Source organism: Exiguobacterium sp. s59, from assembly GCF_018617475.1.
Lineage (GTDB): Bacteria > Bacillota > Bacilli > Exiguobacteriales > Exiguobacteriaceae > Exiguobacterium > Exiguobacterium aestuarii.
On sequence record NZ_JACSKG010000001.1, the window covers coordinates 230,687 to 288,357 of the forward strand.

Sequence of the window (57,671 nt, forward strand, 5' to 3'; positions counted from 1 at the left end):
GAAGAGATTGTGACGAGGGAGAAAGAATATACAATTTCCTCCAATTGACTCGTGGACTTTGATAAAATATCAGGTGAGGTGTTCAACATGGAAAAAATCATCTGGTTGTTCATGCTTGGTGTATCGCTCCTCGTGAGCTACGTCCAACTAGACGCGACCATCTTCTCGCTCGTCCTGTTCGTCCTATTTTTATTTGTGAGTACGGCGCTATTCCTTCGGTTCGACGAGGACCACTGGCTCGACCGTGTCTCACCAATCGTCGGTGTCGGGGTAGGAATTCTATCACTCATCGCCTATCTTGGTCTTGTTATGGTCTCTTTCAATGAACTCGATCAACTTGGCATGTGGACGGTGCTCGTCCGCTTACTTCTCATGTATGTTGGAATCTACATATTCGTGATGACGACGACAAGCTTTTTAGCCGGAGCGACGCGTGTGAAACCGTCCCGCTTCTTTCGACCGGTGCTGATCTTCTCTGTCTTCTTCTACGGCGCGATGTTACTCCTCCCGCTCCAACCAGGTTTGTAACCGTTCTCTCTTAGGCAGACGCTTACTCGCGTCTGCTTTTTTTGATTTGCCTTTTTCCTCAAAAGAAGGCAAACTAGTAGACGGTGAGACAGGACTGAGATGCGGTTATTGTAAATAACCTGTAATCGAATGAACGTTTTCAAACATGATTTTTCCGTTATAATAAAAAATAGTGTAACGAAGAGAGGAGCAACACCTATGTTTCGTAGTTTTAACCGAGAAATCGGAATCGACCTTGGAACGGCTAACACGCTCGTTTACGTAAAGGGTCAAGGAATTGTTGTTCGTGAACCGTCCGTTGTGGCGTTCCGTACAGATACAGGTAGAATTGAGGCCGTTGGTAACCAGGCCAAAGATATGATTGGACGTACGCCAGGGAACGTCTCTGCTCGTCGTCCGATGAAAGACGGCGTTATCGCTGACTTTGAAACGACAGCAACGATGATCAAATACTTCATGGAGCAAGCTCAAAAATCAAAAGGCGGTTTGTTCTCATCGAAGACGAACGTCATGATTTGTGTGCCAAGTGGTATCACGTCTGTTGAAAAACGTGCTGTCGAAGACGCTGCGAAACAAGCAGGGGCTCGTGAAGCATACACAATCGAAGAACCGTTCGCGGCAGCAATCGGCGCAGGTCTCCCGGTTTGGGAACCGACTGGCTCGATGGTCGTGGATATCGGTGGCGGTACGACCGAAGTCGCAGTGATCTCACTCGGCGGCATCGTGACAAGCCAATCGATTCGTGTCGGTGGTGACGAAATGGATGACGCCATTATTCGTTACATCAAAAACAAGTACAACCTCATGATCGGGGAACGTACGGCCGAGACGCTCAAAATGGAAGTCGGTTCGGCGCGCATCGACGCATCGAACGAGGCGGAGAAGATGGAAATCCGTGGTCGCGACCTCGTGACGGGACTTCCGAAACAAATCGAAGTGTCGTCTACAGAAGTATGCGAAGCACTCTCGGATACAGTCGAAGCCATCTTGGCAGGTGTCAAGCAGACGCTTGAACAAACACCACCAGAACTCGCGGCTGACGTAATGGACCGTGGAATCGTCTTGACAGGCGGCGGCGCGCTCCTCAAAAACTTGGACGACGTCATCTCAGACGAGACGCACATCCCGACACTCGTTGCGGATGAGCCACTCGACTGTGTAGCAGTCGGTACAGGAAAATCTCTTGAAATGATGGACGTCCTCCGTTCGAAATCAGGCATCTCGTCACGTCGATGAGAGGTGAGACACGATGAGCCGATTCGTACGCAATAAAAAGCTCATCATCACGCTAATTGTACTGATCTTGTTTTTCGTCATTTTAGGGGTTTCGATTCGAGGACGATCGGAATCAGCCTGGTACCAAGACGTCACGCGTGATGTGGTCGGCACGTTCCAGCGAGTGTTCGCGGTACCAATCGGATGGATGGACTCGACGGTCTCATCCATCTCGGACGTCCGCGACATCTACGAAGAGAACCGCCAACTAAAAGAACATTTGGCGAAGTACGCCGAGGTATCGGTTGAGGCAGATGACTTGCGCCGTGAGAATGAGGAGCTTCGAAAAATGGTCGAAGCGAAAGACAAGTCGTTACGCGACTTCGACCTCATTCCTGCGGAGGTCATCGGTCGGACACCGAACGATTGGCAACGCTACGTCACCATCAACGTCGGTTCTGAACGCGGCGTTGAGAAAGGCATGGCCGTGACCGCAGCGAGCGGAATGGTCGGTCGTGTCATTCAAACGAGTGCCTATACGTCACAAGTGCAACTGCTCAGCGACAACAACCGGACGAACAACGTCTCGGCTGTCGTCAAAGATGCGGACGGCAAAGCGACATATGGGACGATTGACGGGTTCGATACGGAGACGAACGAGTTGTTCTTTACGAAAGTATCGAATAGCGTCAAGTTGAAAGAAGGAGAAATCGTATCGACCTCTGGACTCGGGGGACGTTACCCGGCCGGACTCGTCATCGGTACGATCGAGTCGATCGAGACGGATGAATATGGCGTCTCGCAAGTCGCCCGAATCAAACCGGAGGCCGACTTCAATGAGTTCTCACAAATGTACGTGATTGATCGGACACTAGACGAACCGTTTCTAACGGGTCCCGAGGAAGGAGGAGCAGCGGGTGAGTAACATGAAAGTGTTCATCGCCCTGTTCCTCCTTTTTCTTATTGAAGGAACATGGGCATCGATTTTCTCGTGGCACTATGCCACGCCCTATCTCTTATTGACGTTGATTGGGCTGATGTTCGTCAGTCTGTATGGCAGATGGGAGACGGCGCTCGGGTTCGGTCTTGTATTCGGGTTGCTGTATGATATCGTCTATACCGACTTGCTTGGAATTTATGTATTTACTTTTTCACTCATTCCTCTCTTAGCCAGCTTCGTGTTAAAATATATAGGTGAGAACTTCTTCTCCGTCACCATCACCTTTACGTTCATGATTGTCGTATTCACAGTTGCGATATACGGGATCATGGCGGCGATCGGTGGGACGTTGATGACGATTCAAACACTATTGATTGAACAGATTCCAGGGACCGTGCTCGTCAATGCCATCGCCATCGTGATTCTTTATTATCCGATGATGCGGTATGTGACGATCCGACCTGTTGTGAAAAGAGGGTAGCCATGATGGAGCGTAAACGACACATTACGATTAAAGGACATCGCAACGGAATTGCCATCCACTTCAATCCGAAGAGTGGCATCGACGAGGTGCTTACGGACTTTGAAGCGACATTACAAGAAATGGAGCCGCCGTCCGGTAAGATTGCCCTGAAGTTGCACGCGGGTACTCGTTATCTTGACGAGGAGCTGACACGTCAAATTCGTGAGGTCGTCGCTCGTCATGGCGTTTTTTATATTGAAGACTTGTCGAGCGATGTCATGTTGACGGAAGAAGCGAAAGCAACGTACGGCAGAAAGACGTTCCACTATCATAGCGGGACGATTCGCAGTGGACAGGTCCTCACGTTTGATGGTTCGGTACTTGTGATCGGGGATATCAACCCTGGCTCAGAGGTCCGGGCGACGGGAAGTATTTATTGTTTAGGCACGATACGAGGAAATGTGCGTGCGGGTGTCGAAGGATGGGAAGAAGCGGTCATCACCGCGAGCCTACTCCATCCGAAGTTTTTGGCAATCGGCGAACACGTTCTCACGTCCGACGATGAAGAAGAACTTCCTGAGATTGAGATGGGTTGTGCGTACCAGACGAATGACGGGATCGAGATGACACGTCTCCGCCACGTCATGACCGGTCTGAAAGACGCATATGCAATGGAATTACAGAGAGGGTGAGTGGAATGGAGCAAGTAGTGGAGCCTGTACATACAGAAAAAGAAGTGAAAAACGGCAGAGCCATCGTCGTGACATCAGGAAAAGGGGGTGTCGGCAAGACGACGACGACCGCCAACATCGGGACGGGGCTCGCCTTGTCTGGACACTCGGTCTGTCTCGTCGATACGGATATCGGGTTGCGGAACCTCGATATCATTCTCGGACTCGACAACCGGAGCATCTATAACCTCGTCGACGTCATTACAGGACAATGTAAATTGAACCAGGCGCTCGTTCGCGACAAACGGTTCGAAGAGATGTACTTGCTTCCGGCCGCACAGTCAAAAGACAAGACGTCGGTCAATCCTGAGCAAGTGAAAGAGATTGTCGACCAATTGAAGACGGAATATGATTTCGTCTTGATTGACTGCCCTGCGGGGATCGAGCAAGGATTCATGAACGCGATCGCTGGGGCGGATGAGGCAATCGTCGTCACGACGCCAGAGAAGGCGGCCGTCCAAGACGCGGACCGCATCATCGGGATGCTCGAACAAGCGAATCACATCGAAGCGCCGAAGCTGATCGTCAACCGGGTGAAAAATCACCTCGTCGAATCAGGGGATATGCTCGACATCGATGATATCATGCGCATCTTGTCGATTGACCTCCTTGGCGTCGTCATCGATGATGAGGAAGTCATTGCCGCTGCGAACCGTGGGGTACCGGTCACGATGAACCCGGACAACAATGCCGGACAAGCGTACCGCAACATCACGCGCCGCATCCTCGGTGAATCGGTCCCGCTCATGTCGATTCAGACGGAGACGGCACCGGTCGGCTTCTGGGCACGACTCATGATGAAATTTGGAATGAAAAAAGCGTAAAGGCAACGAAAGTTGCCTTTTTCTGTCGAAAGGAGAGGTGCACATGAAGTTAATCTACGAACGAACACCTTCCATCGAACGGGCGATGCTCGTAGACGGGGAACGTTTGCTCGAAGTCGAGGAACGCTTCGTCGACCAGTTGTCGGTCGGTACGATCGTCGAGGCTGCGATTGAACGGATTCATCCGTCACTCGGGGCGGCTTTTTTGACGGACGGGGAGACGACGTTCTTTTTACCGATTGCGGAGACGCTTCGCGCGCTCGCCTCGTATCCGGACGTGCCAGCGATCGGACAAGCGGCTGTCGTCGGGGAAAAACGACTCGTGCAAGTGACGAAAGAAGGCATCAACGGCAAGCATCATAAGGTGACAGAAAACATTCGGTTCGGTGGACGCTATCTCGTCTACTTCCCATACGGTCGTCGGAAGTTGTTCAGTCGAAAGCTCGACCTCGTCACGCAGGACCGCCTCTCGAAGTCGCTCGCCCTTTCAGAAGAGGAAGGGGTCCTGTTTCGGACGGAGGCCGGCCAAGTGGCACCAGACGCCTTACAGGAAGAACTCGACTTGCTTCGAGATCGTGCGAAAACCGTGATTGAACAGCGCTACGGTCAAGACGAGCTATTATGTGAACATTTCGTACGCCGTCATGCGGTCGAATCAGTCCTTTTGAACGACAAGGAAGGACAGGCGCGCATTGAGCGACTCGACGTCCCTGTGAAACGTCATATCGGCAAAGGACGAATCCCGGAGGCGAAACGTCTCGATGGGATGATTGAAAAGCTCGAAAGTCGTGCCGTCTGGTTGGATGGAGGGGCGTTCGTCTTGATCGAACAAGTCGAGACGATGACCGTTATCGACGTCAACAGCGGGAAGAACGTCGCCGTCAAAGATAAAGGACGTGCGGCCGATACGATCAATGAAGCGGCACTCTATACAATTATGGAACAGTTGCGCTTACGTAATATCGGCGGGATGATCGTCATCGACTTCCTCCGTGGTTCGAAAGAAGGGCAGACCCGACTGCTCAAGAAAATGAAAGAACTCGGGGCACGCGACCCACGTCGTGTCGAAGTGTACGGATTCACACGGATGGGATTGTTTGAAATGTCGAGGGAGCGGACCGGACGCTCGATTCAAGACCGGATGACCTATGCGGGCAAGCCGTCGAAGCTAGCCGTTTTCTCGCAGTTTGAACGCGCGCTCCTCGATCTCAGCGGGCAATACGAGGCGGTCGTCCTCTCGCTACCGAAAAAGTGGCACGACGCTTCCTGGCTTGAATTTGACATCGACGTCCATCTCGTCGAAGGGGATCCGGAGTTTGCCTTTTACGGGACGTCTGCAGAATGTCAGAATTTCTTATCTCGCCGTTGACAATGAATAATTGAGAGTGGTATTATCTATAACGTTAGTTCGTTTGGAAGCACCCAAATGGCTACAACCGCACAGAACGGGTTTTAAAGGTATTTGCCCTGCCCAGGATGGCGAGTCTGAGTTTAACAAGGAGGTGCACGTATATGTACGCAATCATCAAAACTGGTGGTAAGCAAATCAAAGTTGAAGCAGGTCAAGAGATCTACATCGAAAAACTCGATGCTGATGTCGAAGGTACTGTAGAATTCGGTGAGGTTCTTTTCGTTGGTGGTGACGATGTTAAAGTCGGCGCTCCACTCGTAGAAGGCGCTAAAGTTGTCGGTACTGTGGTAAAACACGGCCGCGCTAAGAAGATCACTGTCTTCAAAATGAAAGCTAAGAAAAACTACCGTCGTAAGCAAGGTCACCGTCAGCCTTACACGAAAGTTCGCATCGAGAAAATCGAAGCGTAAGCTATGATTCGGGTCAAGGTAAGACGAGACGAGGCGAAGTCGATTCGCTCCGTCGAAGTGACTGGTCATGCCAATTTTGCAGAACCTGGTTCTGACTTGGTGTGCGCCGGTGTTTCAGCCATCATATTTGGTGCCTATAACGCCGTCGAAACGCTTGCGGGTCAATCGCTTCTTGTAGAAATGGCAGATCAAACAGAGGGTGGTTACTTTTATGTCGAGACGTATCCTGACTTATCACCGCAGGATATGGAACGCACCCAACTGTTATTAGAAGGGATGCTCGTGCAGTTAGACACGATCGCCCAAAGCTACGGTGAATATATCCAAATTGAACAATAGGAGGTGGACCTCATGTTACAATTGAACCTTCAGTTCTTCGCTTCGAAAAAGGGAGTTGGTTCGACTAAAAACGGTCGTGACTCAATTTCGAAACGTCTCGGTGCAAAACGCGCTGACGGACAAACAGTTTCAGCTGGATCAATCCTTTACCGCCAACGCGGTACAAAGATTCACCCAGGTGAAAACGTTGGCCGTGGTGGCGACGACACTTTGTTTGCGAAAGTTGACGGCGTAGTACGCTATGAGCGTCTTGGTCGCGACAAGAAACAAGTGAGCGTTTACCCAGTCGCGTAAGTTGAACGACGCAGAAGACTCTAGCCACTTTTTTGGTTAGAGTCTTTTTTTCTAGGAGAGGATCAAATGGATTCAGAACAGACACTCGAGCTCTTATCGACCGTCCGTCACGAATGGATGAATCGGCTTCAATTGATCTCGCTCTATGCGGCACTCGATCCGACTAAGCTAGAGGAACTTTACGAACGCTATCGGAAACAGGCCGACGAGGAGAGTGCGCTCGTTCGCCTGAACGTGCCACAGACGAGCCTTGTCGTGATTCAAGCGAATTGGGAAGGACGGATGACGTATACGATTTCGACCGACCAACTCGCCATCGATGATGCGCGAGTGGCAGAGATGCTTGTCCGATTGTTAGAAAACACGGACGGGCCGATTCATGTGACGTTCACGGACGGACTGATGGTTCGCGTCACGGGAGATGTCCCGGAAGACGTGCTCACGTCAGCCGATGTGTACGAACAGAACGTAGCGATGACTACGTTTCACATAAAGGAGGGGAAATAAATGTTTGTCGATCAGGTTAATATTTTTGTAAAAGCTGGAGACGGTGGTAAAGGAATGGTTGCCTTCCGCCGCGAAAAGTATGTCCCAGATGGTGGACCTGCAGGTGGTGACGGTGGTCACGGTGGAGACGTCGTCTTCGAAGTAGAAGAAGGATTGCGCACACTCGTTGATTTCCGTTATTCGAAGAAGTTTATCGCCCATGATGGCGAAAAAGGAATGTCAAAAGGGATGCACGGACGTAAAGCGAAGCCGCTCATCGTCAAAGTCCCACCTGGCACAATCGTATTCGACGCAGAGACGGATACGGTCATCGCCGACTTGACGGAGCACGGACAACAAGCGACGATCGCCAAAGGCGGACGTGGCGGACGCGGGAACTGTCGTTTCGCGACACCTGCCAACCCGGCTCCAGAAATCGCTGAGAACGGTGAACCAGGTCAAGAGCGTGAGTTGCGTCTTGAGTTGAAACTTCTCGCAGACGTCGGACTCGTCGGATTCCCGTCTGTCGGGAAATCAACGCTTCTGTCGGTCGTCTCTTCGGCACGTCCAAAAATCGGGGCGTACCACTTCACGACGATCACACCGAACCTCGGTGTCGTCAAGACAGCGGACGACCGCAGTTTCGTCATGGCCGACCTTCCAGGACTCATCGAAGGGGCTAGCCAAGGCGTTGGGCTCGGTCACCAATTCCTTCGTCATATCGAACGGACGAAAGTGATCGTTCACATGATCGATATGAGTGGGATGGAAGGACGCGATCCGTTCGAAGATTACACGACGATCAACCGTGAGCTCGAGTCGTATAACCTACGCCTCCTCGAGCGTCCGCAAGTCGTCGTTGCGAACAAAATGGATATGCCGGACGCAGAGGAACATCTCGAAGAGTTCAAGAAGAAGGTAGGAGACGATGTCAAAGTCTTCCCAATCTCTGCTCTCGCACAAGATGGTCTTCGCAACTTGTTGATCGAAGTGGCGAACTTTGTCGATACGACACCTGAATTCCCACTCGATGAGCTTGAAGAGAAGACAGCGACGCCTCGTGTCGTGTATCGTTATGAGAAGGAAGAGAAAGGCTATCAGATCCACATCGATGAGTACGATCGCTTCGTCATCACGGGGCCACGTATCGAGAAGCTCTTCAAGATGACGAACTTTGACCATGATGAGTCAATCAAACGATTCGCTCGTCAAATGCGTCAGATGGGCGTCGATGATGATCTTCGTAAGCTTGGTGCCGAAGACGGCAGCGTCGTTGCGATTCTCGACTTCGAATTCGAGTTCGTGGAGTAAGAAAAAAATTATTTGTTAAGAAGAAACGGAGTGTGAAGCTAACGTGGACCCTGTGCCCTCGTCAAGTTTAATTCTATATGTAGTTCTCATCATGTTGTCAGCGTTTTTCTCATCAGCAGAAACGGCGCTTTCAAGTGTAAACCGTGTTCGGATGATTCGGATGGCAGAAGACGGCGACAAAGCCGCTAAACGCGTCCTCAGTCTCGTCGACCGCTTTGACGATACGCTCTCGACGATCCTCGTCGGGAACAACATCGTCAATATCGGTTCGGCGACGGTATCGACCGCCATCGCCACATCGATTTTCAGTGGCGGTACGGGTCTTCTCGTGTCGACGTTCGCGACGACGGTCATCATCTTAATCTTCGGTGAGATCTTACCGAAATCGCTCGCCAAAGAATTTGCGGAGAAGTATTCGCTTCTCATCAGCGGGATTCTCGTGTTCCTCGTCAAAGTCCTCAAACCGGTGACGATGATCTTCACTGGCTTGAAGAAGTTGACGCTTCGGATGATTGGGATGAAAGCCAAGGAGCCGTCAGTCACGGAAGAAGAGTTGAAAGTGCTCGTCGATATGGGAGAAGAAGAAGGTGTGCTTGGTGAGACGGAAGCTGAGCTCGTCCATAGCGCCTTCGCCTTCAACGATATTACCGTCGATGACGTCTTGACGCCGCGAATCGATATTTTGGCAGTCGACATCGACGATTCGCTCGATGAAATCAAAGACACGATTTTCAGTGGTGGACATTCACGTTTGCCGGTCTACAAAGACTCGATTGACAACGTCATCGGTGTCTTGTCAGAACGTGACTTCTTGCGTTCGATGATGAAGGATGAAGTGACGGATGTCCGTTCGCTCATTCGACCGCTCACGTATGTGTCACCGCAGACGAAATTGATTGAACTACTTCCGATTCTCCAACAGAAACAATCTCACATGGCTGTCGTCCTCGATGAATTTGGGGGCACGGCGGGTCTGATCACGTTAGAAGACATGCTCGAGGAGCTCGTCGGCGACATCTGGGATGAGCACGACGAATCTGTCGTCTATCTCAGACGTCTCCGTGAAGGCGTATATGAGTGTATGGCTGACATGAACGTCGATGAATTCGCCGAAGAGATGGGGATTGCGGAACCAGACGTCGATTCCAACACGATGGGCGGTTGGTTCGTAGAATTACTCGGCGACATCCCGGAGAAAGGTGCGCAAGTGACGTATCAAGACTTGACGTTCACCGTTCTCCACGTGGAAAAACGCCGTGTCCGGAAACTGTTAGTGGAGACTGGACAATCACAGCAAGAAGACATGCAAGAAGAAGCATAAAGAAAAGGGATGATTCGCCACGAGCGAATCATCCCTTTTTTGCGTTAGACCGATTGGCGCTCGATGCGCTCAATCAATTCGTATGGACGTACTTTATAGATGGCGTATGGCATATAGACGGGATCAATCGCATCGAGGAAGCGCATCTGGAAGTGCTCCCGTTTGATATAGTCGCCGACATTATGAGCATCGACTTTGTGGAATCCGACTTCTTGCGTTTCACCGGCTTGTGGTCGAAGTTCTCCAGACACATATTTCGCACGGAACGTGACGCAGAGGACACGGGACGATACGTTTTGATAAATCCCGGTGATGCCTTCCACTTCGATTTTCACACCTGTCTCTTCGTCCACTTCGCGGTGGATCGCGTCGACGAGCGATTCATGTTCTTCGACCTGTCCGCCCGGCATCTCGAACGAGTCGTTCCGATGCATGTTTTTGACAAGGAGGACCTCACCCGCTTCGTTCGTAATATAAGCCGTTACACAAACGATGGCACGCGGCGGCGTATAGTGACCGGTCGGCATCATGAACTCTTCGCTTGACTTGATATACAAGTCTTTTCCGAGGCGGGCCCGTTTTTTCATGGCATCCCGTCTTAACGCGCTGCCGCGATAATCTCGCTCGACTTGCTCATAGTGTTCACGGTCCCGATATTCCCATAATGCCATGACCTCGGATTTGTCTTCGGTCACCCAGCGTCCGACGAGGCGAGCGCCATGGGACGCTTGAATCGGATAGATGTATGTATGGAAGAAGTCGGTGAATTCTTGCAGGCGTTCAGGTCGAATCGTATACGTTTTACGGCGATGGAACATGGTGATTCCTCCTTTTTCGTTGTGCGGTGTCCTGTATGTGTGACCGCGATTCGCTTACATAGTTCTTATTCGACAGATGTGAGCGTTTCCCTTTGCAACAAAAAAAGAATCAGCGCTGGTTACGCTGATCCTTTCACATGTTTTGGTTGCTGGCGAAGATGGCGGACGACGAGAACGATTCCGATGGCCAGTGCCAGGAAGGGCAGGATGTCGTCCATGAAATGACCGATCATGCGCCAGTTGTTGCCGAGCATCATCCCGACATGAATGAAGACGAATGACCAGACGGCGAAAATGAGTGTCGTCACCGACAAGAATTTTCGGAACGACAGGCGCATCACGCCCGCACTCACGGCGAACAGTTGGCGCCAGAAGAGACTGAGGCAGACAATCCATGCCCCGTATTTCTCAAACCAGCGCTCGGCACGAAGCTGCTTGTCTTGGCGAATCCGGAAATATCCATACAGCTTCAAGGCGACGGGACGTCCGCCGTATCGACCAATCCAGTAAAGACCAATCTGACTGAGCGTGAAAGAGAACCACGCCAGTAGGAACGTTAGGAAGAAGGACGCGTCATGTGAATCGACGAGAAAGCCACCATATGCGAGAACGAGTTCGTTCGGGATGAATTGAATGAAGATACCAATGGGAATGCTGAAAACACCGCATACGGCGAGCATGTGCTCGAGGACGTTCATGACGAGTCCTCCTTTCGAGTTGATTTCAGGAAAGTTGTTCCATCCATCAGTATAACGGACATGAGTGAAAAGAAAAAGAAGAGATGTCACATATTCGTGACGTCTCTTCAATCTAATTCAGATACGAGGATACCGAGCCGGTCGAGCTCTTTCACGGCGGCATCGATTGCTTCTTGATGATCGGCTTCAAGTGTATGGACGTGTAATCCTCCGGTCAGTTGAGAAAGCGGAGAGGCACCGTGCGCCTTAACCCGCTCGAGGAAGGCACGGACGTCACGTCGGCTCTTCACCATGAGTTGTCCGGTGATGGATCCGTAAACAGGGTGATCGATGATGACGTCTTTGATGGTGACCCCTTCATCGACGATAGCATTCATTTCTGCCTCCATCTCCTCTGCCGTATGGCGACAAGCCACCTTTTTCGAATAAGTAGACGGGGTGAGGTCACCCTGCAAATAGACGTAACCTCGAGCGGTCGCGACGATTTGGTGACCTTTTGCTTTTAAGAGCGACAAGTCTTGGACGATGACTTGGCGACTGACAGATACGTGCCTCGCCAGTTCAGATCCTGTGATCGGTTCATTGCTCGATTCGATCAATTGAAGTAAAGTGCGACGGCGTTCTTCACCGGCTAAACGTTTGTTCATGATGTTCGACTCTCCTTGCTAAAGTGACGATGGCATCGGCGAGGGCCGATGTGTCTTCGACGGTCGTTTGCGCGCCGAAGGAAATGCGGACGAGTCCGTGGCATGCGCTCGTCTCATATCCGAGTGCTTCAAGCATGCGGTTCGGTCCATTCTGACCGGCGCGGCATGCGGACCCGGCTGATACTTGGAACCCGAGATCGTCGAGCTCGGTCATCCACCATTGTCCATCGCGTTGATGAGATACGAAGGAGAAGATAGCGGGACTTTGTTCGTCAAACTCGAGCCAATGGACATACGCTGACGTCTTCTCTTTCAAGATAGCACGAAATGCCATGAAATTTCTCTGAAAACGTGTCAATTGCTCCTGACGTTCCCCGAGCGCTTTGACGAAGGCGCTGATTCCGGGAACATCGATCGTACCTGGGCGAATCCCATATTGATGATGACCTGGGTAGTAAGGTGGTGGAATCAAGCGTTCCATATAGAGGGCACCGATTCCTTTTGGCCCCCCAACCTTATGGGCACTGAACGAATAAGCATCGATTCCTTCCACAGAGATGGGAATTTTCCCAAGTGCCTGTACGCCGTCCACGTGAAAGAGAATCTTCTTATATTTGAGAAGACATTGGATATGGTGGAGCGGTAACACCCAACCTGTGTCGGAATTGACGTGCTGAAGCGTGACGAGTCCGATATCACGGTCAAGTAAGTGCGTGAACGTATCCATATCAAACTTTCCGTCCTTCAGTTTCAACCGATGGACGATGACCCCTTCTCGTTCCCATTCTTCAAGTAAGAGGGCAACCGAATCATGTTCGTGCCAGGACGTGATCACTTCTTTCCCTTTCATTCGTTTCCGTAAGCTCGTCAGTGCGATGTAATTACTCTCCGAGCCACTTCCGGTGAATAATAATTTCCCTCGTAACATATCAAGCCCGAGCGCCTGTTTGATCAAACGTCGTGCCTCTGTCAAATAGTCTTCAGCCATATATCCGTGTGCGTGGAGTGATGATGGGTTTCCATAAACGTTTTTGGCCATAGCCACGTAATGGTCTAATGCTGCATGTGTCATAGGATGTGTAGCGGCGTAGTCGAAGTAGCGGTTCATCATGGACTCCCCTTTTCTCATGTTGTCTTCTACACAAAATTATGCGAAACTAGTTTACAAGTCAACATTACATATGAAAAACAGGTGATATACAAGTGTCTTTACAGATAAAGAAAACCGACATTTTGATTATCGGAACAGGACTTGCTGCCGTCGCGACGGCGCTTCATGTGCCATCCTCGTTGTCTGTTCTCCTCGTCTCAAAGGGTGAGGTGACGTCGACGAACTCTGATTTGGCACAAGGAGGCATTGCGAGCTCGTATCTAGAGGAGACGAGTGAGGCACATAAAGAAGACACGATGCTTGCTTCGAACAGGACATCGTGCTCAGAACGTGTCGACATTCTCGTAAAAGAAGGTCGTCGAGCGATTGAAGAGATGGAACGGTTCGGTGTCCGCTTCGATCGTGACGAAGACGGATATGCCCTAGGACGAGAAGGGGCACACCAGTTGCATCGCATCTTTCATGCCGGGGGTGACGAGACGGGTCGACATGTGATGCGACAGTTACGTCGGTCGTTACCGGACAATGTCAGCATTCTAGAGCATGTTCTCGTCCATGACCTTGTGATGAAGGAAGGGCGTGTTGTCGGTGCGCTAGCCTTTCACCATGAGGAAATGCTCCAGTTGGAGGCCGGTGCAGTCATTCTCGCTACAGGTGGAATTGGTGGTCTGATCGATTGGACCTCGAACGCCAAGACGGTGACCGGTGACGGGCTTGTCTTGGCGAACCGATGCGGGGCGAAGCTGACGCACTTACAACGGATTCAATTTCATCCGACATTACTTGCTGCCGAGGAACCACATCTCGTCACCGAAGCGCTCCGTGGTGCCGGTGCCAAGCTTGTCGATGCATCCGGTAACCACGTGATGGCGCATGACCCACTCGGAAGTCTCGCTCCTCGCGATGTGGTGGCGCGCGTCCTGACAGACCATGTCGGACTCGTCTTTCTCGATACGACAAAGGTGAAGCGACTGCGTGACCGCTTCCCAAAACTCGTTGCGACGTGTGACAAGCTAGGAATCGACCTTCGACAAATCCCCGTTCGCCCAGGGCTTCATTTTCATATGGGTGGAATCGAAGTGGATGAATCGGGTCGAACGGACGTCGATGGCCTATACGCCGTCGGGGAAGTGGCGGATACGGGTGTACACGGAACGAATCGACTGGCATCGAACTCACTCTTGGAATGTTGGGTGTTCGGAAAACGTGTCGCCGAGGCGATTCAGGTGAACGATGCATCCTTAGCGACGAGCGATGTGATGGTGTATGACATCTCACCTAAAACGTTTCAGGCGTTTCGTCATCAAATCGGCAAATGGTTGACGATTTCACCGAACTTGGATGAAATGAAATGTTTCTTACAAAATACCCAAACGTTGACCTTGACGAAACACGTGACAAGACAATTAAGTGAACAAACTTTACAACTCGATGCGGCGCGCCTTCTCGCGCAAAGCATCCTCGAAATGGAGAGGTACGATGAACACGATTTATCTACGCGAACAGCTGCGACAGTTTCTGATTGAGGATATCGGATATGGTGATTTGTCGAGTGAACTGATCGATGAACGGGACGAGTCAGTCGCGACTGTCATCGCGAAAGAGCATGGCGTTTTCTGCGGAAAACCGATCGTCCGTGAACTCGCGATCATGCAGCAACTCGACTTAGTGGCTTGTCAAGAAGACGGAAGTCGAATTGCACCAGGCGATGTACTCATCGTCTTGAAAGGAAAGACCCGTGTCCTTTTAGAGACAGAACGCGTCCTATTGAATGTGATTCAGCGGATGAGCGGGATTGCGACGATGACCCGGCAGTGCGTCGATGCGCTCGGTGACGACTCGATTCATGTCACGGATACACGCAAGACGACACCGGGACTTCGGATGCTTGAGAAATATGCGGTTCGTGTCGGCGGGGGTTATAACCATCGGCTTCGGCTCGACGATGCCGTCATGATCAAAGACAATCATATCGTCGCCCTCGGCGGTGTGGCAGAAGCCGTTCACGCGGCGCGCTCGAAAGTAGGGCATACGACGCCGATCGAGGTCGAGGTCGAATCGTTCGACCAACTCGTACAAGCGATTCAAGTGAATCCGAATATTGTAATGCTCGATAATCGGACACCAGATGAATTACGAGAATGGGTGCGTCATATCCCGAACCATATCACGATCGAAGTATCCGGCGGCATCACGCTCGACACGATTGCCGACTATCGAGGGATTCGGATTGATGTCATCTCGCTCGGTCAATTGACCCATTCAGTGCGAGCGCTCGACTGTAGTATGAACTTACAAGGAGGAATGAAATATGCAACTACTCGGAACACTCCCACCGACGTACGCTAATCTGTCGGTGGAGGAAATGGAGACACGGATTCAGGCGGTCAAAGATCGACTCGGGACACGTCTCTTCTTACCGGCGCATCATTATCAAAAAGACGAGGTCGTCCAGTTCGCGGACGCGACAGGAGATTCGCTCCAGCTCGCACGGCTCGCGGAACAGATGAGCGAAGCGGAATTCATCGTCTTCTGTGGTGTGCATTTCATGGCAGAGACGGCAGACATGTTGACACGGGATGACCAAATTGTTGTTTTGCCCGACATGCGCGCCGGCTGTTCAATGGCAGACATGGCCGATATCGATCAGACAGAGATTGCGTGGGAAGAACTGACGGAACGATTCGGGGATGGGATCATCCCAATCACATATGTCAATTCAACGGCGGCCATCAAAGCGTTCGTCGGGCGTCACGGCGGGGCGACCGTCACATCGTCCAATGCACATGAAATCGTCCGTTGGGCGCTTGAGGCAGGCGAACGCATCTTGTTCCTTCCAGATCAACACCTCGGACGGAATACGGCATACGATCTCGGGATCCCGCTCGAGGCGATGGCCGTATGGGATCCGCTCCGTGAAGAATTGGTCGCCGAGGGGGATGACGAGCAAGTGAAGGTCATCTTGTGGAAAGGACACTGCTCCGTTCACGAGAAGTTCACGGTGTCGCAAATTCAAGCATTCCGTGAGCGCGAACCGGATCGTCGTATCATCGTCCATCCGGAATGTACGTTTGACGTCGTTCAGGCATCGGATGAGGCCGGCTCGACGTCGTATATCATCGACAAGATTGATGCGAGTGCACCGGGAACGAAATGGGCGGTCGGGACCGAGATGAACCTCGTGAACCGGTTAGCGGCAACATACCCGCACCTCGATATCGTCTCGTTGAACCCGTTCATGTGTCCGTGTCTGACGATGAACCGAATCGACTTGCAACATCTGCTTTGGGCGCTCGAGTCGCTCGAGACGGATCCTGTCAACGTGATTCGTGTCGATGCTGATACGACAGAATGGTCAAAACGCGCACTTGAACGCATGCTCGGACGTTAATCGCTTCAGGACAGGCAAACGCCTGTCCTTTTTTCATATGGCTCGTTATGGTACAATAAATGCAGTTTTTCCGACCGAAAAGGAGAGTACACCGTGATTGAATTCGTAAAAGGACCCGTCGCCTATGTGTGTGCGGAATATATAACGTTAGATGTCTCGGGCGTCGGCTACAAAGTACATGTGCCTAACCCGTTTTTTTATCGTGAACAAGACGAACATGTAATCGTGTTTACGCATCATTACGTCCGTGAAGATCAACAGACGCTATACGGTTTCCGGTCACGCCGGGAACGGGAGCTTTTCAATAAACTCCTTAGTGTCAGCGGCATCGGACCAAAAGGGGCACTCGCCATCGTCGCCTCGGGTGATATCGACGCGTTGATCGATGCGATTGAAACCGAGAACGAGAAGTATTTGACTAAGTTCCCGGGAGTCGGGAAGAAGACGGCCAAACAGATGGCACTCGACTTGAAAGGAAAGCTATCCGAGCTTGCACCGGATTATGTGCCGAACGAAGGGTTGTTCGCGCAAGGTGCGTCTGAACTCGACGAGGCGTGTGAGGCGCTCGTCGCCCTCGGATATTCTGAACGAGAGATCGCGAAAGTCCGCAAAGCATTGAGCGGAGAGATCTTGACGACCGACGCGTACATAAAACGCGCGCTACAGCTGTTATTGAAATAAGGAGGAAGCTATGGACGAACGATTGTTGTCACAATCTCATCAGCAATATGAAGACTCTGAAGAGTGGAGCTTACGTCCGCAGCGCTTCGAGCAATATATCGGGCAAGAAAAGGCGAAAGGCAATTTGTCGGTCTTCATCCAGGCCGCCAAACTTCGCAGTGAGACGCTCGACCACGTCCTGTTATACGGACCGCCGGGACTCGGGAAGACGACGCTCGCGCAAATCATCGCCAACGAGATGGGTGTCGGGATCAAGACGACAGCCGGACCGGCGATTGAGCGACCGGGTGATTTGGCGGCAATTCTCTCGACTCTTGAGCCAGGTGACGTCTTGTTTATCGATGAGATTCACCGCTTGAGCCGGACGATTGAGGAGATTCTTTATCCGGCGATGGAAGACTATTGTCTCGATATCGTCTACGGACAAGGAGAGATGGCACGAAGCGTCCGCATCGACTTGCCACCGTTCACGCTCGTCGGGGCGACGACGCGTGCCGGGATGTTATCGGCGCCGCTTCGGGACCGTTTCGGGGTCACGTTGAAGCTCGAATATTATGAGGCGCATGAACTCGCGGCAATTGTCAGTCGGACGGCCCAGCTGTTCCGCCTTTCGATTTCACCTGAAGCGAGCGGCGCGATTGCGAAGCGTTCACGAGGGACGCCACGAATTGCAAACCGTCTCTTGCGTCGAGTCCGTGACTTCGCGCAGGTAGCCGGGACGAAAGAAATCGACCCTGTGCTCGCATCTGATGCGCTCGACCGTCTACACGTCGATGCGCTCGGGCTCGATGAAGTCGACCACCGATTGCTTCGAGCCATGGTGGAGCGATTCGGGGGTGGACCGGTCGGACTCGAGACGCTCGCCGCAACGATCGGTGAGGATGCTCAGACAATCGAGGACGTCTATGAGCCATATTTACTTCAACAAGGGTTCTTGCAGCGTACGCCGCGAGGACGGATGATCACACAGTTTGCCAAGTCGCATTTTGGTTATGAAGAGGAAGAGGAGTAAGGTATGCAAGACATTCAATTGAACGTAAACGATTATGATTTTGAATTGCCAGAAGAGTTGATCGCGCAAGTTCCGTTGCTCGATCGGACGAGCTCACGTCTGCTCGTATTGGACCGTGAGACAGGAGACATCGAGCATCGTCATTTCCGTGACGTGCTCGATTACTTGAACGAGGGAGATGCGCTCGTCGTCAACGATTCGCGCGTCTTACCCGCTCGTCTTTTCGGAGCGAAACAAGAAACAGGCGGGAAAGTCGAGTTACTCTTGTTGAAGCAGACGGAGGACGATGTGTGGGAAGCACTCGTCAAACCAGCGAAAAAAGTTCGCGTCGGTTCCATCGTCGAGTTCGGGGACGGACTTCTCCGCGCGGAATGTGTCGAAGAACTTCCGGAAGGGGGCCGTCGTTTCAAGTTTGACTACGACGGAATCTTCTACGAGATTTTAGACGAGCTCGGAACGATGCCGCTCCCACCATACATCCGCGAGCAACTTGACGACCAAGATCGTTATCAGACGGTCTATGCGCGTGAACGAGGTAGTGCAGCCGCTCCAACAGCGGGTCTTCATTTCACCGAAGAACTGCTCGAGGCAGCGAAGGCGAAAGGGGTTCGCTTGATCCCGCTCACGCTTCACGTCGGTCTCGGTACGTTCCGTCCGGTGACGGCTGATTCAATCGAAGAACATACGATGCATAGTGAATATTTCGAGTTGTCCGAGGCATCGGCAGCCGCGCTCCGAGATGTGCGGACGAAGGGCGGTCGCATCTTTGCGGTCGGTACGACGTCAACACGTACACTTGAAACGATTATGCGAGACCATGGAGACTTCGTCGAGTCATCGGGCTGGACGGACATCTTTATTTATCCTGGAGTCGAGTTGAAGGCGATCGATGGATTGATTACAAACTTCCATCTCCCTAAATCGACGCTCGTCATGCTCGTCTCGGCATTCGCGACGCGCGACATCATCTTACACGCTTATCGGACTGCGGTCGCAGAACGATACCGCTTCTTCAGTTTTGGAGACGCGATGCTCATCACGAGGAAGGAAGTAACAAAATGACAAAACATGCAGTCACATACGAACACATTCACACATGTAAACAGACGGGAGCGCGGCACGGAATCGTCCATACGCCGCACGGGTCGTTCGAGACACCGGTCTTTATGCCAGTAGGGACACAAGCGAGCGTCAAGACGATGGCACCAGAGCAAGTCAAGGACATGGGTGCGAACATCATCTTGTCGAACACGTACCATTTGTGGGTTCGCCCAGGACATGAGGTCATCAAACAAGCTGGTGGTCTTCATAAGTTCATGAACTGGGATGGTGCGATTCTCACGGACTCGGGCGGATTCCAAGTGTTCTCGCTTGCCGACCTTCGGAACATTCAAGAAGAAGGCGTCCATTTCCGTAACCACTTGAACGGCGACAAGTTGTTCTTGTCACCGGAGAAGGCGATGGAGATTCAAAATGCGCTCGGGTCGGATATCATGATGGCATTCGACGAGTGCCCGCCTTACCCGGCGACACATGAATACATGAAAAAATCGGTCGAGCGTACGAGCCGCTGGGCAGAACGTTGCCTTGAGGCACATGAACGTCCAGAAGACCAAGCCCTCTTCGGCATCATCCAAGGTGGCGAATATGAGGACCTTCGTCGTCAAAGCGCACAAGACCTCGTCTCACTTGATTTCCCAGGATATGCGGTCGGTGGACTCTCGGTCGGTGAACCGAAAGACGTCATGTATCGTGCTCTCGAGTTCACGACGCCGCTCATGCCGGAAAACAAACCGCGCTATTTGATGGGTGTCGGTTCACCGGATGCATTGATTGAAGGATCGATTCGTGGGATCGATATGTTCGACTGTGTCCTCCCGACACGGATTGCACGGAACGGGACGCTCATGACATCAAAAGGTCGTGTCACGATCAAGCAGGCGAAGTATAAGACAGACTTCGGTCCGATCGATGAGAAGTGTGACTGCAACACGTGTAAGAATTACTCGCGTGCGTATGTCCATCACTTGATTCGTGCGGACGAGATGTTTGGCCTTCACTTATGTACGACACATAACCTTCACTTCCTCGTGAAGTTGATGGAGCAGGTTCGTCAAGCGATTCGCGAAGACCGTTTGCTCGATTTCAAAGAAGAGTTCTTCGAAGAATACGGCTACAACAAGCCGAACGCGAAGAATTTCTAAGCAAACGTGTCGGACATTGTGTGACAATGCTTCAGTTTCACGGTATAATGAACCTGATATTGAAGGAAAGGGTGAATGTTACTCATGGAAACAATCGTTGCGTTATTACCAATGATCTTGATTTTCGTCGTATTTTACTTCTTGTTGATTCGTCCACAGACGAAACGCCAAAAAGAAGTACAAGCGATGCAAAACGCCCTCGAGCGTGGCGACAGCGTTGTCACAATCGGCGGTTTACACGGCGTCGTTCATCAAATCGAAGACACACATGTCGTTTTGAAATGCGATCAATCGCTTCTCCGTTTCAACCGAAGCGCAGTTGCGGAAGTCGTGAAAAAAGCGAATGCCTCATTTGAGGAATAAGCAAGTAAGCGTCTGACCATTATGGTCGGACGCTTTTTTTAGTTGAAAACGTCTGTTTTTTGACAAAGTATGTCAATCTGATAATTCATCCACCTCATTTCGAAAAATCGGTTTGAATCGTGAAAACGTTTGCATTAATGTCAAATTGAGAAGAAATTCGAGATGAAGGAGCACAAATGACATGGACGTGAAACGATTTGTACGACCGATGAAGAAGTGGAAAGGGTGGACGTGGAAGCGAAATAGCAACAAACAGAAGGGGCGTTCGTCTCTCAGAAGACGGATGTCGATTGCGCTGATTCCGACGATCATCGCGCTCGTTCTCGTCGGAGCACTCGGGTCATACCAGTTGAGACAATCAACTGCTGCTTACGACCGAGTCCTGAACGAAGGGACGCAAGAGATGCTGTTGGCGGAAAATCTGTCGCTCGCGGTGACCGATGCAGAACGTTATTTAAACTACTATATGCTCGTCGCCAACCCGAAAACACTCATCAGTCTACAAAGTGTCCAGGAACAGCGTGACGAATTAATGTCAGCACTCAAGGCATCGTCTTCAGATGAAAAGGTCTTGTCTTGGTTAGGGGATTTAGAGAAGTTTAATGAACTGTTGGACCGTGAGATGACTCGTGCCATCGAACTTCGCCAACAACAAGATGAGATCGGCTACAAGACGGTATTGAATACGAGCGTGACCCCGACGACGGACCGTGTTCGGATGACGGTGACGGACCTTGTCGAATACAAAGGAGAACTCCTCGCGTCCGAGACGAAAGCCGTACAGGCCGAGGCGGAAAGTTCAATCCTTTGGATGCTTGTCATTAGCGTTGTAGGCGTGGTGATTGGCATTCTGTCCTTGCTTGCCTTGCAACGTCTCTTCTTGAAACCGATCAATCGACTTGGCCGTCAAGCGCGAATCATGGCAGGCGGCGATTTGACAGGAGAGGATATTGAGGTCGCCTCGAACGATGAGCTCGGCGATCTTGTCACGGCATTCAACGAGATGAAACACAACCTCGTCGGATTGATTCGTCGAGTGGGTGAAGCCTCAGATAAAGTAACAGCCTATTCTGAAGAACTTTACGCGAGCACGGACCATGTCGCGACGACGACCCAAGGTGTCTCACGTCTGTTCGAAGAGATGAACGTTGCGGCCCAAGGATCGTCTAAACGAGCAGAGGAAGGGACGATTGGAGTGAATCAAGCGGTCGATGGATTGAATCAGATTGCGGCAGCCTCACAAGGGGTGAACGAACAGACGATTCATACACTTGAAGCGGCAAACGGTGGACTTGAGACCGTTCAATTAGCGGAGAAACGGATGCAGGAGATTCGTCGTGCCAATGAGCTGACACAACAGATGGTGACCCGTCTTTCAAACCAATCGCTTGAAATTGAAAAGATCACCCGTTCGATCACCGCCATCACGGAACAGACGAATTTGCTTGCCCTCAATGCGGCCATTGAGGCGGCACGCGCCGGTGAACATGGAAAAGGATTTGCAGTCGTCGCGGCTGAGGTACGTAAGCTCGCCGAAGAATCGAAGCAATCTGCCATTCAAATTCAGACTGTCGTCCGGGACATCCAGCGTGACACGGAACAAGTGGAGTCGGCGTTCGAAGAATCGAGCGTGCATGTCGAGAGTGGGGTATCCCAAATGGGGGAAGTCGCCTCAGCGTTCCGTGAGATCGTATCGGTCATCGAGGAGACGTCGCGTCAGATGAGTGAGATTGCAGCGGCGACGGAAGAAGTGAGTGCGAATACAACAGAAGTCGCTGTTTCGGTCGAGGATATGTCTACGAATGCGGTCTCGACGCAACGAAGTGTCGAAGAAGCGGGGGCCAATGTCGAGGAGCAACTCGCGACCATTCAGGAAATCAATAGTATCGCTGAGACGATGAGTCATATGTCGTCCGAATTAAAAGATGTCGTCCATGTGTTTAAAACGAGATAATAAATGCCCTGACGCGAGGCGTCAGGGCATTGCTCGTTACATTAATAGGATGAGACTCGTCGCCATGACGATCATCCCGGCGACCATTCCGTACATCGAATGATGGGCATGCCCATACTCACGGGCCGCAGGGAGCAACTCATCGAGCGAGATGAATACCATGATCCCGCCGACTGCTGCAAACAACAGCCCGAAGACCGTGTCGTTCAAGAACGGCATGAGAATTAAAAATCCAATTGCGGCTCCAGCTGGCTCGGCGAGACCGGATAACATGGAAAGCTTGAACGCCTTCTTCCGTGACCCTGTCGCATAATAAATCGGAACGGAGACGGCAATCCCTTCTGGAATGTTATGCAACGCGATGGCGATGGCGATGGCTACACCTACGGCTGGGTCATCGAGCGCCGAGATGAACGTCGCGAGTCCTTCCGGGAAGTTGTGAATCCCGATGGCGAGTGCCATGAAGATTCCCATTTTCTTTAAGCGATTTTGTGTCTCGGGATGATTGATCGCGGCCGATTCGTTTGTCGCTGTCGTCGCCAATTCTTGCGTTGACGGGTCATTCTGCATCGATTCGACGAATTTGACCTCGTGTGGATTCTCCATTTTCGGAATGAACTTATCAATCATTCCAATCAGGAACATCCCTCCGAAGAAAGCGAGAACGGTGTAAATCGTTCCGGTGTATTCCCCGTGTGCGCCAACGAGCTCCACGAGCGCTTTCGGAAAAATCTCGATGAATGATACGTAAATCATGACGCCTCCAGAAAATCCGAGAGAGATGGACAAGAAGGCTGTGTTCGTCCGTTTCGCAAAGAATGCGATCATACTCCCGATCCCTGTCGCAAGACCTGCGAACAAGGTGAGGAGGAACGCAAAAATAATTGTGCTGTCCATGTGGTAAGACTCCTTTGATGTTGTGATGATAGCTACATCATACATGAAGTTTTGCCCTTGTGCAACATTTAGTCTTATACGCAAATTAAGGCGGTATTTCAGTGAAGAGACGTTACAATTTTAGGAAAATGATTGATAAATGTTTAGAAAATTTGTAATGTTAACGAGAGAAGTTATATCAAGAACAGTGGTTTAGAAAGGAAATAGTCGTATGTACAAAAAAGGCAATATTGCGATTTTTGCAATCATCATGATTGCGACAATCCTGCTCGCTGTGTTCTCGACACCTTGGGTCGTCAAGAACACGAACCTCGGACTCGACTTAAAAGGTGGATTCGAAGTTTTGTATGAAGTACAACCGCTCGAAGACGGCGACGTCATCGACGAGTCGGCGATGAATGCAACCGTTCGCGCCATCAACAACCGAATCAACGTCCTCGGGGTATCCGAACCGGACGTTCGAATCGAAGAAAACAACCGAATCCGTGTCCAGCTCGCTGGCGTGTCGAACCAAAACGAAGCGCGCGAAGTCATCTCGTCTACGGCGCAATTGACGTTCCGTGACGTGAACGACAACGTCTTGCTCGACGGGAAAGATTTGGCGCCACGTGGTGCGGCTCTTAGCTACAACCAGCAAGGACAACCTGTCGTTGAGTTGACGCTACAGTCAGCCGATCAGTTTGGTGAAGTGACGTCAGAAATCTCGCAACGTCCTGCTCCTGAGAACCGTCTTGTCATCTGGCTCGATTACGAAGAAGGCGACACATACGAGGAAGAGATTCAAAAAGAGAACTCGAAAATCGTATCCGACGCTTCTGTTAATGGACCGATCTTGTCAGACAAAGCCATCATCTCTGGTGGCGGGATCGATGCGGAGAGCGGACAACGCCTCGCCGACATCTTGAACGCAGGGGCGCTCCCGGTTAAACTCGATGAAATCTACTCGACGTCGGTATCGGCTCAGTTCGGTCAAGACGCATTAGAAGAGACGGTGTTTGCCGCTTCTATCGGGATCATTGCCGTATTCATCTTCATGTTGTTCTTCTATCGTCTACCAGGACTCGTGTCGATCATCACACTTGTCTTGTATATCAACTTGATCATGCTGTTCTTCAATGGGATTAACGCGGTCTTGACGCTCCCGGGGATTGCAGCACTCGTCCTTGGGGTCGGGATGGCCGTCGATGCGAACATCATTACGGCGGAACGAATCAAAGACGAACTGCGCTCCGGGAAGTCAGTCTTATCGGCGTTCCGTGCCGGTAACCGCCGGTCGCTCAGTACAATCATCGATGCCAACTTGACGACGCTCATCTCAGCTGCGGTCTTGTTCTATTTCGGACAAAGCTCGGTCAAAGGATTCGCCGTCATGCTCATGATCTCGATCGGGATGACGTTCATCTCGAACGTATTCATCTCACGTTATTTGATGCACCTCCTTGTCTCAAGTCGTCTGTTCGACAAACGTAAAGGATGGTTTGGTGTGAAGGAGAGTGAAATCCGTGAACTTTAAGCTTACTGAATGGAATTACGTCAAACATATGCGCACGATGTTCTTAGTCTCGACGGCAATCGTCGTTCTCGGAATCGGTCTCTTGTTCTTCCGAGGATTGAACCTTGGGATCGACTTCGCTTCAGGAACACGTGTCGAGGTATTAACAGAAGAGCGTGTCTCACAAGAAGAGTTTACGCAAGCGTTCAATGATGCAGGGATTGACCAAGAAATCTCGAGCGTCCAATATGCCGACGAAGGTCGTTTGGCATATGTGACGTTCGTCGGACAACTAGGTCAAGAGGAAGTCGCGAGCGTCAAGACGGCGTTCACGGAGCAGTTCGGTAACGACCCGAACATCAGCACCGTGTCGGCTCAAGTCGGTCGTGACTTGGCGAAGAACGCCTTGTACGCGGTAGCCGTTGCTTCAATCGGGATCATCTTGTACATCACGGTCCGTTTCCAATTCTCTTATGCGGTCGCGACCGTGGTGGCGATGCTACACGATGCGTTCTTCATGATCGTCGCGTTTTCGCTCTTTGGGATTGAGGTCAACCTATACTTCATCGCAGCAATCCTGACGATCATCGGTTATTCCGTCAACGATACGATTGTTACGTTCGACCGCGTCCGGGAGAATATCACGTCGTATGAAAAAGAACGGAAGATCCGTTCGATGGATGTGTATGAGTCAATCATCAATAAATCGATTCAAGATACGATTGTCCGTTCGGTCAACACCGTCATCACGGTACTCGTGACGGCCATTGCCTTGTACGCGTTCGGTGCCGAATCGATTCGAAGCTTCTCGCTCGCATTGATCATCGGGCTCTTCATGGGGATGTACTCATCTATCTTCATCGCGTCATACTTGTGGTTGTTAATCAAACGTACGACCATCAACAAGAAAAAAGATACGCCGGTCACAGAGGCGTAACGAGTGGGTCTCCCTTCAAACGGGAGACCTTTTTAAATGTCAAGACGGCACATCTTTCACGCGGTCTGCTATAATCTACAATTGATTGGAGTGAAGGACATGTACCATTCGAAGAAACAGTGGCTCTACCCGGAAACGAACCCGGACGACGTCACACGTTTACAAAACGAATTAAATATATCAGCACAACTGGCGACGTTACTCGTTCAGCGAGGTCATCAGGACGTAGAAGCGGCCAAGGCATTCTTGTATGCCGAGGATGAACTCGTCTTTCATGACCCGTATTTATTCGAGCAGATGGAGAAAGTCGTAGCCCGCATCAAGCAAGCGGCGGACGAGGGTGAGATGGTACTCATCTATGGAGACTACGATGTCGATGGTGTCAGCGCATCTTCGGTCATGTGGCACGCTCTGACCGAGATTGGTGTCATGGCCGAATGCTACATCCCGAACCGCTTCACAGAAGGGTATGGACCGAACAAGGAAGCGTTCCAATGGGCAGCGAACGAAGGCTTCACCTTGGTGATCACAGTGGACTGTGGAATTTCAGGGATTGAAGAAGCGACGCTCTTAAAAGACCTCGGTGTCGATTTGATCATTACCGACCACCATGAGCCGAAAGAGACACTCCCGGACGCGTATGCGATCATCCATCCGCACATCGATCCGAGATATCCATACGATAAGCTCGCCGGTGCGGGGGTCGCGCTGAAGGTGGCACATGCCGTCTTAGGAAGAATGCCAGAGGAATTGCTGGATTTGGCTGTCCTCGGAACAATCGCTGACCTCGTCCCACTCGACGGCGAAAACCGATTGCTCGCAAAAAAAGGAATCGCGGCACTCGAAGCTTCGAAACGACCAGGCATTTTGGCGTTACGTGAAGTATGTGGGCTCGGCGATAGCGTGTTGAACGAAGAATCCGTCGGTTTTGCGTTCGGTCCGCGGATCAATGCGGCAGGACGTCTCGATTCGGCGATGCCAGCGCTACAAATGCTCCTTGCCGAACATGTCGAGGAAGCGCTCGAACTTGCGAAGCAACTCGATAAGCAAAATAAAGAGCGTCAAGATATCGTCAAAACAATCACCGCTGAAGCGAAGGAACTCGTCGAAGCGTCCATGACCGAGGACCGTGTACTCGTCGTCGCGAGCGAGAAGTGGAACCCGGGTGTGGTCGGAATCGTCGCCTCTCGTCTTGTCGAGGCGTACTATCGTCCGGTCATCCTCCTTTGCCACGACCCGGAAACAGGGAAGGCAAAAGGTTCAGGCCGGTCGATTGACGGGTTTGACTTGTTTAAAGAACTCTCGAAGAACGAAGACATCTTGCCGCACTTCGGGGGACACCCGGCAGCTGCAGGGATGACGCTTCAGTCCGAGAACGTCGCTGAATTGCGTGAACGGTTGAATCGTCAAGCAGAAGGGATTCCAGACGATGTATTCGTGCCACGGGTCAATGTCGATTTGAAACTGACGGTCAATGACGTCTCGCTCGATCTCATCTCCGAGATCGCGAAACTGGCACCGTTCGGCATGGGGAACCCGTCTCCACGGGTCGTCGTTGCGGATGCCAAACTGCGCGATATTCGTCAAATCGGACGTGACGCGACACATTTGAAAGTACAGCTCGCTGGAGACAAGCGTGAACTCGATGGCATCGGCTTCGGGTTCGGACACGTTGTCTCTGAAATCTCGCAGATGGCTCACATCTCGGTGATGGGCAGTCTTCAAGTGAACGAGTGGAACGGGATGCGAAAACCTCAGCTCATGATTCAAGATTTACGTGTCGATGACTTCCAGGTGTTCGATTACCGCGGGAAGAAAAAGTCGGTACAAGAGTTGAAAGACTTGCCGAAAGAACATACGTCGTTCTTGTCGTTCCAAGGAACAGCCGAAGATTATCCACTTCATGAAGGAGATGAACCACTCAATCGTTTCGTCGTCTTACTCGACCTACCTGACGATGAAGAGGTTCTTGCAGAAAAACTTCACGAGGGTGTCGAGCGAATCTATTGCGCCTTCGGTCAAGGTGACTCGTTCTTCGAGCGTCTCCCGTCACGTGAGGATTTCCGAACGTATTACGTGCACATGGCGACATGTGAACGGAAAAATCTACGTGAAAACCTGATTCGTCTGTCAAAAGAACGAAAATGGTCAAAAAATACGATTCAATTTATGCATCAAGTATTCTCTGAACTCGAATTTCTTGTTACAATGGAAGACGGACTGCCTGGAGTCAATCCAGAAGCACCGAAACGCGATTTGACCGAAGCGCCGTGCTATCAACGCCGGATTGGGCGCCAACAACTCGAAGAACGTTTCGTTTATGCGTCATTGGCAGAGCTCAAAGAGCGGTTACAATCGTTGCGATCGAACAAGATGCAGGAGGCATACACATAAAATGGATTTCAAACAGCATATTAAAGAAGTAGCAGATTATCCGAAAGAAGGAATCAGCTTCAAAGATATCACGTCACTTATGCAAGATGGCGAAGTCTACAAGAAATCAGTAGACGAGCTCGTCGCTTATGCACGTGAGCGTGGGGCAGAGTTGATTGCTGGACCAGAGGCGCGCGGATTTGTCGTCGGTTGCCCGGCAGCGTACGCACTCGAGCTCGGATTTGTACCAGTTCGTAAAGAAGGAAAGTTACCACGTGAGACAGTACGTGTATCATACGGTCTCGAGTACGGAACGGACATCTTAACGATGCACAAAGATTCAATCAAGCCGGGACAACAAGTCGTCATCTTGGATGACTTGCTCGCGACAGGTGGAACGATTGAAGCGACCATCAAAATGATTGAGCAGCTCGGTGGAGTTGTAGCAGGAATCGGGTTCTTGATTGAACTCGACGGACTCGGCGGACGTGAGCGTCTTGAAGGATATGACATCTTCTCACTCATCCGATACGAAGACTAATTTTTAAACGGGAAGCATATGCTTCCCGTTTTTGAATAGTTTTTGAGGAAAATAACCTACAACCTTTGACAGGTCGTCAGATTTTTTCGATAATGGTTATAAAAATTATAGAATCTTGAATATAAACTACTACCATGCTGCGACGAATCTGAGTCGATTGGAGCGGTAAGAAAAAGGGTGTCGAATGTTATGACCAAAAAACAAATCGTAAGTATTGAGGATCTTCTCGACGCGCTCGGGGAGTATATGGGTGACGACGATATTGCCGAAGTGAAACGCGCTTACGAATACGCAAAACTTCATCATACCGGTCAGTTCCGACGTTCGGGCGAGCCCTATATCCTCCATCCGGTCCAAGTGGCCGGCATTCTCGTTGATATCGGCTTAGATGCCACGACGATTATCGGAGCGCTCTTGCATGATGTCGTCGAAGATACGGATATTTCGTTACAGCAATTGACGGACGATTTTGGTCCGGACGTGGCCATGCTCGTCGACGGCGTCACGAAACTTGGGAAAATCAAATATAAGTCGAAAAAAGAAGAACTCGCAGAGAACCATCGGAAGATGATTATCGCGATGGCGGAAGACGTGCGCGTCATCTTGATCAAGCTCGCGGACCGTCTCCACAACATGCGGACGCTTCAGCATATGCCGAAAGAAAAGCAAGTCCAAAAGGCAGAAGAGACGCTTGAAATCTTTGCGCCGCTCGCCCACCGCATGGGGATCTCGACGATCAAGTGGGAGCTCGAGGATATTTCGTTACGTTATATCAACCCGCAGCAATACTACAAGATCGTCTCGATGATGAAACAAAAACGAACGGAACGAGAAGCACTCGTCACCTCTGTCATCACGGAAGTGAACGGAGTCCTTGAAGAAGTGCATATCGATGCCGACGTCAACGGTCGACCGAAACATATCTATTCCATCTACAACAAGATGGTGAAGCATAAAAAAGAATTCAATGAAATTTATGATTTGATGGCGGTCCGCATTATCGTCGACTCGATTCGTGATTGTTATGCGGTACTTGGGATCATCCATACGCAATACAAGCCGATGCCAGGACGCTTCAAAGATTATATCGCCATGCCGAAACCGAACATGTATCAGTCGCTCCATACGACAGTGATCGGTCCGAAGGGTGAGCCGCTCGAAGTCCAGATTCGGACGAAAGATATGCATTTCATCGCCGAATTCGGGATTGCGGCACACTGGGCATATAAAGAAGGCAAAAACGTCTCGACGAACGGGTTCGACGAGAAGATTGCCCATCTTCGTGAGATTCTTGAGCTTCAAAAAGATACGACAGATGCCGAAGAGTTTATGGAGTCGCTTAAAGTCGACTTCTTTAGCGACATGCTCTACGTCTTTACACCAAAAGGGGACGTATTCGAGTTGCCGAAAGGCTCTGTCCCGATCGACTATGCCTACCGGATCCATACGGAAATCGGCCATCGGATGACAGGTGCGAAAGTGAACGGTCGGATGGTGCCGCTCGACTACAAACTCGAGACAGGTGACATCATTGAAATCATCACGTCGAAGCATAGTTACGGACCGAGCAAGGACTGGTTGAAACTCGCTGTTTCGAGTCAGGCGAAGAACAAGATTCGCCAATGGTTCAAACGTCAACAGCGTGAAGAGAACGTCGAGAAAGGGAAAGATCTCGTCGAGGCGGAAATCAAGAAACTTGGTTTTGAACCGAAAGAAGTAATCGATGAGCCTGCACTCAGTATCGTCGTCGAGAAATTCAACTTCGGGAACGAGGAAGAGATGTATGCCGCGGTCGGTTATCAAGGCATCACTGCCGCTCAAGTCGCACATAAGTTGACGGAGAAGCAGCGGAAAGAACCGAAACTCGAACTCTCTGAAGCGATCAGTGAATTGAAAGTCAGTCAGGCACCGAAGAAGAAAACGACGGAAGCGGGCGTGACGGTCAAAGGGATCGACAACATGCTCGTTCGCATGAGTCGTTGCTGTAACCCGGTACCGGGAGATGAGATCGTCGGATACATCACTCGTGGACGCGGCGTCTCGATTCACCGGAAAGACTGCTTGAACATCGTCAACGAACAACATCCCGAGCGTCTCCTCGACGTCGAATGGGAAGTCGGACAGGCGAAAGAGAAGAACTATAACGTCGATATCGAAATCACAGGATATGATCGTTCAGGTCTCTTAAACGACGTCCTTCAAGCGGTTTCCGCGACGAATACGAATATCGTGGCCGTCAGCGGTCGTGGCGACCAAAACAAACAAGCCCGCATCTCGATGACGATTTCGATTCCGAACGTGAATCATTTGCAGAAAGTCGTCGAGCGCATCAAACAAATCTCAGACGTGTATTCGGTCAGCCGAGTCATGATGACGTGACGAAAGGAAGAGGAACGTGCGTGTATTATTGCAACGAGTGAAAGAAGCATCGGTCACAGTCGAGGAAGAAGTCGTCGGGGCAATCAACGCCGGATACTTGCTTCTCGTCGGCGTGACACATGAAGACACAGAAGAAGAAGTCAACTGGCTCGCCGACAAGGTGACCGGGCTTCGTGTCTTCGAAGACGATCAAGAAAAGATGAACTTATCGATTCAAGATGTGTCCGGTCAGATTTTATCTGTCTCTCAATTCACATTGTATGGAGATACGATGAAAGGACGTCGACCTGCTTTCACAAAGGCGGCGAAACCGGACATGGCTGAGACACTCTATGAAAAGTTTAACGAACGACTTCGGTCAAACGGACTCGTCGTCGAGACGGGACGCTTCGGGGCGATGATGGACGTCGCTCTCGTCAATGACGGCCCGGTCACACTCATGCTCGAAAAAAACGCTTGACAGATGCCGGCTTCATTCGGCATCATGAAGCATATAGTCAAACACCTACGATAAAGAAGAGTACGGTCAACCCACCAGCAAAGAGAGCGATGCCTTGGCTGAAAGCATCGACTGGATGATGACCCGAACGACACTTTGGAGGTGCTCCCTTGAAAACGAGTAGGGGGAGCCGTCTCATCGGGCGTTAACCGATTTCGAGTGGCAGAGTTTCAAGTAATGGCTCTGCAACGAGGGTGGTACCACGGGAAACTTACACAGGCTCTCGTCCCTTTGCGGACGAGGGCCTTTTTTGTATTTTTAAGGAGGGAAATAAGGATGATGAAAGCACCACGCGGTACACAAGACCTGCTTCCGGGCACGGTCGAGACGTGGCAATATGTCGAGGAAAAACTTCGCGACATGAGCGCCCGTTACAACTATAAAGAGATCCGCACACCAATCTTTGAAACAACGAACTTGTTCACACGCAGTGTCGGGGAAACGACGGACATCGTACAAAAAGAGATGTTCACGCTCGTGAAGAAAGGGAAAGACGAGTACACGCTTCGCCCAGAAGGAACAGCATCTGTCGTTCGTGCGTTCGTGACGAACAAACTGTTCGGGAATCCGGACCAACCGACGAAGCTCTATTACATGGGACCGATGTTCCGCTATGAGCGTCCGCAAAAAGGTCGTTTCCGTCAGCTTCACCAATACGGTGTCGAAGCGATCGGCAGTAGCGACCCGGCCGTTGACGCAGAGGTCATCAGTCTCGCCTACTCGATTTACAAGTCGTTTGGCCTTCAAAAAATCAAAGTCGTCGTCAACTCGCTTGGGGACGCGGAAAGCCGCAACGCCCACCGCGATGCGCTCATCCGTCACTTCGAGCCGGTGGCAGGCGAACTTTGCCAAGACTGCCAGTCACGCCTGTATAAGAATCCGCTTCGCATCTTGGATTGTAAAGTCGACCGCGATCACCCGTCGATGAAGACGGCACCGTCGATCCTTGAATATTTGAATGAAGAGTCGAAAGCCTATTTCGATCAAGTGCTCGCTCAACTCGACGCACTCGGTGTCGCCTATGAAGTCGACCCGACGCTCGTCCGTGGGCTCGATTACTACACGCACACGGCGTTTGAAATCATGTCCGAGGCAGAAGGATTCGGCGCCATCACGACACTTTGTGGCGGCGGACGCTACAACGGTCTCGTACAGGATATCGGCGGACCAGACATGCCAGGAATCGGGTTTGGAATCGGATTGGAGCGCCTCGTCCTCGCATTAGAGAATGAAGGAGTCTTACCTGAACTTGAGACAGGACTTGATGTCTTCATCGTTGCGCAAGGTGAGAAAGAAGTCGAATTAACGGCGACACGTCTCTTACAACTCCTTCGCATGGAAGGGTTCAAGGCAGACCGTGATTACCAAGGACGCAAGTTCAAAGGACAATTCAAACAGGCGGATCGCCTGAAAGCCAAGTTCACAGTCATCTTAGGGGATGACGAAGTCGAACGCGGTGCAGCCGCCTTGAAAGATATGACGACTGGTGAACAAGTCGACGTGCCGCTCTCGGCCGTCGCAGACAAAATTCGTGAACTATCGGAAGGAGCAGGACAATGATCGGACGCACACATATGAACGGCCGCGTGACAGAGTCACTCATCGGCCAAGAAGTACAATTAAAAGGATGGGTACAAAAACGACGTGACCTCGGAGGCCTCATCTTCATCGACCTTCGTGACCGCACAGGGATCGTCCAAGTTGTCGTTCGCCCAGAAAACGAAGCAGTCCACAAGCTTGCGGAGACGATTCGTAGCGAGTTCGTTCTCGACGTGAAAGGGACGGTTCTCGAGCGCGAGAACAAGAACCCCAACATGCCGACAGGAAACATCGAAGTCATCGCTTCAGAAATCAACATCTTGAACGCAGCGAAGATGACACCAATCCCAATCGGTGACGAAGCAGAAAACGTCTCAGAAGACCTTCGCCTCAAGTACCGTTACCTCGACCTTCGTCGTCCGGCGCTTCAAGAGACGTTCCGTCTCCGCTCGAAGACATCGAACACGATCCGTAACTTCTTGACGGAGCAAGAGTTCCTCGAAGTCGAGACACCAATTTTGACGAAGTCGACACCAGAAGGCGCACGTGATTATCTCGTCCCGAGCCGTGTCCACGGTGGTGAGTTCTACGCACTTCCGCAATCGCCACAGCTCTTCAAACAGTTGCTCATGGTCGCAGGATTTGACCGTTACTTCCAAATCGCGCGCTGCTTCCGTGACGAAGACCTTCGTGCAGACCGTCAGCCTGAATTCACACAAGTCGACATCGAGACGAGCTTCATGGACATCGAAGACTTGATGGCGATGATGGAATCGATGATGGGCCAAGTGATGGAATCGACACTCGGTCGTACGGACACACCAGCGAAGTTTGAGCGCATGACTCATGAAGAAGCGATGCGTCGTTTCGGTTCAGATAAACCGGACACACGTTTCGGTCTCGAACTCATCGACGTGGCAGACGCTGTGAAAGGTGCCGGCTTCAAAGTATTCGACGCCGCACTCGAATCAAATGGACAAGTCAAAGCAATCAACGTCAAAGGTGAGGCGGACAACTTCTCGCGTAAAGACATCGACAAGCTTCAAGAGTTCACGGCAGTTTACGGTGCGAAAGGTCTCGCATGGCTCAAAGTGACGGCGGAAGGCTTGAACGGCCCGATCGCGAAGTTCTTTGACGAAACGTATGCACAGAAGTTAATCGAAGCAACGAATGCAGAAGCGGGTGACCTTCTCCTCTTCGTCGCATCGAAACCAACTGTCGTCGCAGACAGCCTTGGCGCACTCCGCGTCAAACTTGGTCACGACCTCGGTCTCATCGACGAGTCGAAGTTCAACTTCCTTTGGGTGACGGACTTCCCACTCGTGACGTTTGAAGAAGAAGACGGTCGTTTCTACGCGAACCACCATCCGTTCACGATGCCAAACCGCGAAGACCTTCACCTTCTCGAGACGGATCCGGCAAGTGTACGCGCGATTGCGTATGACCTCGTCTTGAACGGTTACGAGCTCGGTGGCGGTTCACAGCGTATTTATGAGCGTGACATCCAGGAGCGCATGTTCAAATTGCTCGGCTTCACGCAAGAAGAAGCAGTTGAACAGTTCGGCTTCTTACTTGAAGCGTTCGAATACGGAACACCACCACACGCGGGGATCGCACTCGGTCTTGACCGTCTCGTCATGATTCTTGCAGGTCGTTCGAACCTTCGTGACACAATCGCCTTCCCGAAAACAGCTTCGGCAAGCGACTTGCTCACGCAAGCGCCGAGCCCGGTCGCGGACGCACAACTTGAAGAGTTGTCGATTCGTACGGCAGTAAAAGAGAAAAAGTAATAAGGTTCAGACAGGATTCGTCGTTCTCGGCGAATCCTTTTTTATATGTTTCTGACAATTTTGTATGAGGGTATGATACGATTATGGAATAAAATGTATTTTTGAAAGTAGGGGAAATGTTGAAGCGAATCAATATGTTGACATTAGGGGTATGTCTAGGAGTTGCAACGATGTTATCTGGGTGTACGGATGACACAGAAGCTGTACCAGAAGTTGAAGAGGTTGTTCAAGAGACGGAGACGAATACAGAAACGACACCGGATGCACCAGCAACATCCGAACCGAAGGAAACATCGGAACCAGCCATTCGTTTACAAAGTGCGGGAGAGAGCGAATCGATTGGGGAAGTCGAATCGTATGACTTATCTCTATTCTTTGCAGATCAAGCACCGATGATCGCACCAGAGCACATCACGGACAATCAGATTGTCTATACGGAGTTGATTGAAGAAAGTAGCAGTCAAATTAATGTGTACGATACGGAACATCATACAAATGACAATATCTATACGTCCTCGAAAACGATAGGGAATCTAGTCGGGATTCAAGATGAAGTATTTTGGATTGAGTATGCACCAGCGGAAGGGTATGCATATGAATGGTCGCTTTTTAAGATGTCATTGAGCGAACTAAAGCCTGAGCAATTAGCTGAAGGTGTTAGTCGATTTGAGACACCAGTTCCATATGTAACAGCTTCTGAAGATGCTGTCACGTGGGTCAATTATGAAGCGTCAGCATCGGATACGAAGACGACTGTCATGCAGTTCTCACCGATGTCAGATTCGATTCAAACGATTGAGGCATTCACGCTCCAAGAAGAGGGAAAGCGTGACGGGGAATATATTTTTGACTATCGCTCGGGTGAGGAAGCAATCATCCTACATAAAAGTATCTTTAACGAAGGGAACCTGACGAGCAGATTAATTACAACTGACGGGTCATTTGATGAAGAAGTCAGTGCACTGATTGATTTTGAACGAGGGAGCAAGTTTGTCTCACTTGGTATAGAAGGAAGAGTCGAATTTTTATCCACGACTCCGTCGCCTGTAAAATATACGTATAACGGTTCGCAGAAAAACATTACATTCGATGCGTTTCGTTATTTGCGTGACGATTACATTTTGTTCCGTGAAGGGATGAATCGATTGCTCATCGCAGATTTAAAAGAAGAGACCGTTTCGTATTTACCGAATGACGGTGGAACGTTATCCAAGCCAATTTTTAAAGATGGCAAAGTGGCATATGCTGAATTTGAAGGTGAGGGATTAGTTCGTTTCTATGTCATTGATGTAAAGTAATATAAAAAAAGAAATCGTTAGAACGATTTTTATGAAAGGAGGAGGTTCGCAGATGCGAACCTCCTTTCTTTTATATATAAAAAAGGAAGATTCGTCTATGAAAGACGATATCTCCCTTAATTCTTTTTTTCATCCCGTTGCATATACTTCGCTGTACGCTGCAACGCAAACCCGAACGCAAAGAGCGAAGCGATAACTGCGGACATCGTGTAAACCGAATCGGTGAACGCCAGATAGATTCCGAACAGTCCGAGTCCGAAGCTTAGGAGGAACCATAGCCACAGGATCGGATGTTCTCGTAACGCCTGTTTCATCGGCTCGGAACGTTCAGCTGGCAACCCGTGCCGTCTGTGACGAGTAGATTCGAATTGAACACTTGTCCGTCACTCTTCAAGACGAGCGTGCGACGGTCTTCGAGGAAGTCGATTTTCATCTGTTCATCTAAAAATACTTTCGTCCAGTTTTTGATTAAGATCGGACCGAGGTTCGAGTCAATCTCGACGTCTTCTGGAGTCTTCTCCGTGACATATCGAATCTCAAAGATTCCGCTGTTTCCACAGCCACAACCTTCCGTCTCATAGAAGAGGTGCATCTGTCCTTCACGTTCGCCTTTCAATGACTCGATTCGTTCGAGCGCACGTTCTGTAATGTGTACATTCATGTGTATCACTCCTTATTTTCATTATACGCCGATTGAAAAAAGAATGAAAAAGGGATGCATCCTGTTTTCCACCTTTCGGAAAAAAGCGTACACTTAGAGTGTTGAGAAGGGGGAGACAGGATGATTTCACGTTTTTTTAGTTATTATCGACCACATAAAAAGTTATTCATGCTCGATTTTTCATTCGCGATTCTCGTCGGACTGCTTGAACTCGGGTTTCCGCTCGCCGTTCAATGGTTCATCGATGACTTATTGCCAGGTGGGGAATGGAACTGGAATTATCATCGTCAGCATCGGTCTATTGATCCTATACATATTGGCCATGATGATGCAGTACGTTGTCAACTACTGGGGGCACAAGCTCGGGATTAACATCGAGACAGATATGCGGGAAGAGTTGTTCACGCATATTCATAAACAGTCGTTCCGATTCTTTGATAATCATAAGACCGGACATTTGATGAGTCGGGTCACGAACGACTTGTTCGATATCGGGGAAGTAGCGCACCACGGACCGGAAGACTTCTTTATCGCCATCATGACGTTACTCGGTGCGTTCGGGATCATGTTCTCGATCGACCCGGAACTCGCGCTCGTCACCGTTGTCGCTGTGCCGTTCCTGATTATCATGATCACATATGCGAATAAGAATATGAATAAGGCGTGGCAAAAAATGTACACGAACATCGGGGAAGTGAATGCGCGCGTCGAAGACAGCGTTTCTGGGGCACGTGTCGTCCAGTCATTTACGAATGAGGCGTTTGAAATCGGGCGTTTCCAAAAAGACAACAACTTCTATCGTGGCTCAAAAATTGAGGCGTATCGTGTCATGAGTACATCGCTCGCCGGAATTTACATCACGACGCGTCTGATGACACTACTCGTCCTCGTCTACGGGGCGTACTTAACGTATGAAGGGCAGTTGACATACGGACAGCTCGTCGGATTCATTTTGTATATGAACTTGCTCATCAAGCCTATTGAGAAGATTACGGCACTTCTAGAGATGTATCCGAAAGGGATGGCCGGGTTTAAACGATTCACGCAGTTGCTCGATGAAGAGCCAGACATCGAGAACCGTGCCGATGCCATCGAGGTCGAGACATTGAAAGGCGATATTACTTTTGACGACGTCTCCTTCGGTTATTCAGATTATCGCCAAGTGTTGACGGATATTGACTTGTCGATTGAGGCAGGAACGACCGTTGCCTTGGTCGGAACGAGTGGGGCAGGGAAGACGACCATCTGTTCACTCATCCCTCGCTTTTATGACGTGACAGAAGGTGCGATTTCGATTGACGGCATGGATATCCGTGACATGACGAAAGAGAGCCTACGTCGCCAAATCGGAATCGTTCAACAGGACGTCTTCTTATTTGCCGGTACGCTACGGGAGAATATCGCTTACGGGAAGCTTGACGCGACCGATGCAGATATCATGCATGCAGTGGAGAAGGCGCATCTCGGCACACTTGTCGAGGAACTTGAACACGGTCTCGACACACAAATCGGTGAACGTGGACTGAAACTCTCTGGTGGACAGAAACAACGGATTGCCATCGCCCGCATGTTCTTGAAAAATCCGCCGATCTTGATTTTAGATGAGGCGACTTCGGCGCTCGACACGGAAACCGAGGCGATCATTCAAGATTCACTCAATGAACTGGCGGCGAATCGGACGACGCTCATCATCGCCCACCGCCTAGCGACGGTAAAAAATGCGGATCGCATTCTCGTCGTGACGGCAGAAGGAATTGTGGAAGATGGGACGCACGAAGAACTTAGCCAAAAAGGCGGCGTCTTCACGAACCTGTTACAACGCCAACAGCTCTAAACGGAAGGTCACCTCTAAAAGGTGGCCTTTCTGGCGTGATATGGGTGGTTCGTGGGTAAATACATATGGATGAACGAAAGAGAAGGAGGAAGATACACCATGAAAGCTGTACAAGTCGTAGGATATGGGGATGTCGATCAACTCCAAGTGGTTGATATCCCAAAACCGACACCGAAAACGAGAGAAGTACTGATTAAGGTGCGCGCCTGTGCCATCAACAATACAGAGATTTGGATGCGAGAAGGGGCGTACGGAACTGGAGAGAAGTCGGGTTGGCGTCCGGAGGGTGTCCAGTTCCCGCGTATTCCTGGTTCAGATATCACGGGAGAAGTTGTGGAGCTAGGGGACGGGGTCGACCAAGGGATGATGGGACGACACGTCGTCCTGTTCCCTTTCACCTCGAGCGGACCTGAACGGAAAGAACATTTATCGGACGATATGTCCTTTATCGGTTCAGAATATGACGGGGGTTATGCAGAATACGTGGCGTGGCCGGCCGAACTCTGTTTTGATATGCCACTCGATGATTTCGTCGAGAGTGCGGTCTTTTCCGTGAGCGGACTCACAGCGTGGCATATGAATGAGCAGTTACACATCCGTTCTGGTGAGACGATCGTCGTCACAGGTGCGAGTGGAGGTGTCGGCTCGCTCAACGTTCAGATTGCAGCGAACGTCTTCGGCGCGAAAGTATTCGCGATCGTCGGTGATTTGAAAAACAAGCAAGAATTGAAAGCGTTCGGGGCGACCGAAGTCTTTTCGTATCGGTCTGAGACGCTCGCCGATGACATCATCGCAGCAAACGGTGGACCGGTCGATGCCGTACTCGATGTCGTGGGGGATGCGCTATTTGATGTGTCTCTAAACATCTTGAAAAAAGGAGGGAAGTTCTGTATCTCTGGTTCGGCAGGAGGACAGACGACCCATCTCGATTTTCGGACACTGTATTTGAAACATATTGCGATGTACGGGTCTGTTCTCGGGACACGGCATGAGTTCGCGGAAATGTTGCGCTCGATTGCCGAAGGGAAGCTGAAACCGGTCATTGACCGGACGTTCCCGCTTGAAGAGGCACGTGAGGCACAGACGTATTTTAAACAATCGGGTAAGTTCGGAAAGATCGTCTTAATTCCGAACACATAAAAAGAGAGGGCAGCCCCTCTCTTTTTCATGCGAATTTTACTTTGAGACGATCGACGTAGGCGATGAACAGGCGGAACCGTTCTAGCCAAAACTGGAAGAACGGACCGATGAGGAAAATCGATAAGACGGTCCCGAAGAAGAGTGGTCCGCCGAGCATCCATCCGATGAGACAAGCGGTCAGTTCCATCCAGGTTCGCATGGCACGGACAGATGTGGCAAAACGGTCTGCTAAAGCAAGCGTCAATCCATCGCGTGGACCGGCACCGTACCCGACGGCGACATAGAGACCAGCGCCCATGCCCATCACAAATATGCCGAATGTGAGCCAAACGATATTTACAATCATCCCTTCGAAAACAGGGAGCCATTGCTCATTCAAGATCAAGTTCATGAACACCCCGACGAACACCGCGTTGACTAGAGTTCCGAACTGAGGACGGATGCGGTCGAGTATGTATTTAAATAGGACGAGTAAAAGACCGACACATAAAATCACCGTTCCGATTGAAATCGGAAGATGATGAGCGATTCCGATATGGAGGACGTCCCACGTGGAGACACCGAGGTTTGCGGTGATCATAATCGATGACCCGAGTGCGAGTAAGAACAACCCGGTCATGAAGAGACCCCATTTGAAGAGAATGCGTAAAAAGTGGATGGATCGGACGTGCACGAACATCGCCTCGTTTCAATGAAATGATTGGTATATCTTAGCACAATCGATTTAAAAACATAAAAAAAACGTCTCAGCATATTGGCTGAGACGCATGACTTATTTCTTCGGCGATTTCTTTGCTTTGTTCTTTTTATAGTAATCGTAGACGAACGGTGCGACCGCCGTCGCGATTTTAATCAATGTTCCCATTTTGCCTTTCTTAGCCATAATGCTGCACCCCTTTCTCTTCTAGATGAATATATTCCACACAATTTGATTTTAAAAACATGTCTTTAGCACATTCCGTTTTCGTGAACCGAGCGTCAACCCATCATACTAAGGAGTGGAGGAGGTCTAGTTATGAAAACAATCATTTGGTACCAAAACGATTTACGCGTGGATGATCATTTGCCGCTCGAGGAAGCGTTGCGATATGACGACCCGATTGAAGGTCATTTTTTCATCAGCCCAAAACAGCTCGTTGAAAATCGCTTTGGCGTCATTCCGCTCGGGAACGAACGACTCCATTTCCTGAAGGAGTCGCTAGAAGACGTGGCAGGTTCGTTAGACGCACTCGGGATCCCATTCTTTGTTCATGTCGGTCATCCGCTCGAGACGCTCGACCCGAGCGACCGTCTCTTGTTTCAACGAGCCGTCGGGTACAATGAGCGTCGGCGTGAAGAAGAAGTGATGAAAAAATGGAAGGGGGAGTACGAGACGTTCGGTGGATTCACGTTATTTGAAGAGGACGATATCCCGTTTGAGAAAATGCCCTTTTTATTCACAGAGTTCCGGAAAGCCGTCGAATATGATGTTCGTCCTCGCGAGCTCGTCTCTCGAAAGGCGACTGCCGCCACGCGCGACGTGACGTTCCCTTTCCCGTTTCAAGAAATCGAGAAAGACCCGAGGACTGCGTTTCCGTTCAAAGGTGGCGAATTGGCTGCGAAGCGCCGATTGAATGACTATCTGTCCGTGCCGATTCGAACGTATAAAGAGACGCGGAACGGTTTTGGTGTCGATGACTCGACGAAGCTATCTGCCTATTTGGCGAACGGATCGCTATCACCACGACGGGTGTTCTTTGAACTCGAGGCACATGAACGAACACATGGGGTGAACGAATCGACGTATTGGCTCTATTTTGAACTTCTGTGGCGGGAATTCTTTCAATGGGTCGCGCTTGAACAAGGGAAACGCTTGTTTCGGACGCAAGGAATCCGGACGAAGCGAAAAGACTGGCGAGTCGATGCGGATGTCATTGAAAAATGGAGACGGGGAGAGACGGGTGTCGATTTCGTAGATGCATTCATGCGCGAACTGAATGCGACGGGATGGATGTCCAATCGGGGACGACAAATCGTTGCCAATTATTTCGCCAAAGAGTTAGAGCAAGACTGGCGTTACGGGGCTGCCTACTTTGAATCGAAACTGATCGATTACGATGTCGCAAGCAATTACGGCAACTGGGCGTACCAAGCGGGTGTCGGAAACGACTCACGAAATCGACGTTTCAACATCGAGCGTCAACAGTTCACGTACGATCCAGATGGTGCGTTTCGTAACAGGTGGTTGTGACCAAACTGTCACGAGAAGTCGGTGTTTCTCATTGACTTCTTTTTACAGAAGCGCTATAGTTAAATCAACAGATGGGATACCTGAGGTGTACGAGAGCCGCCTTCGTTATTTTGAGCCAACACTTTGAATACGGGAGACCGAACTGCTAACCAGATCAACTGCCTCATCACGTGCAGGAGGACTTGTGAAGGAAACGCTAGGTCACCCACCTGCATACGCAGGTTCAAAAGCAAGGCATCGTCACGGCACTCCGGGCCCCATCGATTTTTTTGTAAATACGTCGCGAGACGTCTTTTTTTTGAATATAATTCCGAGTAAAATAGTATGAGAAAATAGAATTAGTTGGAGGAAGAAACATGTTACACCAGTTTTCACGAAATGAATTGGCCATCGGTTCTGAAGGCCTGGATGCTCTAAAGAATAAAACGGTCGCGATTTTAGGTGTCGGCGGCGTCGGCTCGTTTGCGGCAGAGGCACTTGCGCGCAGTGGCGTCGGACGTATCGTCCTCGTCGACAAAGATGATATCGACATCACGAACGTCAACCGTCAAATCCACGCATTATTGTCGACAGTCGGTCAACCGAAAGTCGAAGCGATGGGGAAACGTCTCCTCGACATCAACCCGGACTTAGACCTCGTCCAATTGAAGATGTTCTATACAGAAGAGACGTATGAAGAGTTCTTCGCTCAAAACATCGACTACGTCATCGATGCGTCAGACACGATCATCTATAAGATTCATTTAATCGTGGAATGTAAACGTCGCGGCATCCCGGTCATCTCGAGCATGGGGATGGCGAATAAGATGGATCCGACACGCATCAAAGTCGTCGACATTAAAGATACGTCATATGACCCGATTGCGAAGATGGTCCGCACACGTTTGCGTAAAGAAAAAATCTATAAAGGCGTCCCAGTCGTCTTCTCAGACGAATCTCCAATCGTGACACGCGAAGATGTGAACGAGGTCGTCGGGAAAAAAGACGCTCCGATTCGGAAAGCAAAGATGCCACCGAGCTCGAACGCATTCGTCCCATCGGTTGCAGGACTCGTCGCTGCGGGTTACGTCATCAATGACTTGCTCGAAAAAGCGGGCGTCGAAATCAACCGCATCCAAAAATAAAACGACGCTGGCTCATTTCGAGTCGCGTCGTTTTTCCCAATAATCGAGCCGTTTTTGAATTTGTTGCTCGAATCCACGTGGCGTCGGTATATAGTAATTAGGTCGTTTTCTAGCCAAGTTTTCTGGCCAGTAGTTTTGAGGGACGAACCCGTCTTTTTCATCGTGCGGATATTTGTAACCGACCCCGTTTCCAAGTTCACGTGCTCCTGGACTGTGGGCGTCGCGCAAATGTACGGGCACAGGTCCACCCTCGACTGTACGGACGTGGTGAAGCGCCTTATCGATGGCGGTGATAACCGCATTCGATTTTGGAGCGGTCGCCAAGTACAGAACGGCTTCTGCGATCGGTATGCGAGCTTCTGGGAAACCGATGTACTCACTCGCTCGTGCTGCCGCATCGACGATCAGTAGCGCGTTCGGGTCGCTCATTCCGATATCCTCGGCAGCATGGACGTAAAGACGACGCATGATGAAGCGCGGTGACTCACCAGCCTCAATCATGACAGCGAGCCAGTAAAGCGCCGCATCCGGGTCCGAACCGCGAATCGATTTGATGAACGCCGAGATCACGTCGTAGTGTCGGTCGCCTGTCTTATCGTACTTGATCGACTTTTGTTGAATCGACTCTTCCGCGACCTCGAGCGTGATGTGAATCTGTCCATCTATCTCTGGTGTTGTCAAGACGGCGAGTTCGAGTGCGTTCAATAGGACACGGTAGTCACCATCCGCCATTTTGATATAATGGTCTGCAGCAGCTTCATCCATCTTCACCGGATAGTTTCCGAGACCGCGTGAGTCGTGTAGCGCCCGTTCGAGAACAGTGCGTAATTCCTCGGCACCCGGTGGTTCAAGCCGAAAGACGGTCGCTCGTGACAAGAGGGCGGCGTTCACTTCAAAGCTCGGGTTTTCGGTCGTCGCTCCGATGAGGACGAGCTTGCCGGACTCCAGAGCAGGGAGGAGCGCGTCTTGCTGAAGCTTATTGAATCGATGGATCTCATCTAAAAAGAGAATTGTTCGTTCGTCCTCATAGTCAAACCGGGACTCGGCCTCACGAATGACGTTCCGCAATTCCTCGAGTTTGGCCGTGACGGCGTTCAATTGGACGAATGTCGCTTTCGTGTAATTCGAAATGACACGGGCGAGTGTCGTCTTCCCGGTTCCAGGTGGACCATAAAGAATAATCGTACCGAGTCGGTCGGCTTCGATGGCACGACGAAGTAGCTTGCCCTCGCCAACAATATGGCGCTGTCCGATGACGTCATCTAACGTTTCGGGGCGCATCCGGTTGGCGAGTGGTCCGCCATTCGATTGATGAAATAGATCAGGCATACGTAACCATTCCTTTCGACAAACGTTTGTTCGATTAGTATAACAGAAGGAGACTTGAAGATGAAAATATCTACAAAAGGCCGTTATGGCTTGACGATTATGATTGCGTTGGCGCGCGAGACTGATAATAAACCGCTCAGTTTAAAAAAGATCGCGGCACGACATGAATTGCCAGAGCATTATTTAGAGCAATTGATCGGGCCACTCCGTAACGGTGGACTCGTCAAGAGCGTGCGTGGTGCGTATGGCGGCTATCAGCTCGTCAAACCGCCAGAAGAAGTGACAGCGGGTGAAATCATTCGCTTGCTTGAAGGACCGCTCGCTATCGTCGAAGAATCTGAAGCAGATGATGCGGTGAAACGGAAGCTTTGGGATAAAATCAAAGAAGCCATTGATACCGTCCTTGACGAAACGACACTCGCTGACCTCGCTGAGGAAGAGTCAGACGGCTATATGTTTTATATTTAATAATGAGGTGACTTTAGATGAACTATTTTGATCACGCTGCGACGACACCGATGCGACCAGAAGTCCTCGAAGCGATGACACCCTACTTTTTAGATACGTACGGGAACGCATCGAGCATCCACGGGATTGGACGTAACGCCCGGGCGGCGCTCGATTCGTCACGTCGTGTCCTTGCGAAATGGATCGGTGCTTCACCGAACGAGATCGTCTTTACGTCAGGTGGGACAGAGTCGGATAATTATGCCTTGTTCGGTGCGGCATATGCCCATCAAGAAAAAGGAAAACATATCATCACGACGAAAGTCGAACATCACGCCGTTCTTCACGCGATGGAGCAACTCGAACGCGAGGGCTTCGATGTCACGTATCTCGATGTCGAAGCGTCGGGAGCCGTCACTGTCGACGCGGTGCGTGCGGCATTACGGGATGACACGATTCTCGTATCGGTCATGTACGGTAACAACGAGGTCGGGACACGTCAACCGATTCAGGAGATCGGGGAGTTGTTACAAGACCATCAAGCCATCTTTCATACCGATGCGGTACAAGCGCTCGGTACAGAAATGATTGATGTGAAGGCAGTTCATGTCGATTTATTGTCGGCATCCGCACATAAAGTGAATGGACCGAAAGGTATCGGTTTTCTTTTCATGAAAACAGGTGTAAAATTAGCGTCACGTTCTTTTGGTGGACAACAAGAACGTAAACGTCGAGCCGGCACGGAAAATGTTCCGGGTGCCGTCGGATTCCAAAAAGCAGCTGAACTCGTCATGGCAGAACGTGAGACCCGAGTGGCTCATTATGAGTCGCTCGATACGGCGCTCCGTCAGCGCCTTGACGAACTAGGCGTAACTTATGAGGTGAACGGGTCGAATCGTTTACCTCACATCGTGAATTTATACCTTCCTGGAATTGACCTTGAACCCTTCCTCATCATGATGGATATGCGGGGCATGGCGATTTCGAGCGGAAGTGCCTGCACGGCGGGGTCGGTTGAACCGTCCCATGTATTGTCGGCGATGTACGGGGATTCAGAACGGACGCGTCAGTCTGTTCGAATCAGTTTTGGCCACGGCAACTCGGTCGAGGACGCGAAACGGCTCGCGGAGCGACTACAAGAAGTCGTCTCGACATTTATGAACGGAGTGAGATAGATGAATTTACGCACGAAAGCCCCTGAAGAGACGACAGTCGTCGTCGGTATGTCAGGTGGCGTCGATTCATCGGTGACGGCCCATGTGTTGAAAGAGCAAGGGTACAACGTCATCGGGATTTTTATGAAAAACTGGGATGACACAGACGAGAACGGTGTGTGTACGGCGACAGAAGACTATGAAGACGTCATCGCCGTCGCGAACCAAATCGGGATCCCTTACTATGCGGTCAACTTCGAGAAAGAATATTGGGATCGCGTATTTGAATATTTCTTGGCGGAATATCGTCTCGGTCGCACCCCGAACCCGGACGTCATGTGTAACAAAGAGATCAAATTCAAGGCATTCCTTGACCATGCCCTTCGACTCGGTGCGGACTTTGTCGCGACAGGTCATTACGCCCAAGTGGAATATGTCGACGGAGAACACCGCTTGTTGCGTGGGAAAGACGACAATAAAGACCAGACGTATTTCTTGAATCAATTGTCACAAGATCAGCTCGCGCGGACGATGTTCCCAATCGGTCATATGGACAAGAAAGATGTGCGTGTGATTGCTGAAGAAGCAGGCCTTGCAACGGCGAAGAAAAAAGATTCGACCGGGATCTGCTTTATCGGTGAACGGAACTTTAAAGAGTTCTTATCGGAATACCTTCCGTCACAACCTGGTGAGATGCGGACGCTCGACGGTGTCGTCAAAGGACGTCACGACGGCTTGATGTATTATACGCTCGGACAGCGTCACGGTCTCGGAATCGGTGGCGACGGGGACCCTTGGTTCGTCGTCGGAAAAGATGTCGAGAATAACGTCTTGTTCGTCGGACAAGGCTTCCATCACGACGCACTCTATTCAGATGCGCTTCTCGCTTCAAAACTCTCTTGGACGGGGGCTGCTCCGACTGGCGAGTTCCGGGCGACGGCGAAATTCCGCTATCGTCAACAAGACGTGCCGGTCACGGTCGCCCCGCTTGAAAACGGAGAAGTACTCGTCAAGTTCGATGAGCCGCAACGTGCCATCACACCTGGACAAGCGGTCGTCTTCTATGATGGCGACGTCTGTCTCGGTGGGGCGACAATCGACGAAGCGTATCGAAACGGGAAACGACTCGACTATATCGGATGAGGTGATTGAATATGAACGCAAACGAACAAGGCATCCAAGCGATGCAGCAAGGTGAATTCGAACAGGCGGCCAAACATTTCAATGAGGCGATTGAAGCGAACCCGACGGACCCGACTGGCTTCGTCAACATGGGAACGTTGCTTCAGGCCATCAACGACTACGATCGTGCCGTCATTTTCTATGACAAGGCGATCGAACTCGATGGTTCGTTCGGTGCCGCGCACTATGCGAAAGGTGCTCTCGCTTATGAACTCGAGCAATTGGAGTCGGCGGAGGCCTCACTACGTCAAGCGCTCCTGTCTGGAATGGACGATGCCGATCTTCATTTCATGCTCGGCTTAACGTACAAAGCGATGGGTGACTTCGTTCGTGCGATGCCACGCCTGCGCGAAGCGAAAAAGCAATCGCCTGAAGACGTAGAAATTACGTTCCAGTACGGACTCGCACTCGCACAAAGTGAACAGTTAGAAGAGGCGGTCGTCGCATTAGAAGAGACGCTCGACCTCGATGCAAGCCATACAGACGCTCGCTATAACTTGGCAATCGCTTATGCGTTCTTAGGTGACCAGGAACGGACGTATGCGGAGCTTCAACGTGTCTTGGAGATGCAACCAGATCACGAACTCGCACGAGACGCCATCGCGAAGATGGATGCACTGCTCGGAAACTAATCTCTTGAATAGGAAAGTGCCATCGCAATGGAGCGATGGCACTTTTTTTGGTGCTCGTGATTAAAGTTGTTTCGTCGTAATCTTGACGGGTTCCCCGGCGAAATCACCGTAAGCCTCGTCCATATTTTTTGTGTACAATTCAATAATGTTATGGCTCGGGTCTTTGAAGTACGCCGACCGTTCTTTCCCGTTCTTCGTTTCATCTTCGTCCCACGTCCGTAATTTTACGGGTACATCGGTCTCATCCAAAATCTCGAGTGCCTTTTCAAACGACTCCATCGGCACGAAGAACGCGCAGTGGACGTGGACTCCACCTTCATCATAGAGCGTGTCCCACTCGGTCACGTCTTGTTTTCGATTGGCGTCCTCTTCCTCGGTGAAATCTCGCTTTAGCCAAAGTCCAAGTCGTGTGTTTCCTCCGATATAGAGCCACGTTGCCCACGGCTCATTTGCCTGTTCTTGCGATTCACTCGGTTCCGCATCGTCTCCCACCCATTGTTCGACGACGGGGAGACCTAATTTTTCAGACCAAAACGAAACGGCTTCTTCCATATCTGTCACTTCTAATACAAGCTCACATAGACCGCTGACTGGAATTCGTTTACCCATATATGACGCCTCCTTCAATGTGTCATTCGAACAGTTCCCGCTTTCCATCAATCAAAAACGCGACTAGCTGTCTGAAAGTGAGGGAATGACAACTTATAGAAGGAGGTCGAATCGTTTGCGAAAATATAGCATGGTCAGTGTCATCTTGTTTTTCATAATCGAGTATGTATGGTTCACGCAATTATTTGAAACGGTAAATCAGCGACTTGCTGAAGGAAAGTGGACGAACACGATTTTATATCAAGTGGTCGTCGAGCCGCGTGGACTATTAACGTTACTACTCATTCTGTTTGTGGCGCTTCTCGTTGTCGGGTGGGGTGTCCATTATGTGTACTCGGAACAAAAGTCTTGGCAACTCACGTCGGAACATGTCGGGGTCGGATGGTTCGTTCCATTGCTTCTTGCGATTCTAGGGTTGTTGATTCCAAACGTATATGTCCAAGTCGGGATCTTGCTCTTACAATTGACGTTCATTCCGCTCATCCCGTTCATCGGACAGACCGTCCCGTTTTGGAAAGTCGTCACGAATTGGTTGATTCAACTAGCGGTCATCGGTCTCGTCTTATTTGGAGCTAGAGGGATGTTGGAGGATTCGATTCGTATCGAGAAGACCGAACTCTTTACAAAACTTGAAGCGTACGAGGCGTCAGGTGATTTGGATCGGATACAACGTTTAATAGAAGAGGTGGATCTCGAACAAGTCGAGCGCATCTTGGACCGAGTCGACCTTGAACAACTCATTCGCATATTAGAAGTCGTCGACCTCGACAGAATCGAGCAAATCTTGAGTCTGTTCGACTAGGGCATTTGTTCAATCGATTCATCTCGGGCTATAATGAATGATGGAAAAATAGCTGGAGGTGTCGGATATGATGGCAGCACCTTACGAGTTGACTGGAAAAGTCATTCGAGTCCTGTTTCAATCAGAAGAAGAAGCGCACACCATTGCGCTCGTCAGAATAAAAGAAAAGAATTTTGAGACGGACGAGACCGAGATGGTCATCGCTGGCGTCGGAGTCGGCATCGAAAAGGGAGAGACGTATAAAGCGCACGGTCGCCTCGTCGAGCATCCTCGATTCGGGAAACAGATGAAAGCGGATTGGATTCGTCGCGTCGTTCCGATGACAAAACGTGCCGCCGTCCGTTTTTTGACGAACGGTTCCTTCCCTGGGATTGGTCAAAAGACCGCTCAAAAGATTGCGGATACACTCGGGGATGATTGTATCGACCAAATCGTGAAGCATCCGAGTATTCTCTCGGAAGTCGACGGATTGAAAGAAAAGCAGGCGCGCGTCATTACGGAACGTCTGAACGTCTTGTATGGCGTCGACCAACTGTTGTTGTTTCTCGCCCCATTCGACGTCACGCCGCGTCTCGCCTCGAAAATTCATAAAGAATATGAAGGACGGGCGATGGAAACGATTGAGAAGAATCCGTATGCGCTCATGTATGATGTGCAAGGAATCGGATTCAAGACAGCGGATGCCATCGCCGCGCATTTTGGGATTCAAGGGATTCATCCCGAACGTATCGCGGCAGCGGTCCTTTACGTGTTGGAACTCGAACAAGGGAACGGTCATTTGTATGTGACAGCGGAGCAACTCGAAGCGGAGATGCCACGTATCATCGGGGCGGACCCAGGCGACGCGCTCGTCACAGCATTAGAATCGCTCGCAAAAGAAGAACGGGTCGTCATCGATGACGGCGTCGTCTATCACCCTCGCGTGTTCCGCGCCGAACGGAAGGCGGCAGAAGAGTTGGCGCGCATCATGGCGACATCGACGACGGAGGACGTGGATATGACGACAATCTTTGACGCGGTCGGGCGTGTCGAAGAAATGTTCTCAATCGAATACGCGACACAACAACGAGAGGCAATCGAACTCGCGCTCAAATCACCGCTCATGGTCCTCACGGGAGGTCCGGGTACCGGGAAGACGACGGTCGTCCGAGGCATCATTCATGCACTGAGTGACGTCTTCGACTGGAAACTCGAACCCGTCCCGAACCAACCGTTCCCGTTCGTGTTGGCCGCACCGACGGGTCGTGCCGCAAAACGACTCAGTGAATCGACGGGTCTCCCGGCATCGACGATTCACCGTCTGTTGAAGTTTGACGGAAGTTCGTTCCAAGTCGATGAGACGAATCCGCTCGTGGGAAAAGTACTCATTGTCGACGAGGCATCGATGATTGATATTTTCTTGTTCAGGAGCTTGCTGAAGGCGGTACCGAACGGCATGAAGATTTTGTTCGTCGGTGACCGCGATCAGCTTCCTTCGGTCGGTCCGGGTCAAGTGCTCGCTGATTTGATGGCGACGGACGGGATTCCGGTCGTCCGACTCGACGTCGTCCACCGTCAGGCGTCGGAGTCGAGCATCTTGCGACTCGCCCATTCGTTGAACGCTAAAAAAATGCCGGAAGATTTATTGGCGGCGCTCCCGGATCGTCGATTCTATACGGCGAACCAAGAGACGGCGCTTCAAGCGATTTGTCAGATGGCAGGTGCGGCCCTTCGGAAAGGCTATTCGCCATTTGATATCCAAGTGCTCGCTCCGACGTATCGAGGTGTGTGTGGAATCGACGGGTTGAACGAGGCGCTCCAAAACGTATTCAATCCGAAATCGGGCGCCCGTGAAGTGAAGCACGGGACACGTATTTACCGAAACGGCGATAAAGTGCTACAACTCGTCAACAACGCCGAAGAGAACGTCTATAACGGAGATATCGGTGAAATCACAAATATTTTCTTCGCAAAAGAGAACGTCGATAAAGTCGATAAGATTTATATCCGATTCGATCAGACAGAAGTCGAATATAACCGCAGTGAATGGGACCAGTTCACCCATGCGTATGCGATCACGATTCATAAGTCGCAAGGTTCCGAATTCCCGATCGTGCTCATGCCGGTCTTCTTCACGGGAGGCTTCCGCTCGTCGCGGAACTTGATTTATACGGCCGTCACGCGAGCGAAGAAAAGTTTACTGTTGTTTGGAGACGTACGAGCGCTCGAGGCAGCGACACGGGAAGAAGAGCCGGTTCGTCGAACGAAATTGGTGGAACGCTTAGGCGGGAAGTCTTGACGTCTTCATAAGCGCGTGTGATAATGACGAATAGATAACTGAAACGATACAGACGATGAAGGAAATGAGTACGTCGTCACCGCCTCTACAGAGACATCTTCCTTGGCTGCGAGAAGATGGAGGTCGGCCGACCGAAGCTATTCTGGAGTCCCCACTCAACCTGGGCGCCTCATCCACGTTAACGGATGTTCGAGGCACGGTGTTTACCGTGCGAACGAGGGTGGTACCACGAAGCGATGCTTTCGTCCCTTTCCACAGGGGCAGGCATCGCTTTTTTTCGTTTCGTTCAGAAATAAGGAGGAATTGTTCATGAAACCGCTCAAATCATTGACTGGCGCACAGATTCGCCAAATGTACTTAGATTTCTTCAAATCAAAAGGTCACAGCGTTGAGCCGAGTGCGTCACTCGTACCGGTCGAAGACCCTACCCTTTTATGGATTAACTCAGGTGTCGCGACATTGAAGAAATACTTTGATGGACGTGTCATCCCGGCAAACCCACGTATCGTCAACGCACAAAAATCCATTCGTACGAACGATATCGAGAACGTCGGGAAGACGGCACGTCACCATACGTTCTTCGAGATGCTCGGGAACTTCTCAGTCGGAGAATACTTCCGCGAAGAAGCGATCACATGGGGCTGGGAACTGTTGACGAGTGATGAATGGTACGGTCTCGACCCGGACCGTCTCTCGGTCACAATCCACCCAGACGATGAAGAATCAAAACAAATCTGGTTGAACCTCGGCATGCCGGCTGACCGCATCATCCCACTTGAAGATAACTTCTGGGAAATCGGGGAAGGCCCATCTGGTCCGAACACCGAAATTTTCTTCGACCGTGGTCCTGCGTTCGGAGACGACCCGACAGATCCTGAACTCTACCCAGGCGGGGAGAACGAGCGTTACCTTGAAATTTGGAACATCGTATTCAGCCAATATAACCATGACGGACACGGGAACTACACAGAGCTTCCACGTAAAAACATTGATACGGGGATGGGACTCGAACGGATGGCGAGCGTCCTTCAAGACGTACCGACAAACTTCGATACAGACCTCTTCATGCCAATTATTCGTGAAACAGAAAAAATCAGTGGAGACGTGTATCGTCAAGACAGCAGCAAGGATGTGGCGTTCAAAGTCATCGCTGACCACATCCGTACCGTATCGTTCGCGATTGGTGACGGTGCACTCCCGTCTAACGAAGGACGTGGATATGTCCTCCGTCGTCTTCTCCGTCGTGCGGTCCGCTATGCGAAGATGCTAGGCATCGAGCGCCCGTTCATGCACGAACTCGTGGACGTCGTCGGTGACATCATGGTCGACTTCTATCCACAAGTGAACGAGAAGAAAGACTTCATCAAAAAAGTCATCAAGAACGAGGAAGAGCGTTTCCATGAAACGTTGAACGACGGACTCGCAATCTTGAACGAAGTCGCGAAAGCGCAAAAAGCTGCAGGTTCAAACGTGATCAGTGGTCAAGATGCGTTCCGTCTCTATGACACATACGGCTTCCCACTCGAATTGACAATCGAATATGCAGAAGACCATCACATGACGGTCGATGAAGACGGCTTCAAGGAAGCGATGAACGAGCAACGTGAACGTGCACGTCAAGCACGCGCTGACGTCGAATCGATGCAAATCCAATCTGGCGTACTCGCGGATATTACGATGCCATCGACGTTCCTCGGATACAACAATCTTGAGACGAACGCGAAAATCGTCAGCTTGATTCACGACGGGGAACTCGTCGACGTGGTTGCTGCAGGAGAAGAAGCGCAAGTGATCCTTGATCAAACGCCATTCTATGCAGAGAGCGGCGGTCAAATCGGGGACAAAGGACAAATCGTTGGGGAAGACTTCCTTCTTCGCGTGAAAGATGTCTCGAAAGCACCGAACGGCCAAAACTTGCATACGGTCACAGTCGAGTCAGGCGTCGCGAAAGCGGAAGTGGCAGTGACAGCGACGGTTGACCAAGACTCACGTCAAGCGATTGTGAAGAACCATACCGCGACGCACCTCTTGCATCGTGCACTCAAAGACACGCTCGGTGAGCATGTCAATCAGGCAGGGTCACTCGTGACACCAGACCGTCTTCGTTTTGACTTCTCTCACTTCGGACAAGTGACACCAGAAGAGCTTCAATCGATTGAGCGTCAAGTGAACGAGAAGATTTGGGCGTCGATTGGTGTCGACATCGAAGAGATGAACATCGCTGATGCGAAAGCAAAAGGGGCGATGGCACTCTTCGGCGAGAAATACGGCGATGTCGTTCGCGTCGTATCTGCTGGAGATTACTCGGTTGAACTTTGCGGTGGATGCCACGTATCCAATACGGCTGAAATCGGACTCTTTAAAATCTTGTCTGAGTCAGGAATTGGCGCAGGAACACGTCGAATCGAAGCGGTCACAGGGGCTGGCGCATACGAAGTGATGAACCAGCAAATCGAGACGCTCGAAGCGGCGGCGAAACTGTTGAAAACGAAACCACTCGAAGTTCCAGCACGTGTTCAAGCACTTCAGGCTGAAATCAAAGACGTGGAGCGTGCTTCAGAGTCGCTCAAAGCGAAACTCGCGAACATCGAAGCTTCTTCATTGACGGATGCGATCGAGACAATCGGTGACGTCCAATTGATCGCGAAGCGTGTCGATGGACAAGACATGGATGCCCTCCGAAGCATGGTCGACGATTTGAAAGGAAAACTCGGCTCTGCCGTGATCATCCTTGGGTCGGCGAACGGTGAGAAGGTCAACCTCGTCGCAGGTGTGACGAAAGACTTGAACGACCGTGGCTTCCATGCCGGAAAACTCATTAAAGAAGTCGCAACACGCTGTGGCGGCGGTGGTGGCGGACGTCCAGACATGGCACAAGCAGGTGGCCGTGACGCAACAAAACTGGACGAAGCATTGAAGTTTGCTTCACATTACGTTCAATCACTGGCATAATAGAGTGTGAAGTGCAAACGGAAAGAGGTGGATTCTTGTGAGCCAAATGGATCGCACGATGCAATTCAATTTTCCAGAAGATGATCAACGTGCTAACACACGTGAGACGCTGATTACGGTATATCAAGCACTCGAGGAAAAAGGTTATCAACCGATCAATCAAATCGTGGGATACTTATTATCAGGTGACCCCGCCTACATCCCACGTCATAATGATGCGCGAAACTTGATTCGCAAAATTGAGCGGGATGAACTTCTCGAAGAGTTGGTCAAATCGTATTTGAACGATCGTAGAGAGGATTAATATGAAGCGAGTCATGGGACTCGATGTCGGATCGAAGACAATTGGTGTCGCAGTAAGTGACCTGATGGGATGGACGGCGCAAGGTGTGGAAACGGTCTACTGGACTGAACCCGACTTTGACGAAGCCGTCCGTCTCCTTCGTCCGTTTATCGAGCAGTACGATGTGAAAGAAGTCGTCGTCGGTCATCCGAAAAACATGAACGGGACAATCGGTCCGCGTGGTGAGGCGTCTGAGGCATTTGCCGAGGCGTTCACAGAGCAGACAGGCTTACCTTGCGTGTTGGTGGATGAACGATTAACGACGATGCAAGCGGAACGGATGCTCATTTCAGCAGATGTAAGCCGCAAAAAGAGAAAAGCGGTCATCGACAAAATGGCGGCCGTGATGATTTTACAAAACTACCTGGATCGTTCCGGGAAATAAAGGAGGAATCTCTCATGGCAGAAATCCGTCGTGAAGAAGAAATGTACCGTATTCCAGATGAAAATGGAGACGAGCATTTATTTGCAGAAATTTTCCGTATGACAAGCGACCGTTCGAAGAAGACATTCGTCGTGCTCGAACCGGTTGGCGCTCCGGAAACAGAAGATGAAGACACAATCGAAGTATACGCATTTGAAATTGAAGAACTTGAAGATGGCGAATTCATCTTGAAGCTCGTCGAAGACGATGAAGACTTCGAAGAGGTCATGGAAGCATTCGATATCGTCAATGACGAAGTCGGTCTAGACTAAATAGGGGATGGGCGGCTAGGGATCTCCCTCGTCGCCTCTCTTTATAAAATGAACAGGGGAGAAATGCATGAATCATCCATCTATGTCAGATGAGAAACGTGCCCGCAACCGGATCGTCCGTCGCATCACGGTTGTCATCCTTGCCATCTTCCTTCTCGTCATCGCCACAGGCTCGGCACTCGCTTATGTGTTCGTGAAGCGCTCCGTCGAACCGATTGATCCAACATCGACTGAAACAGTTGAGGTCGAAGTCCCGCTCGGAGCTGGTTCGGGATATATTGGTGAATTACTTGAAGAGAATGGGCTTGTAAGGAGTAGCACGATTTTCCGTTTCTATACGCGTTTTAAAAACGAATCATCGTTCCAAGCGGGGACGTATACGTTGTCACCGTCTCAATCAATCGATGAGTTGATTGAAACGTTGCAAACAGGTAAAGTCATTGTGGTTCCTGATATCAAGCTTGTCATTCCGGAAGGATTCACAATCGACCAAGTCATCGCACGACTTGCGAAAGAGGCCGATATTCCAAAAGAACAGATTTCTGAACAATTGAGCGACCGTGAATATATCAGTTCGCTCGTGAACGAGCATGAGATGTTGACGGAAGAAGTATTGCAGGAAGGCATTTATCATCCGCTTGAAGGATACCTGTTCCCAGCAACGTATGAATTCAATAAAGGGGTAACGCTCACTGAAATCATCGATGAGATGCTACTCCCGACTGAAAGCATGTATCAAGAGTACAAAGGTCGTTTGGCCGATTCAGGACGTACGTTCCATGAGACGCTCGCGCTCGCATCGGTTGTCGAGAAAGAGGCCGTGTCAACGGAAGACCGAAAAGAGATTGCCGGTGTCTTTGAGAATCGTCTGAACGATGGTATGAAACTACAGTCTGACCCGACCGTCTGGTACGGTACAGGGGAGACGTCGATTTTCACTTCATTCGCAGACCTAGAGAACGATTCCTTATATAACACGTATCGTTATGAAGGAATTCCGATCGGTCCAATCGCGGCTGTTAGTCGTGATGCGTTTGAGGCGGTACTCAATCCAAATGATACGGAGAACATCTACTTCTATGCACGCCCTCCACGTGAAGGATTCCCGAATGGGGAAGTATTGTTCGAAGTGAACTATGAGGACCATCAACAAAACGTCAATAAATACCGTTCCGAATGGGAAGCGTTTGAAGAAGCGAACAGTAATTGATGGGACGACCGGAAGCGGATGCTTCCGGTCGTTTGAATGAAGAGAGTTAAGAGGTGGAACGAGTGGACCATGCATCCTATGAGGGATATGTAGAACAATTGATCAATGACCGCTCTCCGCTGCTGACGGAGATGGAAGCATTTGCGCGAGA

54 protein-coding genes, 1 other RNA gene, 2 pseudogenes and 2 other annotated features (1 of these 59 cut by a window edge) are annotated in these 57,671 nt (G+C 50.6%); of the genes and pseudogenes, 47 read left to right on the forward strand and 10 right to left on the reverse strand.

From position 1 onward, the window contains the following. Window positions 1-87 precede the first annotated feature (87 nt). From KNO91_RS01200 to KNO91_RS01260, 13 genes are all read left to right on the forward strand, one after another. The gene (locus tag KNO91_RS01200) at window positions 88-528 is read left to right on the forward strand and encodes a hypothetical protein (RefSeq protein ID WP_214815755.1); all 441 of its coding nucleotides are present in this window, start codon (window positions 88-90) and stop codon (window positions 526-528) included. A gap of 198 nt (window positions 529-726) precedes the next feature. Continuing rightward, window positions 727-1,764: a rod shape-determining protein gene (locus KNO91_RS01205; protein ID WP_214695333.1), complete on the forward strand. Its 1,038-nt coding sequence runs from the start codon at window positions 727-729 to the stop codon at window positions 1,762-1,764. A 13-nt stretch (window positions 1,765-1,777) separates the two neighbouring features. Then, window positions 1,778-2,668 (forward strand): rod shape-determining protein MreC, encoded by an 891-nt coding sequence (mreC, locus tag KNO91_RS01210; protein WP_214794306.1) that lies wholly within the window; start codon window positions 1,778-1,780, stop codon window positions 2,666-2,668. Window position 2,669: 1 nt separating this feature from the next. Then, window positions 2,670-3,164 (forward strand): rod shape-determining protein MreD, encoded by a 495-nt coding sequence (mreD, locus tag KNO91_RS01215; RefSeq protein ID WP_083600174.1) that lies wholly within the window; start codon window positions 2,670-2,672, stop codon window positions 3,162-3,164. Between the two features lie 5 nt (window positions 3,165-3,169). Beyond that, a complete protein-coding gene (locus KNO91_RS01220) occupies window positions 3,170-3,838 on the forward strand; it encodes a septum site-determining protein MinC (RefSeq protein ID WP_251126502.1) in 669 nt (222 codons plus the stop codon). Between the two features lie 5 nt (window positions 3,839-3,843). Beyond that, the gene (gene minD / locus KNO91_RS01225) at window positions 3,844-4,701 is read left to right on the forward strand and encodes a septum site-determining protein MinD (RefSeq protein WP_214789320.1); all 858 of its coding nucleotides are present in this window, start codon (window positions 3,844-3,846) and stop codon (window positions 4,699-4,701) included. Window positions 4,702-4,744: 43 nt separating this feature from the next. Beyond that, entirely contained in the window at window positions 4,745-6,070 is a 1,326-nt protein-coding gene (locus tag KNO91_RS01230) for a ribonuclease E/G (RefSeq protein WP_214794302.1), read from the forward strand. Window positions 6,071-6,125: 55 nt separating this feature from the next. Further along, window positions 6,126-6,198 (forward strand) — a sequence feature (ribosomal protein L21 leader region). A 15-nt stretch (window positions 6,199-6,213) separates the two neighbouring features. Next, window positions 6,214-6,522 (forward strand): 50S ribosomal protein L21, encoded by a 309-nt coding sequence (rplU, locus tag KNO91_RS01235; protein WP_015881153.1) that lies wholly within the window; start codon window positions 6,214-6,216, stop codon window positions 6,520-6,522. 3 nt (window positions 6,523-6,525) lie between these two features. Further along, window positions 6,526-6,861: a ribosomal-processing cysteine protease Prp gene (locus tag KNO91_RS01240; protein ID WP_015881154.1), complete on the forward strand. Its 336-nt coding sequence runs from the start codon at window positions 6,526-6,528 to the stop codon at window positions 6,859-6,861. Between the two features lie 12 nt (window positions 6,862-6,873). Then, window positions 6,874-7,155, forward strand: coding sequence for a 50S ribosomal protein L27 (gene rpmA / locus KNO91_RS01245; RefSeq protein WP_015881155.1), 282 nt, complete (start codon window positions 6,874-6,876; stop codon window positions 7,153-7,155). A gap of 66 nt (window positions 7,156-7,221) precedes the next feature. After that, entirely contained in the window at window positions 7,222-7,662 is a 441-nt protein-coding gene (locus KNO91_RS01250; RefSeq protein ID WP_214789314.1) for a Spo0B domain-containing protein, read from the forward strand. Next, window positions 7,663-8,952, forward strand: a complete 1,290-nt coding sequence (gene obgE, locus KNO91_RS01255) for a GTPase ObgE (RefSeq protein WP_074035227.1) — start codon at window positions 7,663-7,665, stop codon at window positions 8,950-8,952. 52 nt (window positions 8,953-9,004) lie between these two features. Further along, window positions 9,005-10,273, forward strand: coding sequence for a hemolysin family protein (locus KNO91_RS01260; RefSeq protein WP_371816628.1), 1,269 nt, complete (start codon window positions 9,005-9,007; stop codon window positions 10,271-10,273). A 44-nt stretch (window positions 10,274-10,317) separates the two neighbouring features. On the opposite strand, the gene KNO91_RS01265 is transcribed toward KNO91_RS01260, so the two are convergent. The 4 genes from KNO91_RS01265 to KNO91_RS01280 all read right to left on the reverse strand — a co-directional run bounded on the left by KNO91_RS01265 (window position 10,318) and on the right by KNO91_RS01280 (window position 13,544). Next, window positions 10,318-11,091, reverse strand: a complete 774-nt coding sequence (locus KNO91_RS01265; protein WP_214789309.1) for an NUDIX domain-containing protein — start codon at window positions 11,089-11,091, stop codon at window positions 10,318-10,320. Between the two features lie 119 nt (window positions 11,092-11,210). Continuing rightward, entirely contained in the window at window positions 11,211-11,789 is a 579-nt protein-coding gene (locus KNO91_RS01270; protein ID WP_214789306.1) for a DedA family protein, read from the reverse strand. A 107-nt stretch (window positions 11,790-11,896) separates the two neighbouring features. After that, window positions 11,897-12,436 carry a transcription repressor NadR gene (locus tag KNO91_RS01275; RefSeq protein WP_214789303.1) on the reverse strand — a complete coding sequence of 180 codons (540 nt, stop codon included), beginning with the start codon at window positions 12,434-12,436 and terminating at the stop codon, window positions 11,897-11,899. Beyond that, window positions 12,414-13,544 (reverse strand): cysteine desulfurase family protein, encoded by a 1,131-nt coding sequence (locus KNO91_RS01280; RefSeq protein WP_214789300.1) that lies wholly within the window; start codon window positions 13,542-13,544, stop codon window positions 12,414-12,416. The genes KNO91_RS01275 and KNO91_RS01280 overlap by 23 nt, the downstream gene beginning before the upstream one ends. Before the next feature lie 95 nt (window positions 13,545-13,639). On the opposite strand from KNO91_RS01280, the gene KNO91_RS01285 reads away from it, so the two are divergent. From KNO91_RS01285 to KNO91_RS01325, 9 genes are all read left to right on the forward strand, one after another. Continuing rightward, entirely contained in the window at window positions 13,640-15,073 is a 1,434-nt protein-coding gene (locus KNO91_RS01285; protein WP_214815758.1) for an L-aspartate oxidase, read from the forward strand. After that, on the forward strand, window positions 15,027-15,896 hold the full coding sequence (nadC, locus tag KNO91_RS01290; protein WP_214815763.1) for a carboxylating nicotinate-nucleotide diphosphorylase: 870 nt from the start codon (window positions 15,027-15,029) through the stop codon (window positions 15,894-15,896). Before KNO91_RS01285 ends, nadC begins: the two co-directional genes overlap by 47 nt. Next, window positions 15,859-16,938 (forward strand): quinolinate synthase NadA, encoded by a 1,080-nt coding sequence (gene nadA, locus KNO91_RS01295; protein WP_214794296.1) that lies wholly within the window; start codon window positions 15,859-15,861, stop codon window positions 16,936-16,938. Before nadC ends, nadA begins: the two co-directional genes overlap by 38 nt. Window positions 16,939-17,031: 93 nt before the next feature. After that, window positions 17,032-17,619, forward strand: coding sequence for a Holliday junction branch migration protein RuvA (ruvA, locus tag KNO91_RS01300; protein WP_015881166.1), 588 nt, complete (start codon window positions 17,032-17,034; stop codon window positions 17,617-17,619). Between the two features lie 10 nt (window positions 17,620-17,629). After that, on the forward strand, window positions 17,630-18,631 hold the full coding sequence (ruvB, locus tag KNO91_RS01305) for a Holliday junction branch migration DNA helicase RuvB (RefSeq protein WP_214739730.1): 1,002 nt from the start codon (window positions 17,630-17,632) through the stop codon (window positions 18,629-18,631). A gap of 3 nt (window positions 18,632-18,634) precedes the next feature. Next, entirely contained in the window at window positions 18,635-19,693 is a 1,059-nt protein-coding gene (gene queA / locus KNO91_RS01310) for a tRNA preQ1(34) S-adenosylmethionine ribosyltransferase-isomerase QueA (protein WP_271305087.1), read from the forward strand. Continuing rightward, a complete protein-coding gene (gene tgt, locus KNO91_RS01315; RefSeq protein WP_214794295.1) occupies window positions 19,690-20,835 on the forward strand; it encodes a tRNA guanosine(34) transglycosylase Tgt in 1,146 nt (381 codons plus the stop codon). The genes queA and tgt overlap by 4 nt, the downstream gene beginning before the upstream one ends. Window positions 20,836-20,919: 84 nt before the next feature. Further along, window positions 20,920-21,198, forward strand: a complete 279-nt coding sequence (gene yajC, locus KNO91_RS01320) for a preprotein translocase subunit YajC (RefSeq protein ID WP_031421435.1) — start codon at window positions 20,920-20,922, stop codon at window positions 21,196-21,198. A gap of 181 nt (window positions 21,199-21,379) precedes the next feature. Then, the gene (locus KNO91_RS01325; RefSeq protein WP_214794293.1) at window positions 21,380-23,152 is read left to right on the forward strand and encodes a methyl-accepting chemotaxis protein; all 1,773 of its coding nucleotides are present in this window, start codon (window positions 21,380-21,382) and stop codon (window positions 23,150-23,152) included. A gap of 36 nt (window positions 23,153-23,188) precedes the next feature. Here the strand turns inward: KNO91_RS01325 and zupT are convergent, their stop codons facing one another. Further along, window positions 23,189-24,049, reverse strand: coding sequence for a zinc transporter ZupT (gene zupT / locus KNO91_RS01330; RefSeq protein ID WP_214794291.1), 861 nt, complete (start codon window positions 24,047-24,049; stop codon window positions 23,189-23,191). Between the two features lie 211 nt (window positions 24,050-24,260). Between zupT and secD the strand changes: the two are divergent. The 8 genes and pseudogenes from secD (at window position 24,261) to KNO91_RS01375 (ending at window position 36,897) form a co-directional block, all read left to right on the forward strand. Beyond that, window positions 24,261-26,478, forward strand: a pseudogene (gene secD / locus KNO91_RS15450) (protein translocase subunit SecD). Between the two features lie 36 nt (window positions 26,479-26,514). Next, window positions 26,515-28,872, forward strand: coding sequence for a single-stranded-DNA-specific exonuclease RecJ (recJ, locus tag KNO91_RS01345; protein ID WP_251126504.1), 2,358 nt, complete (start codon window positions 26,515-26,517; stop codon window positions 28,870-28,872). Window position 28,873: 1 nt separating this feature from the next. Further along, window positions 28,874-29,392 (forward strand): adenine phosphoribosyltransferase, encoded by a 519-nt coding sequence (locus KNO91_RS01350; RefSeq protein WP_214702380.1) that lies wholly within the window; start codon window positions 28,874-28,876, stop codon window positions 29,390-29,392. Between the two features lie 189 nt (window positions 29,393-29,581). Beyond that, the gene (locus tag KNO91_RS01355) at window positions 29,582-31,771 is read left to right on the forward strand and encodes a RelA/SpoT family protein (protein WP_074035181.1); all 2,190 of its coding nucleotides are present in this window, start codon (window positions 29,582-29,584) and stop codon (window positions 31,769-31,771) included. A 16-nt stretch (window positions 31,772-31,787) separates the two neighbouring features. Then, entirely contained in the window at window positions 31,788-32,231 is a 444-nt protein-coding gene (gene dtd, locus KNO91_RS01360) for a D-aminoacyl-tRNA deacylase (RefSeq protein ID WP_031421442.1), read from the forward strand. Between the two features lie 38 nt (window positions 32,232-32,269). Continuing rightward, window positions 32,270-32,504: a binding site (T-box leader), on the forward strand. 45 nt (window positions 32,505-32,549) lie between these two features. After that, a complete protein-coding gene (hisS, locus tag KNO91_RS01365) occupies window positions 32,550-33,830 on the forward strand; it encodes a histidine--tRNA ligase (RefSeq protein WP_214816079.1) in 1,281 nt (426 codons plus the stop codon). After that, on the forward strand, window positions 33,827-35,599 hold the full coding sequence (gene aspS, locus KNO91_RS01370) for an aspartate--tRNA ligase (RefSeq protein ID WP_214789275.1): 1,773 nt from the start codon (window positions 33,827-33,829) through the stop codon (window positions 35,597-35,599). The genes hisS and aspS overlap by 4 nt, the downstream gene beginning before the upstream one ends. 170 nt (window positions 35,600-35,769) lie before the next feature. Next, entirely contained in the window at window positions 35,770-36,897 is a 1,128-nt protein-coding gene (locus tag KNO91_RS01375) for a DUF1465 family protein (RefSeq protein ID WP_214815769.1), read from the forward strand. Between the two features lie 116 nt (window positions 36,898-37,013). On the opposite strand, the gene KNO91_RS01380 is transcribed toward KNO91_RS01375, so the two are convergent. Together KNO91_RS01380 and KNO91_RS01385 are read right to left on the reverse strand one after the other, a co-directional pair. Then, window positions 37,014-37,235, reverse strand: coding sequence for a hypothetical protein (locus KNO91_RS01380; RefSeq protein ID WP_214794286.1), 222 nt, complete (start codon window positions 37,233-37,235; stop codon window positions 37,014-37,016). Continuing rightward, window positions 37,208-37,558, reverse strand: a complete 351-nt coding sequence (locus KNO91_RS01385) for an iron-sulfur cluster biosynthesis family protein (protein ID WP_214794284.1) — start codon at window positions 37,556-37,558, stop codon at window positions 37,208-37,210. Before KNO91_RS01385 ends, KNO91_RS01380 begins: the two co-directional genes overlap by 28 nt. Window positions 37,559-37,678: 120 nt before the next feature. Here KNO91_RS01385 and KNO91_RS01390 point away from each other — a divergent pair. Both KNO91_RS01390 and KNO91_RS01395 read left to right on the forward strand, forming a co-directional pair. After that, window positions 37,679-39,392, forward strand: a pseudogene (locus KNO91_RS01390) (ABC transporter ATP-binding protein). A gap of 99 nt (window positions 39,393-39,491) precedes the next feature. Continuing rightward, window positions 39,492-40,532 (forward strand): alcohol dehydrogenase family protein, encoded by a 1,041-nt coding sequence (locus KNO91_RS01395; protein WP_214815772.1) that lies wholly within the window; start codon window positions 39,492-39,494, stop codon window positions 40,530-40,532. Between the two features lie 25 nt (window positions 40,533-40,557). Here KNO91_RS01395 and KNO91_RS01400 read toward each other — a convergent pair whose 3' ends face one another. Beyond that, window positions 40,558-41,211: a YczE/YyaS/YitT family protein gene (locus KNO91_RS01400; RefSeq protein WP_214794280.1), complete on the reverse strand. Its 654-nt coding sequence runs from the start codon at window positions 41,209-41,211 to the stop codon at window positions 40,558-40,560. A gap of 336 nt (window positions 41,212-41,547) precedes the next feature. Here KNO91_RS01400 and KNO91_RS01405 point away from each other — a divergent pair, with 336 nt between their 5' ends. From KNO91_RS01405 to KNO91_RS01415, 3 genes are all read left to right on the forward strand, one after another. Further along, entirely contained in the window at window positions 41,548-42,762 is a 1,215-nt protein-coding gene (locus KNO91_RS01405) for a DASH family cryptochrome (protein ID WP_214815775.1), read from the forward strand. A 74-nt stretch (window positions 42,763-42,836) separates the two neighbouring features. Beyond that, window positions 42,837-43,023: non-coding RNA, 6S RNA (gene ssrS, locus KNO91_RS01410), on the forward strand. A 95-nt stretch (window positions 43,024-43,118) separates the two neighbouring features. After that, window positions 43,119-43,886 (forward strand): tRNA threonylcarbamoyladenosine dehydratase, encoded by a 768-nt coding sequence (locus KNO91_RS01415; RefSeq protein WP_214687847.1) that lies wholly within the window; start codon window positions 43,119-43,121, stop codon window positions 43,884-43,886. Window positions 43,887-43,898: 12 nt separating this feature from the next. Here KNO91_RS01415 and KNO91_RS01420 read toward each other — a convergent pair whose 3' ends face one another. Beyond that, window positions 43,899-45,215 carry a replication-associated recombination protein A gene (locus KNO91_RS01420; protein WP_214815778.1) on the reverse strand — a complete coding sequence of 439 codons (1,317 nt, stop codon included), beginning with the start codon at window positions 45,213-45,215 and terminating at the stop codon, window positions 43,899-43,901. 60 nt (window positions 45,216-45,275) lie between these two features. On the opposite strand from KNO91_RS01420, the gene cymR reads away from it, so the two are divergent. From cymR to KNO91_RS01440, 4 genes are read left to right on the forward strand one after another with little or no spacing between them, the layout of a single operon-like run. Next, window positions 45,276-45,683 carry a cysteine metabolism transcriptional regulator CymR gene (gene cymR, locus KNO91_RS01425; RefSeq protein ID WP_074037447.1) on the forward strand — a complete coding sequence of 136 codons (408 nt, stop codon included), beginning with the start codon at window positions 45,276-45,278 and terminating at the stop codon, window positions 45,681-45,683. A gap of 17 nt (window positions 45,684-45,700) precedes the next feature. Next, entirely contained in the window at window positions 45,701-46,837 is a 1,137-nt protein-coding gene (locus KNO91_RS01430; protein ID WP_214789258.1) for a cysteine desulfurase family protein, read from the forward strand. Then, a complete protein-coding gene (gene mnmA / locus KNO91_RS01435; protein WP_214789256.1) occupies window positions 46,838-47,959 on the forward strand; it encodes a tRNA 2-thiouridine(34) synthase MnmA in 1,122 nt (373 codons plus the stop codon). A gap of 11 nt (window positions 47,960-47,970) precedes the next feature. Next, a complete protein-coding gene (locus KNO91_RS01440) occupies window positions 47,971-48,630 on the forward strand; it encodes a tetratricopeptide repeat protein (protein WP_031421459.1) in 660 nt (219 codons plus the stop codon). 60 nt (window positions 48,631-48,690) lie between these two features. Here the strand turns inward: KNO91_RS01440 and KNO91_RS01445 are convergent, their stop codons facing one another. Next, a complete protein-coding gene (locus tag KNO91_RS01445; RefSeq protein ID WP_214789251.1) occupies window positions 48,691-49,239 on the reverse strand; it encodes a VOC family protein in 549 nt (182 codons plus the stop codon). A 115-nt stretch (window positions 49,240-49,354) separates the two neighbouring features. Between KNO91_RS01445 and KNO91_RS01450 the strand changes: the two genes are divergently transcribed. The 8 genes from KNO91_RS01450 to KNO91_RS01485 form a co-directional block, all read left to right on the forward strand. Beyond that, window positions 49,355-50,041 (forward strand): hypothetical protein, encoded by a 687-nt coding sequence (locus tag KNO91_RS01450; RefSeq protein WP_214794274.1) that lies wholly within the window; start codon window positions 49,355-49,357, stop codon window positions 50,039-50,041. Window positions 50,042-50,111: 70 nt separating this feature from the next. Beyond that, window positions 50,112-52,319: an SF1B family DNA helicase RecD2 gene (gene recD2, locus KNO91_RS01455; protein WP_251126505.1), complete on the forward strand. Its 2,208-nt coding sequence runs from the start codon at window positions 50,112-50,114 to the stop codon at window positions 52,317-52,319. 309 nt (window positions 52,320-52,628) lie between these two features. Next, window positions 52,629-55,271 (forward strand): alanine--tRNA ligase, encoded by a 2,643-nt coding sequence (gene alaS / locus KNO91_RS01460; RefSeq protein WP_214789245.1) that lies wholly within the window; start codon window positions 52,629-52,631, stop codon window positions 55,269-55,271. A 37-nt stretch (window positions 55,272-55,308) separates the two neighbouring features. Further along, window positions 55,309-55,575, forward strand: coding sequence for an IreB family regulatory phosphoprotein (locus tag KNO91_RS01465; protein ID WP_015881196.1), 267 nt, complete (start codon window positions 55,309-55,311; stop codon window positions 55,573-55,575). 1 nt (window position 55,576) lies between these two features. After that, complete coding sequence (gene ruvX, locus KNO91_RS01470; RefSeq protein ID WP_214789243.1) at window positions 55,577-55,999, forward strand: Holliday junction resolvase RuvX; 423 nt, start codon at window positions 55,577-55,579, stop codon at window positions 55,997-55,999. Between the two features lie 14 nt (window positions 56,000-56,013). Further along, window positions 56,014-56,310 (forward strand): DUF1292 domain-containing protein, encoded by a 297-nt coding sequence (locus KNO91_RS01475; RefSeq protein WP_078146594.1) that lies wholly within the window; start codon window positions 56,014-56,016, stop codon window positions 56,308-56,310. A gap of 67 nt (window positions 56,311-56,377) precedes the next feature. Beyond that, complete coding sequence (mltG, locus tag KNO91_RS01480) at window positions 56,378-57,520, forward strand: endolytic transglycosylase MltG (RefSeq protein WP_214794270.1); 1,143 nt, start codon at window positions 56,378-56,380, stop codon at window positions 57,518-57,520. 62 nt (window positions 57,521-57,582) lie between these two features. Beyond that, window positions 57,583-57,671, forward strand: partial view of an O-methyltransferase gene (locus tag KNO91_RS01485; protein WP_214794585.1) — the beginning only. 553 nt of this gene lie beyond the right edge of the window; only the first 89 of its 642 coding nucleotides appear in the window; the start codon lies at window positions 57,583-57,585; its stop codon lies beyond the right edge, outside the window.

What these genes read in the sequence shown, in the direction of transcription:
- KNO91_RS01200 (WP_214815755.1), top strand. Translation starts at nt 88, where the DNA reads ATGGAAAAAATCATCTGGTTGTTCATGCTTGGTGTATCGCTCCTCGTG.
- KNO91_RS01205 (WP_214695333.1), top strand. Translation starts at nt 727, where the DNA reads ATGTTTCGTAGTTTTAACCGAGAAATCGGAATCGACCTTGGAACGGCT.
- mreC (WP_214794306.1), top strand. Translation starts at nt 1,778, where the DNA reads ATGAGCCGATTCGTACGCAATAAAAAGCTCATCATCACGCTAATTGTA.
- mreD (WP_083600174.1), top strand. Translation starts at nt 2,670, where the DNA reads ATGAAAGTGTTCATCGCCCTGTTCCTCCTTTTTCTTATTGAAGGAACA.
- KNO91_RS01220 (WP_251126502.1), top strand. Translation starts at nt 3,170, where the DNA reads ATGGAGCGTAAACGACACATTACGATTAAAGGACATCGCAACGGAATT.
- minD (WP_214789320.1), top strand. Translation starts at nt 3,844, where the DNA reads ATGGAGCAAGTAGTGGAGCCTGTACATACAGAAAAAGAAGTGAAAAAC.
- KNO91_RS01230 (WP_214794302.1), top strand. Translation starts at nt 4,745, where the DNA reads ATGAAGTTAATCTACGAACGAACACCTTCCATCGAACGGGCGATGCTC.
- rplU (WP_015881153.1), top strand. Translation starts at nt 6,214, where the DNA reads ATGTACGCAATCATCAAAACTGGTGGTAAGCAAATCAAAGTTGAAGCA.
- KNO91_RS01240 (WP_015881154.1), top strand. Translation starts at nt 6,526, where the DNA reads ATGATTCGGGTCAAGGTAAGACGAGACGAGGCGAAGTCGATTCGCTCC.
- rpmA (WP_015881155.1), top strand. Translation starts at nt 6,874, where the DNA reads ATGTTACAATTGAACCTTCAGTTCTTCGCTTCGAAAAAGGGAGTTGGT.
- KNO91_RS01250 (WP_214789314.1), top strand. Translation starts at nt 7,222, where the DNA reads ATGGATTCAGAACAGACACTCGAGCTCTTATCGACCGTCCGTCACGAA.
- obgE (WP_074035227.1), top strand. Translation starts at nt 7,663, where the DNA reads ATGTTTGTCGATCAGGTTAATATTTTTGTAAAAGCTGGAGACGGTGGT.
- KNO91_RS01265 (WP_214789309.1), bottom strand. Translation starts at nt 11,091, where the DNA reads ATGTTCCATCGCCGTAAAACGTATACGATTCGACCTGAACGCCTGCAA.
- KNO91_RS01270 (WP_214789306.1), bottom strand. Translation starts at nt 11,789, where the DNA reads ATGAACGTCCTCGAGCACATGCTCGCCGTATGCGGTGTTTTCAGCATT.
- KNO91_RS01275 (WP_214789303.1), bottom strand. Translation starts at nt 12,436, where the DNA reads ATGAACAAACGTTTAGCCGGTGAAGAACGCCGTCGCACTTTACTTCAA.
- KNO91_RS01280 (WP_214789300.1), bottom strand. Translation starts at nt 13,544, where the DNA reads ATGAACCGCTACTTCGACTACGCCGCTACACATCCTATGACACATGCA.
- nadC (WP_214815763.1), top strand. Translation starts at nt 15,027, where the DNA reads ATGAACACGATTTATCTACGCGAACAGCTGCGACAGTTTCTGATTGAG.
- nadA (WP_214794296.1), top strand. Translation starts at nt 15,859, where the DNA reads ATGCAACTACTCGGAACACTCCCACCGACGTACGCTAATCTGTCGGTG.
- ruvB (WP_214739730.1), top strand. Translation starts at nt 17,630, where the DNA reads ATGGACGAACGATTGTTGTCACAATCTCATCAGCAATATGAAGACTCT.
- queA (WP_271305087.1), top strand. Translation starts at nt 18,635, where the DNA reads ATGCAAGACATTCAATTGAACGTAAACGATTATGATTTTGAATTGCCA.
- tgt (WP_214794295.1), top strand. Translation starts at nt 19,690, where the DNA reads ATGACAAAACATGCAGTCACATACGAACACATTCACACATGTAAACAG.
- yajC (WP_031421435.1), top strand. Translation starts at nt 20,920, where the DNA reads ATGGAAACAATCGTTGCGTTATTACCAATGATCTTGATTTTCGTCGTA.
- KNO91_RS01325 (WP_214794293.1), top strand. Translation starts at nt 21,380, where the DNA reads ATGGACGTGAAACGATTTGTACGACCGATGAAGAAGTGGAAAGGGTGG.
- zupT (WP_214794291.1), bottom strand. Translation starts at nt 24,049, where the DNA reads ATGGACAGCACAATTATTTTTGCGTTCCTCCTCACCTTGTTCGCAGGT.
- recJ (WP_251126504.1), top strand. Translation starts at nt 26,515, where the DNA reads ATGTCAAGACGGCACATCTTTCACGCGGTCTGCTATAATCTACAATTG.
- KNO91_RS01350 (WP_214702380.1), top strand. Translation starts at nt 28,874, where the DNA reads ATGGATTTCAAACAGCATATTAAAGAAGTAGCAGATTATCCGAAAGAA.
- KNO91_RS01355 (WP_074035181.1), top strand. Translation starts at nt 29,582, where the DNA reads ATGACCAAAAAACAAATCGTAAGTATTGAGGATCTTCTCGACGCGCTC.
- hisS (WP_214816079.1), top strand. Translation starts at nt 32,550, where the DNA reads ATGAAAGCACCACGCGGTACACAAGACCTGCTTCCGGGCACGGTCGAG.
- aspS (WP_214789275.1), top strand. Translation starts at nt 33,827, where the DNA reads ATGATCGGACGCACACATATGAACGGCCGCGTGACAGAGTCACTCATC.
- KNO91_RS01375 (WP_214815769.1), top strand. Translation starts at nt 35,770, where the DNA reads ATGTTATCTGGGTGTACGGATGACACAGAAGCTGTACCAGAAGTTGAA.
- KNO91_RS01385 (WP_214794284.1), bottom strand. Translation starts at nt 37,558, where the DNA reads ATGAATGTACACATTACAGAACGTGCGCTCGAACGAATCGAGTCATTG.
- KNO91_RS01395 (WP_214815772.1), top strand. Translation starts at nt 39,492, where the DNA reads ATGAAAGCTGTACAAGTCGTAGGATATGGGGATGTCGATCAACTCCAA.
- KNO91_RS01400 (WP_214794280.1), bottom strand. Translation starts at nt 41,211, where the DNA reads ATGTTCGTGCACGTCCGATCCATCCACTTTTTACGCATTCTCTTCAAA.
- KNO91_RS01405 (WP_214815775.1), top strand. Translation starts at nt 41,548, where the DNA reads ATGAAAACAATCATTTGGTACCAAAACGATTTACGCGTGGATGATCAT.
- KNO91_RS01415 (WP_214687847.1), top strand. Translation starts at nt 43,119, where the DNA reads ATGTTACACCAGTTTTCACGAAATGAATTGGCCATCGGTTCTGAAGGC.
- KNO91_RS01420 (WP_214815778.1), bottom strand. Translation starts at nt 45,215, where the DNA reads ATGCCTGATCTATTTCATCAATCGAATGGCGGACCACTCGCCAACCGG.
- cymR (WP_074037447.1), top strand. Translation starts at nt 45,276, where the DNA reads ATGAAAATATCTACAAAAGGCCGTTATGGCTTGACGATTATGATTGCG.
- KNO91_RS01430 (WP_214789258.1), top strand. Translation starts at nt 45,701, where the DNA reads ATGAACTATTTTGATCACGCTGCGACGACACCGATGCGACCAGAAGTC.
- mnmA (WP_214789256.1), top strand. Translation starts at nt 46,838, where the DNA reads ATGAATTTACGCACGAAAGCCCCTGAAGAGACGACAGTCGTCGTCGGT.
- KNO91_RS01440 (WP_031421459.1), top strand. Translation starts at nt 47,971, where the DNA reads ATGAACGCAAACGAACAAGGCATCCAAGCGATGCAGCAAGGTGAATTC.
- KNO91_RS01445 (WP_214789251.1), bottom strand. Translation starts at nt 49,239, where the DNA reads ATGGGTAAACGAATTCCAGTCAGCGGTCTATGTGAGCTTGTATTAGAA.
- recD2 (WP_251126505.1), top strand. Translation starts at nt 50,112, where the DNA reads ATGGCAGCACCTTACGAGTTGACTGGAAAAGTCATTCGAGTCCTGTTT.
- alaS (WP_214789245.1), top strand. Translation starts at nt 52,629, where the DNA reads ATGAAACCGCTCAAATCATTGACTGGCGCACAGATTCGCCAAATGTAC.
- ruvX (WP_214789243.1), top strand. Translation starts at nt 55,577, where the DNA reads ATGAAGCGAGTCATGGGACTCGATGTCGGATCGAAGACAATTGGTGTC.
- KNO91_RS01475 (WP_078146594.1), top strand. Translation starts at nt 56,014, where the DNA reads ATGGCAGAAATCCGTCGTGAAGAAGAAATGTACCGTATTCCAGATGAA.
- mltG (WP_214794270.1), top strand. Translation starts at nt 56,378, where the DNA reads ATGAATCATCCATCTATGTCAGATGAGAAACGTGCCCGCAACCGGATC.